53 protein-coding genes and 1 pseudogene (1 of these 54 cut by a window edge) are annotated in these 55,831 nt (G+C 72.4%); 24 read left to right on the forward strand and 30 right to left on the reverse strand.

From position 1 onward, the window contains the following. The first annotated feature begins 391 nt into the window (after positions 1-391). The 3 genes from RF640_RS15345 (at position 392) to RF640_RS15355 (ending at position 2,858) form a co-directional block, all read left to right on the forward strand. Positions 392-1,948 carry a recombinase family protein gene (locus tag RF640_RS15345; protein ID WP_109222065.1) on the forward strand — a complete coding sequence of 519 codons (1,557 nt, stop codon included), beginning with the start codon at positions 392-394 and terminating at the stop codon, positions 1,946-1,948. Positions 1,949-2,085: 137 nt separating this feature from the next. Further along, positions 2,086-2,640, forward strand: coding sequence for an antirestriction protein ArdA (locus tag RF640_RS15350; RefSeq protein ID WP_109222066.1), 555 nt, complete (start codon positions 2,086-2,088; stop codon positions 2,638-2,640). An 11-nt stretch (positions 2,641-2,651) separates the two neighbouring features. Further along, complete coding sequence (locus RF640_RS15355) at positions 2,652-2,858, forward strand: hypothetical protein (protein ID WP_109222067.1); 207 nt, start codon at positions 2,652-2,654, stop codon at positions 2,856-2,858. 48 nt (positions 2,859-2,906) lie between these two features. Here the strand turns inward: RF640_RS15355 and RF640_RS15360 are convergent, their stop codons facing one another. The 12 genes and pseudogenes from RF640_RS15360 to RF640_RS15415 form a co-directional block, all read right to left on the reverse strand. Beyond that, positions 2,907-3,851, reverse strand: coding sequence for a hypothetical protein (locus RF640_RS15360; RefSeq protein ID WP_109222068.1), 945 nt, complete (start codon positions 3,849-3,851; stop codon positions 2,907-2,909). 58 nt (positions 3,852-3,909) lie between these two features. After that, positions 3,910-4,674, reverse strand: a pseudogene (locus RF640_RS15365) (relaxase/mobilization nuclease domain-containing protein); the annotation flags it as partial. Beyond that, complete coding sequence (locus RF640_RS15370) at positions 4,671-4,994, reverse strand: hypothetical protein (protein ID WP_109222069.1); 324 nt, start codon at positions 4,992-4,994, stop codon at positions 4,671-4,673. The pseudogene RF640_RS15365 and the gene RF640_RS15370, both read right to left, overlap by 4 nt. Before the next feature lie 344 nt (positions 4,995-5,338). Then, positions 5,339-5,662: a hypothetical protein gene (locus RF640_RS15375; protein WP_109222070.1), complete on the reverse strand. Its 324-nt coding sequence runs from the start codon at positions 5,660-5,662 to the stop codon at positions 5,339-5,341. Positions 5,663-5,679: 17 nt separating this feature from the next. Continuing rightward, positions 5,680-5,985 (reverse strand): DCL family protein, encoded by a 306-nt coding sequence (locus RF640_RS15380; protein WP_109222176.1) that lies wholly within the window; start codon positions 5,983-5,985, stop codon positions 5,680-5,682. A 10-nt stretch (positions 5,986-5,995) separates the two neighbouring features. Beyond that, on the reverse strand, positions 5,996-9,079 hold the full coding sequence (locus RF640_RS15385) for a DNA-directed DNA polymerase (protein ID WP_368828349.1): 3,084 nt from the start codon (positions 9,077-9,079) through the stop codon (positions 5,996-5,998). Next, positions 9,076-9,381: a helix-turn-helix domain-containing protein gene (locus RF640_RS15390; protein WP_009374917.1), complete on the reverse strand. Its 306-nt coding sequence runs from the start codon at positions 9,379-9,381 to the stop codon at positions 9,076-9,078. Before RF640_RS15390 ends, RF640_RS15385 begins: the two co-directional genes overlap by 4 nt. Before the next feature lie 385 nt (positions 9,382-9,766). Next, entirely contained in the window at positions 9,767-10,207 is a 441-nt protein-coding gene (arfB, locus tag RF640_RS15395; RefSeq protein WP_035927467.1) for an alternative ribosome rescue aminoacyl-tRNA hydrolase ArfB, read from the reverse strand. A 140-nt stretch (positions 10,208-10,347) separates the two neighbouring features. Further along, positions 10,348-10,779, reverse strand: a complete 432-nt coding sequence (locus RF640_RS15400; protein ID WP_035927462.1) for a hypothetical protein — start codon at positions 10,777-10,779, stop codon at positions 10,348-10,350. A gap of 194 nt (positions 10,780-10,973) precedes the next feature. Continuing rightward, positions 10,974-11,267, reverse strand: a complete 294-nt coding sequence (locus RF640_RS15405; protein ID WP_035927458.1) for a hypothetical protein — start codon at positions 11,265-11,267, stop codon at positions 10,974-10,976. Positions 11,268-11,398: 131 nt separating this feature from the next. Further along, complete coding sequence (locus RF640_RS15410; protein WP_035927454.1) at positions 11,399-11,842, reverse strand: lipopolysaccharide assembly LapA domain-containing protein; 444 nt, start codon at positions 11,840-11,842, stop codon at positions 11,399-11,401. A 92-nt stretch (positions 11,843-11,934) separates the two neighbouring features. Continuing rightward, on the reverse strand, positions 11,935-12,603 hold the full coding sequence (locus tag RF640_RS15415; protein ID WP_035927654.1) for an alpha/beta family hydrolase: 669 nt from the start codon (positions 12,601-12,603) through the stop codon (positions 11,935-11,937). 78 nt (positions 12,604-12,681) lie between these two features. On the opposite strand from RF640_RS15415, the gene RF640_RS15420 reads away from it, so the two are divergent. Continuing rightward, on the forward strand, positions 12,682-13,290 hold the full coding sequence (locus RF640_RS15420; RefSeq protein WP_109222177.1) for a mismatch-specific DNA-glycosylase: 609 nt from the start codon (positions 12,682-12,684) through the stop codon (positions 13,288-13,290). Positions 13,291-13,321: 31 nt separating this feature from the next. On the opposite strand, the gene zupT is transcribed toward RF640_RS15420, so the two are convergent. After that, positions 13,322-14,107: a zinc transporter ZupT gene (gene zupT, locus RF640_RS15425; protein WP_035927447.1), complete on the reverse strand. Its 786-nt coding sequence runs from the start codon at positions 14,105-14,107 to the stop codon at positions 13,322-13,324. Between the two features lie 119 nt (positions 14,108-14,226). Here zupT and RF640_RS15430 point away from each other — a divergent pair, with 119 nt between their 5' ends. Together RF640_RS15430 and RF640_RS15435 are read left to right on the forward strand one after the other, a co-directional pair. Continuing rightward, positions 14,227-15,087 (forward strand): aminoglycoside phosphotransferase family protein, encoded by an 861-nt coding sequence (locus RF640_RS15430; RefSeq protein ID WP_035927443.1) that lies wholly within the window; start codon positions 14,227-14,229, stop codon positions 15,085-15,087. Positions 15,088-15,189: 102 nt separating this feature from the next. Beyond that, complete coding sequence (locus RF640_RS15435; RefSeq protein ID WP_176338474.1) at positions 15,190-18,666, forward strand: alpha-amylase family glycosyl hydrolase; 3,477 nt, start codon at positions 15,190-15,192, stop codon at positions 18,664-18,666. 89 nt (positions 18,667-18,755) lie between these two features. On the opposite strand, the gene RF640_RS15440 is transcribed toward RF640_RS15435, so the two are convergent. From RF640_RS15440 to RF640_RS15450, 3 genes are all read right to left on the reverse strand, one after another. Continuing rightward, entirely contained in the window at positions 18,756-19,733 is a 978-nt protein-coding gene (locus RF640_RS15440; RefSeq protein WP_081994430.1) for a carbohydrate ABC transporter permease, read from the reverse strand. Continuing rightward, positions 19,730-20,716 (reverse strand): carbohydrate ABC transporter permease, encoded by a 987-nt coding sequence (locus RF640_RS15445; RefSeq protein WP_035927438.1) that lies wholly within the window; start codon positions 20,714-20,716, stop codon positions 19,730-19,732. The genes RF640_RS15440 and RF640_RS15445 overlap by 4 nt, the downstream gene beginning before the upstream one ends. Before the next feature lie 128 nt (positions 20,717-20,844). Beyond that, a complete protein-coding gene (locus RF640_RS15450) occupies positions 20,845-22,212 on the reverse strand; it encodes an ABC transporter substrate-binding protein (protein WP_035927435.1) in 1,368 nt (455 codons plus the stop codon). Positions 22,213-22,554: 342 nt separating this feature from the next. Here RF640_RS15450 and RF640_RS15455 point away from each other — a divergent pair, with 342 nt between their 5' ends. After that, a complete protein-coding gene (locus tag RF640_RS15455; protein ID WP_249033759.1) occupies positions 22,555-25,446 on the forward strand; it encodes a cation-translocating P-type ATPase in 2,892 nt (963 codons plus the stop codon). On the opposite strand, the gene RF640_RS15460 is transcribed toward RF640_RS15455, so the two are convergent. Continuing rightward, a complete protein-coding gene (locus tag RF640_RS15460) occupies positions 25,380-26,963 on the reverse strand; it encodes a cation:proton antiporter family protein (protein WP_035927430.1) in 1,584 nt (527 codons plus the stop codon). The two genes, RF640_RS15455 and RF640_RS15460, sit on opposite strands and share 67 nt — an antisense overlap. A gap of 124 nt (positions 26,964-27,087) precedes the next feature. Here RF640_RS15460 and RF640_RS15465 point away from each other — a divergent pair, with 124 nt between their 5' ends. From RF640_RS15465 to RF640_RS15485, 5 genes are all read left to right on the forward strand, one after another. Then, positions 27,088-28,479, forward strand: coding sequence for an MFS transporter (locus RF640_RS15465; RefSeq protein WP_052132969.1), 1,392 nt, complete (start codon positions 27,088-27,090; stop codon positions 28,477-28,479). Further along, on the forward strand, positions 28,476-29,582 hold the full coding sequence (locus tag RF640_RS15470; protein WP_109222075.1) for a winged helix DNA-binding domain-containing protein: 1,107 nt from the start codon (positions 28,476-28,478) through the stop codon (positions 29,580-29,582). Before RF640_RS15465 ends, RF640_RS15470 begins: the two co-directional genes overlap by 4 nt. A gap of 75 nt (positions 29,583-29,657) precedes the next feature. Then, positions 29,658-30,356: a maleylpyruvate isomerase family mycothiol-dependent enzyme gene (locus RF640_RS15475; RefSeq protein ID WP_109222076.1), complete on the forward strand. Its 699-nt coding sequence runs from the start codon at positions 29,658-29,660 to the stop codon at positions 30,354-30,356. A 239-nt stretch (positions 30,357-30,595) separates the two neighbouring features. Further along, a complete protein-coding gene (gene typA, locus RF640_RS15480) occupies positions 30,596-32,509 on the forward strand; it encodes a translational GTPase TypA (RefSeq protein WP_017833398.1) in 1,914 nt (637 codons plus the stop codon). A 37-nt stretch (positions 32,510-32,546) separates the two neighbouring features. Next, on the forward strand, positions 32,547-33,902 hold the full coding sequence (locus RF640_RS15485; RefSeq protein ID WP_368797188.1) for a PIG-L family deacetylase: 1,356 nt from the start codon (positions 32,547-32,549) through the stop codon (positions 33,900-33,902). A 35-nt stretch (positions 33,903-33,937) separates the two neighbouring features. Here RF640_RS15485 and RF640_RS15490 read toward each other — a convergent pair whose 3' ends face one another. Then, positions 33,938-34,228, reverse strand: coding sequence for a hypothetical protein (locus RF640_RS15490; RefSeq protein WP_229588650.1), 291 nt, complete (start codon positions 34,226-34,228; stop codon positions 33,938-33,940). Between the two features lie 71 nt (positions 34,229-34,299). On the opposite strand from RF640_RS15490, the gene fdxA reads away from it, so the two are divergent. The 4 genes from fdxA (at position 34,300) to RF640_RS15510 (ending at position 37,703) form a co-directional block, all read left to right on the forward strand. Continuing rightward, a complete protein-coding gene (gene fdxA, locus RF640_RS15495) occupies positions 34,300-34,632 on the forward strand; it encodes a ferredoxin (RefSeq protein ID WP_017833401.1) in 333 nt (110 codons plus the stop codon). Continuing rightward, complete coding sequence (gene dapC / locus RF640_RS15500) at positions 34,629-35,774, forward strand: succinyldiaminopimelate transaminase (RefSeq protein WP_368828350.1); 1,146 nt, start codon at positions 34,629-34,631, stop codon at positions 35,772-35,774. The genes fdxA and dapC overlap by 4 nt, the downstream gene beginning before the upstream one ends. A 164-nt stretch (positions 35,775-35,938) precedes the next feature. After that, the gene (locus RF640_RS15505) at positions 35,939-37,237 is read left to right on the forward strand and encodes a citrate synthase (RefSeq protein WP_017833403.1); all 1,299 of its coding nucleotides are present in this window, start codon (positions 35,939-35,941) and stop codon (positions 37,235-37,237) included. A gap of 100 nt (positions 37,238-37,337) precedes the next feature. Beyond that, on the forward strand, positions 37,338-37,703 hold the full coding sequence (locus tag RF640_RS15510) for a hypothetical protein (RefSeq protein ID WP_017833404.1): 366 nt from the start codon (positions 37,338-37,340) through the stop codon (positions 37,701-37,703). Between the two features lie 20 nt (positions 37,704-37,723). Here RF640_RS15510 and galE read toward each other — a convergent pair whose 3' ends face one another. From galE to dapD, 3 genes are all read right to left on the reverse strand, one after another. Further along, positions 37,724-38,746, reverse strand: coding sequence for a UDP-glucose 4-epimerase GalE (galE, locus tag RF640_RS15515; protein ID WP_017833405.1), 1,023 nt, complete (start codon positions 38,744-38,746; stop codon positions 37,724-37,726). Between the two features lie 35 nt (positions 38,747-38,781). Further along, the gene (locus tag RF640_RS15520; RefSeq protein WP_035927419.1) at positions 38,782-39,705 is read right to left on the reverse strand and encodes a hypothetical protein; all 924 of its coding nucleotides are present in this window, start codon (positions 39,703-39,705) and stop codon (positions 38,782-38,784) included. Between the two features lie 133 nt (positions 39,706-39,838). Further along, positions 39,839-40,804 (reverse strand): 2,3,4,5-tetrahydropyridine-2,6-dicarboxylate N-succinyltransferase, encoded by a 966-nt coding sequence (gene dapD / locus RF640_RS15525; RefSeq protein WP_031282996.1) that lies wholly within the window; start codon positions 40,802-40,804, stop codon positions 39,839-39,841. 63 nt (positions 40,805-40,867) lie between these two features. On the opposite strand from dapD, the gene dapE reads away from it, so the two are divergent. Further along, the gene (gene dapE / locus RF640_RS15530) at positions 40,868-41,965 is read left to right on the forward strand and encodes a succinyl-diaminopimelate desuccinylase (protein WP_232035274.1); all 1,098 of its coding nucleotides are present in this window, start codon (positions 40,868-40,870) and stop codon (positions 41,963-41,965) included. 6 nt (positions 41,966-41,971) lie between these two features. Here dapE and RF640_RS15535 read toward each other — a convergent pair whose 3' ends face one another. The 4 genes from RF640_RS15535 to RF640_RS15550 form a co-directional block, all read right to left on the reverse strand. Beyond that, positions 41,972-42,844 (reverse strand): amino acid ABC transporter permease, encoded by an 873-nt coding sequence (locus RF640_RS15535; protein WP_017833409.1) that lies wholly within the window; start codon positions 42,842-42,844, stop codon positions 41,972-41,974. Then, positions 42,844-43,530, reverse strand: coding sequence for an amino acid ABC transporter permease (locus tag RF640_RS15540; protein WP_017833410.1), 687 nt, complete (start codon positions 43,528-43,530; stop codon positions 42,844-42,846). The genes RF640_RS15535 and RF640_RS15540 overlap by 1 nt, the downstream gene beginning before the upstream one ends. A 134-nt stretch (positions 43,531-43,664) precedes the next feature. Next, a complete protein-coding gene (locus RF640_RS15545) occupies positions 43,665-44,519 on the reverse strand; it encodes a glutamate ABC transporter substrate-binding protein (RefSeq protein WP_017833411.1) in 855 nt (284 codons plus the stop codon). 53 nt (positions 44,520-44,572) lie between these two features. Continuing rightward, positions 44,573-45,301, reverse strand: coding sequence for an amino acid ABC transporter ATP-binding protein (locus RF640_RS15550; protein WP_031282997.1), 729 nt, complete (start codon positions 45,299-45,301; stop codon positions 44,573-44,575). Between the two features lie 188 nt (positions 45,302-45,489). On the opposite strand from RF640_RS15550, the gene RF640_RS15555 reads away from it, so the two are divergent. The 3 genes from RF640_RS15555 (at position 45,490) to RF640_RS15565 (ending at position 47,308) form a co-directional block, all read left to right on the forward strand. Next, the gene (locus RF640_RS15555) at positions 45,490-45,798 is read left to right on the forward strand and encodes a DivIVA domain-containing protein (RefSeq protein ID WP_035927412.1); all 309 of its coding nucleotides are present in this window, start codon (positions 45,490-45,492) and stop codon (positions 45,796-45,798) included. Beyond that, entirely contained in the window at positions 45,795-47,018 is a 1,224-nt protein-coding gene (locus tag RF640_RS15560; RefSeq protein WP_017833414.1) for a hypothetical protein, read from the forward strand. The genes RF640_RS15555 and RF640_RS15560 overlap by 4 nt, the downstream gene beginning before the upstream one ends. A 122-nt stretch (positions 47,019-47,140) precedes the next feature. Next, positions 47,141-47,308 carry a DUF3117 domain-containing protein gene (locus tag RF640_RS15565; RefSeq protein WP_017833415.1) on the forward strand — a complete coding sequence of 56 codons (168 nt, stop codon included), beginning with the start codon at positions 47,141-47,143 and terminating at the stop codon, positions 47,306-47,308. 70 nt (positions 47,309-47,378) lie between these two features. Here RF640_RS15565 and RF640_RS15570 read toward each other — a convergent pair whose 3' ends face one another. After that, positions 47,379-48,011, reverse strand: a complete 633-nt coding sequence (locus tag RF640_RS15570) for an O-methyltransferase (protein WP_031283004.1) — start codon at positions 48,009-48,011, stop codon at positions 47,379-47,381. 247 nt (positions 48,012-48,258) lie between these two features. Here RF640_RS15570 and RF640_RS15575 point away from each other — a divergent pair, with 247 nt between their 5' ends. After that, positions 48,259-48,930, forward strand: coding sequence for a hypothetical protein (locus tag RF640_RS15575; RefSeq protein ID WP_017833418.1), 672 nt, complete (start codon positions 48,259-48,261; stop codon positions 48,928-48,930). Positions 48,931-48,967: 37 nt separating this feature from the next. Next, positions 48,968-49,321, forward strand: coding sequence for a hypothetical protein (locus RF640_RS15580; protein WP_017833419.1), 354 nt, complete (start codon positions 48,968-48,970; stop codon positions 49,319-49,321). Positions 49,322-49,361: 40 nt separating this feature from the next. Here RF640_RS15580 and RF640_RS15585 read toward each other — a convergent pair whose 3' ends face one another. The 3 genes from RF640_RS15585 to RF640_RS15595 are packed head-to-tail and all read right to left on the reverse strand — an operon-like array spanning position 49,362 to position 52,465. After that, positions 49,362-50,549, reverse strand: coding sequence for an Mrp/NBP35 family ATP-binding protein (locus RF640_RS15585; RefSeq protein WP_109268080.1), 1,188 nt, complete (start codon positions 50,547-50,549; stop codon positions 49,362-49,364). Then, entirely contained in the window at positions 50,542-51,171 is a 630-nt protein-coding gene (locus tag RF640_RS15590) for a DUF1003 domain-containing protein (protein ID WP_017833421.1), read from the reverse strand. The genes RF640_RS15585 and RF640_RS15590 overlap by 8 nt, the downstream gene beginning before the upstream one ends. Beyond that, positions 51,164-52,465 (reverse strand): CBS domain-containing protein, encoded by a 1,302-nt coding sequence (locus RF640_RS15595; protein WP_017833422.1) that lies wholly within the window; start codon positions 52,463-52,465, stop codon positions 51,164-51,166. Before RF640_RS15595 ends, RF640_RS15590 begins: the two co-directional genes overlap by 8 nt. Before the next feature lie 119 nt (positions 52,466-52,584). Between RF640_RS15595 and RF640_RS15600 the strand changes: the two genes are divergently transcribed. Next, positions 52,585-53,454 carry a general stress protein gene (locus RF640_RS15600; protein WP_368828351.1) on the forward strand — a complete coding sequence of 290 codons (870 nt, stop codon included), beginning with the start codon at positions 52,585-52,587 and terminating at the stop codon, positions 53,452-53,454. An 18-nt stretch (positions 53,455-53,472) separates the two neighbouring features. On the opposite strand, the gene RF640_RS15605 is transcribed toward RF640_RS15600, so the two are convergent. Beyond that, positions 53,473-55,047 (reverse strand): aminopeptidase P family protein, encoded by a 1,575-nt coding sequence (locus RF640_RS15605; RefSeq protein WP_035927404.1) that lies wholly within the window; start codon positions 55,045-55,047, stop codon positions 53,473-53,475. A gap of 81 nt (positions 55,048-55,128) precedes the next feature. On the opposite strand from RF640_RS15605, the gene RF640_RS15610 reads away from it, so the two are divergent. Then, positions 55,129-55,831, forward strand: partial view of a PHP domain-containing protein gene (locus RF640_RS15610; RefSeq protein WP_031283018.1) — the 5' portion only. 149 nt of this gene lie beyond the right edge of the window; the window shows 703 of its 852 coding nt (coding positions 1-703); it begins with the start codon at positions 55,129-55,131; its stop codon lies off the right edge, out of view.

The following is a 55,831-nucleotide window of genomic DNA, read 5'->3' on the forward strand; positions in this document are numbered from 1 at the left end:
TGAGGACAGGGTCCGGCAGGGGGTCAAACTTCGTCTGCCGCCACAGGGTCAGTTTTCACGTGCCGTCGACAAAAGCACTGGATGACGGATTGGACATCCAAGCTGCGGTCGTCGAGTACAACGACCATAACGCCAGGAAGGCAAGAAAAAAGCGCTGAAGTCTGGCCCGGGCTCGTCCCAGGCTTCTACCCTCCGCAGTGATTGCAACGCAACACGCAGGGACCCTTCTCGCCGAGGTTTGGACAATAGGAACCGCGCTGACAGATCGATCCGCGCTCGTCGGTACGTTATGCCAGCCAGTGACCCAGCTGGCACAGTCCTATGGCCATGAGGTGCGAGCGAGACATCATTAGTGATGGACAGTGCTTATGTCTGGCAGTAGCCTTGACTCATGAACGAGCGCTCCATCGCACCCCGTAAGGCCGCCATCTACCTCCGCATTTCGCAGGACCGCGAGATGGATGGGCTCGCCATCGACCGACAGCGTGAGGACTGCGAGAACCTCGCGCGGTTCCGGCGCTGGGACGTCGTCGAGACCTACGTGGACCAGTCCAAGAGCGCCACCGACCGAACCGCGATCCGTCCGGACTACGACCGCATGGTTGCCGACTACCTGCTCGAACGGTTCGACGCGATCATCTGCTACGACCTCGATAGGCTCACCAGGCAGCCCCGGCAGTTGGAGGACTGGATCGACGCTGCCGAGCTGCGAGGCCTTGCCCTTGTCACGGCCAACGGCGATGCCGACCTCTCCACCGACGGTGGGCGCATGTATGCACGCATCAAGGCCGCCGTGGCGCGTGCTGAGATGGAGCGCAAGAGCGCCCGTCAGTCGGCAGCCCAGCGTCAGCGCGCCATGCAGGGTCGTGCTCCGAAGGGTATGCGACCACTCGGCTACGCCGTAGACGGCGAAGTGATCCCCCACGAGGCTGAGGCCGTGAGGGCGATCTACGAGCTGTTCACCAGGATCGAGCACCCCGAGTCGCTGCGCTCGCTCGCGCGGGCGCTCAGCGGAACCGAGAAGATCGAAGGTCTCTCGCCCCTTCCCAAGCACACGCACACCGTAAGCGTCGAGCGGGCCGCCGCCCGCGAGGAACAGGGCCTCGAACCTCGATCGATCGTCGAGAACGGTCCATGGTCTCCCTCGACCGTGCTGGGCATTCTGCGGAACCCGCGCTATGCGGCGCTGAGTACGTACACGCCGAAGTTTGCCCAGGCTGACGGGAAGCGGCGCCGGATGTGGAAAGCACAGATCCTCCGAGACGACGCCGGAGAGCCGATCCGAGGGCAGTGGGAGCAGATCGTCGACGACGAGACCTGGTGGAAGGCACAGCAAGTCCTCGACGACACGGAGCGGGTGACGAACACATCCGGCTCGACCAAGCGCAAGCACCTCGGCAGCGGGCTCTACCGGTGCGGATACGTCAATGAGGACACCGGCGAGACGTGTGGGAAGAAGGTTACCGGGGCGCCGCGCGGGTACAAGTGCGCGGGCCACATCGTCCGCTCGGGCGCCGCCATCGACGACTTCGTCACCACGGTCATCGCCAAGCGTCTTGCGCGCAAGGACGCGAGGGTGATGGTCGAGGTCGCGGACGGTGGGCCGCATGCGGCCGGCATCGACTCGGCGATCAGCGACCAGCGGGCGCGCATTCTGCGCGCCGAGGCCGACTACGACGCCGAGATCATTGAGGCACGCGACCTCAAGCGCGTACGGGACGCTGCAGAAGCGCGTATCCAGGAGCTGGAGGCCGAAAGGCTGATGCAAAGCCGTGCGGGCGCGCTGTCGCCGATCCTGGGCGTCGATGACCCTGCCGCAGCATTCCGGGAAGCGTCACTTGACCTCCGTCGTCAGACCGTCGACACCCTCGCCACGATCACGCTTCTCCCGCAGCCGCGCGGGCGCAAGGGGTTCAGGACCGAGTCTGTCGTCGTCGACTGGAGGTAGACCACCTAGTCGGGTAGCCACGCAGAGCGTGGCCGGGAGACCTCTTGAGAGCGGCGACGTGGCGTAAGCGCGTCGATTCACCGAGCACGACTGCCTGTCGCGCCCGCCGCTCTCCTCAACCACGGAGGAGACCCGCCATGACCACACGAACGAACACCGACATCACTCCACGAGCCTGGATCGGCTGCCTCGCCTGCTACAACAACGCTCGTCTCGTCGGCGAATGGTTCGACGCCGAGACCGCCGACGAAGTCACCCTTGTTGACGTCCACGGCGGCGCTCATCGCGTGCGCCCTGGATGCGAGGAGCTGTGGGTCATGGACCACGAGAACATCCCCACCGCGGGCGAGATGAGCCCGTCGGAAGCCGCAGAGTGGGCACGTGTCCTCCTCGCGGTCCCCGAGCACCAGCGCGATGCTCTGTGCGCTTGGACGGCCTCCGGCAGCTACGTCGCAGAAGGCACTGGAGACCTGCCGTCCGTTCCCGACTTCGAAGAGCGCTTCTGCGGAACCTGGGGCAGTTTCCGGTACTACGCCGAGACTCTCGCCGAGGAGATCGGCCTCATCCCGCAGGACGCCCCGGAAGAGCTTGTGCGCTACTTCAACTGGGATGCCTGGACCCGCGACCTCGAACACAACTACACGGTCGTCCGGGCCGACGCGATCTCCGTGTACGTCTTCCGGGACCTGTGACGAGAGCGAACATGAGCGCTGAGTCCAACGCCTACAGTCACGCCGAATCGTTTCGTTGGTGGGTCGGCAACCCCGAGATGGGCGAGGAGGAGGCCCACCTCCATGACCTCCTCGCCCTGCACAAGGCAACCGTCGAGCTGATCCGCCAGCAGCGCGACCTTCTCGGGTATTACGACACCGATGCCGAACTGTTCGGCGATGACCCCGACGTCGACTGAGTTCAGAGTGCCCGTAGCTTCGGCTACGGGCACTCACTTTTCTTCCGACTACCAGCCCCGATACCTCTCGTACAGCTTCTTTCCGAGCCACCAGAGCAGCCAGCCGAACAGAGCGCATCCGCCCAGGGCGGCGAGGGCAATGAGTGCCTTCGCCCACCAGGCACTCGCGGCGGCGAACGAGCCCCAGGCCCATCCGAGCAGCGGTCCGAGGCCGAGCATCTGCGTGATCCCACCAACCATCCCCGTGAGCATGATGAACGCGACGGTGAACGGGAGGAGGGCAAGGCACACACGACCCACCGTCGCCCAGGTGACCTTCGCCGAGAGCCGCTCGACTCGCCGCTCGGCCCGTCCGACAGCGCTGACCACTTCGCGGGCCCGGTCGGTCACCTCGGCGAGCTTCTCGGTGCCGAGCCTGACCACCCGCTCTTCGAGCCCCTCGACGGTCTTCTCGACCCTCTGGACGGGAACCTCAACGGCCTTTGCAAGTCGGTCATCGAGTACCTTCACAGCGTGCTCGGTGAGCCTGTCCGTGTCGATACGGACGTGGCCGCGCTTGCGCACGGCCTCGGCGAGGTCAGCCGAGGCCGAAGCCGTCATCTTCAGCTCCTCGCTGATCTTCGCCGTCATCGAGTACGCGGCCAGGTCCGCCCGGGTCACCGAGGAGCCGTCGGCCAGCTTCACGACTTCGCTGCTGCTCAGCTGCTGCGCGACGGAGCTCAGCGTCTTCTCGATCTCGTTCAGTCGCTTCCTCGTCTCGGCGTCGAGCGGCAGCGTGGAGGGCAGCTCGAGCCGCGGCGAGGTCGACAGATGATCCATCCTCTTCGTCTGCTCCTCGTCCATCACCTTCACGTACCCGGTCAGGTCGGCGACGGTCTTCGTCAGCCGCTCGATCTGCTGCCTGTCGGCGTCGCGCTGTGAGATCAAGGCCCCCAGGAGCTCGGTAGTCTTCTGCTGCTCGTCGGCCTGCTTGATCCTGTCCAGTGCTCCCATGAGCCTGTCCCTTCTGTGAGTGGTAGTGAAAGATCTCTTGAGCACCTTCGGCGGTGAACTCGGGGGTCAGCGCCGACGCCTTCTTCCGGCCGAGCTTCCCGTTGTCATCCCGGCGCATCTTGTAACTCCAGCCGTCGCGGTTCGTCACCGCGAGCGTGACCCCGCGCTCGGCGAGGACATGCTCGAACGCCTCGCGATTCGTTGAGCGCGAGTCGGACAGTGCGTCAAAGACCTTGTCCCCGAGGGCCTGCTCGAACCCGCCCGGCGCGAAGCCCTCGCGGCGCAGCTCCCAGTCGGGCTTCGGCTCCGCGGGATCGGGGAGCACCCGCAGACCCTCGTCTGCCATCAACTCGTCGTTCAGCTGGCGCAGTCCGTGCTTCCACGATGTGTACCGTTGGAGGCTCTTACCGGTGAGGTTGTCGTGGTTGATGACCAGGATGTGTGCATGCCCGTGACCTCCGGCGGAATCAGAGTGCACCGCGACCATGTAGTCAGCGCTGTGCATGCGTTCCGCGAGTTCGACAGCCACGTCCCGGATGCGCTCAAGGTCGGCCTGCGAGGTCACGTCGAACTCGTCAGGGTGGAACGCCAGAACGTAGCTCTGAAGTTGGTTCGTTCGGCCATGAGCAGCGGCGTGCGCCTCAGCACACGCGATGAACTCCGCCGGAGTCGTCCCGCCGTCGACCATGGACATCGCATACGCGGCCGCACGTGTCGATCCGACCCTGAGGAGCTCCCTTCGCACCTCAGGGTCACGCCCGTAGAGGATGTACCCAACGGCTCCGGCAGCGTTGGTCGATGGGCGGACGTTCACGGTGCTCATGTCCGTGTCCGATCGCCGAGCGAGGCACGTACCTCGTCCACCGCAACCATCACCTCGTGAAGGAGGCCGTCATCGACGGCGGCGGCCTTACGGAGCGCCTGGTTCAGGTTCACACCAACTCGACGCAGCTGCTCTACTGCAGGAACAAGAGACGTAGGCGCCGCTTCCTTCGTTCCGGCGTTGCTCTCCAGCTGAGCGACCTTCGCGGACCTCGAATCCAGCGCGTCGAGCATGACGGCACGAGCCCATGCGCTCGGCTTGACGCTGAGCACTTGGGCACGGCGGCGGATCGCATCGCGATCAGCCACCGTCAGCCGCACGTCGAGAGAGACCTCCCGACGACGGCTGTTCCGAGGCTCCACCGGAGCCTCGGCCGACCCTGCCCTCTGCGCAGCACCACGACCGGTGTTCACCTGGGAGTCGTGGTGCTGCTCCGCTGCCAGGGCCGGGTCTTCCGCACACCCCTCCGCACGAGCCCGACCAGCGCTGCTTGGGGAGTCGGGCTCGCTCTCCGGGGCGTACGGAAGACGGCCAGCAGGGTTTTTGTCGGACATTTCGCTGACGCTCATGTCCTCCAAGAACCGCTGGCCCTCGTCCTCGGTCGCTGCGCGACCTGCGGGCGAGGGGGCACCGGGACGCTGACGCAAGCCCCGGATCGGAGTCGTCAATCGTTCCACGCTGCCGCCTCCTCATGCTCGGGATCGACGGTCTGCGAGGCAGTCCCGTCGTTCACCGACCCCGAAGACGATGCCGCCTTCTTCGCACGCCTCGACCTCTTCGCCTTCTCTGCCTCCAGGGCATCGGCCGCCTCCTCGGAGAGCCGGTCGTAGAGGTCGGGGCTCTGGTCGCGCAGCAGATCGATGACCTTCTCGTCGATGCGGCGCTGCTCGGCAGCGACGGCACGCTTGAGCTTGGTGATGCGCTCGGACGCACGGCGGCGCTCCTGCTCGATCAGCTCGTCGAGATTGGTCGTGGTCTTGTTGCTCATGGTCAGATCCTTTCGGTTCAGTGACCTTCCGGTCGCAAGTTTTTGATGCACTTCTTGATCGACCAGTTGTCGATCGAGCCGTCCTCCCGAAGGACGAGAAAGTTCCTCGTGCCCCACTCAGGGATGAGGGCGACGGTGATCCCGAAGACGCCAGCGCCGTGCTTGCGGTCGGCCTCTGGATGGTGGGCGAGGAGGTCACGGGCGAACGACTCATCGGAACCGCGCAGGACCTCCCCGAGCCCCGCTCGGTTCAGCACGGCACTGGCGTGGTTGGCGACTGTCTGCTTGGTGGCGAAGGCAAGTCCTCCGAGGCTGTAGCTCATCGTCACCACCTCACGAAGCGCCAGCAGAAGCCGACTCGTCAAAGGGGTCGATCGCCTGCATCCACTTGACGTAGGGGCGGATCGCCTTCAGGTCGATGTCGATCTGGCGCTCGGCCTTCGACCGGGCGTGCGACCAGAACCGCTCCTTCACGCGAGGCAGCCCGAATGCCTCGAACGCATCGAGCCTGTCTGCCAGAGGCTGTCCCGGATGGAGCCACGGGATGTCGATGATCTCCTGGCGGAAGGCGATCACGATGCCTTTGGCGATGTGCTCCAGCTGCTCTGCCTGGGCGATCGAACCGTCCTCATCGAGCAGAGCGTCGAGCCGCGCAAAGTAGTCCTTCCACTGCTCGACAGTCCGCCGAACGGGGGAGCGAATCCACACGGGTTCGCCGAGGTCGTCGTCCCACTCCTTGAGGCCCTGGTCGACCGAACGCCCCAACGTGGCCTGCTCGGGAGAATCCCAGGGCACGGTGTGCACATGGGCGACCTCATGGTGGACGCCGTCGATGTCGATGACGTCGACCGACATCCCATCGGGGACAGGGCGGCGCTTTCGGTCGAACTCGATGGTCTGCTCCTTGTGGACCACGCGCGGCGCGAAGTCCAGCCGCTTGTCGATGCGGGTCAGTTCCTGCACCGAGGGAAAGACCTTCATCGTCACCGGGAGTGCGCCCTCACGACTCGCCATGAGCTCGTACATGAGGTCGCGGTCGGCCTGGCTGTCCTGCTCGATGCCATCTGGAAGCTTGTAGCCACCGTGTGCCAGGACGCCGGCAGGCTGTCGGCTGAAGTTCGCCCGGGTAGTGATGTTGAGCAGGTCGGTCTGCTGGTGCTTGCGCTCCCACATCCCCTGCGAACCGGTCAGCGCGAGCCGGGACTCACGCCAGATCGGACCGAGCCCGAAAAGGTCGAGGCTGTCGACCACGTCCAGATCGGCATCCGTGATGAATCCGTCCGTAGTGCAGGACGGCGTGCTGTAGCCCAGGTTGTGAAGCTGGTTCAGCGTCGCAAGCAGAACCGCGCGCACGAGGCCGGTAGTCATGGACGCGTGCCAGGGTGAGGTGATCGCGGACCCGCCGACCGCATCACGTTCCTGCGCCCAGGCATCCCAGCCCCGCTGGCCCATAACTCCCTGCGCCAGCTTGCCGTAGGGAGAGTTCGCCATCAGCTTCAGGACGTTCTGCTCGAACGACTTCGCACCAAACTCCGCCTTGGCCCGCGCACGGTCATCGAGGAGCTGCTTGTACGCACCCCGGAGAAGCCGAGAAGGCTCACCATGCTCATCGGTGAGGACCCGTCCGAAGTGGCCGATCTGACAGGTCACAGTCGCGCCAAGCGTGAGGGCGAGCCAGACCTCGGGACCGGTTGCCCAGACCCCACGAACACCACCGCTTGTGAGCGGATAGACCATCGACCCCTCGACCGGAACCGGTAACGAAGGGAACGCGACCGTGCTCGGGAACTCGAAGCTTACGAACCCGAGGAACGGCGTGAGCGGGCTCTTGAAGTCGGACAGCGTGAGGTCGGCGTTGTTCACCGTCTTCAGAATCACGCCATCGGGATGCTGGTAGTCGACATCCCGAATCGTCGAACTGGACGTGGGGTAGCAGGACTGAAGATCGAAGTCACTGGTCACGCGCGCGAACAGCCCAAGCTCGGCAGACATGTTGTACCCGCCTCGAAAGCTCATCGCCGCAGCATGGATCCACGTCGCCGCAGCACCGTCGATCGGCTCCAGCGCCCGGACGCGGTAGAAGTCGAGCTGCTGCTCGTCTACACCGGCAGCACCCTCGCGGGTCTTAGTCACCTTGTGGAGTCCGCCGAAGACGGTATTGAAGTCGCGGCCCTCGCCCAGCTCGTCCTGGATAAGGCCCTTCACCGCCTTCGCCGCAGCAGTGGGCAAGGTCAACGGGACAGCACGGTGATCGCCGTATAGCTGGCTCACGTATTCCAGAGCGATCACGGCATCATTCGCCGCGTAGTCGAGGAACTCCGCAGGATGCACGTCGAAGTACTCGTCCATCCGGGTGATCCAGTCACCAGGAACATCCAGCTTCGGCGCCCCGATCGCCGCACCGAGTGCCTTGAGCGGCTCAGCACCGCTCTGCGCCATCGTGTCGCGGATCGAGACTTCCACCGGCAGCTTCCACCGCCAGTTCTCGCCGGAAAGCACCATGCGGGCGGGCTTGTTCGACACCATGCCCGCGCTGGCCGAGATCACCGTGCGGAGGATGTCCGGCGCGCGACCGTCCAGCCACCGGGCACGTCGACCGTCCCAACCCGCACGATCAGACAGCGTCTTCGACCGACTGGGGTACGCCTGGTTCCAGACGTTGATCGCCTTCCGGCGGTCGACGAAAGTAGTCAGGTCGGCGTGCTGGTAGTGCGCGACCAAGGTGATCGGCAACGCCCTGGGCGTCCCCTCGGGACTGTGCTTGAACCACACCGAGGGGTGGGACTTGCCGTCGTCACCGATGGCAGACTGCGCCGAGACGCCCTTGTCAGTCCACCCCGCTGCGAGCCTGTGCTCATGAAGACCCAGGCTCATGATCGCGATCTCAAGGCCCTTCTCGAAGGACAGCCGCGCCGTACGAGAGCCGCGCGGCCCCCTGTAGCTCCGGGGGATGACCACGCAGAGCCGGAGCTGGGAATCATCGAGAGGGTCAATCGCGGCGAACTGGTAGGACACAATCTTCCGCACCATGTGCTCGTCCTCGCCGACCCATACACGGTCGGCATCCATCAGATCGACAGTCACGAACTCGGTGTCGAAGCCGATGACGATGGAATCCTGATCCGTGGACATCGCGGCCACCGAGGAGTACTGCCCGAAGCCGGCAGCGCCGCGCGCTCCGCGTGCTATTGAATGAGTCAGGACCTCGAACTCGGCCGGGTGCTTCCGCGACGTCGCCGAGTCCGCCACCACTGTCCGAGACCAGCCCGCCGCATCGACCGGGGCGCGAGCATCGGCGGCGGCGGCGTCATGGGGCTGCTCCCCATACGGCGGTGCCGCCATTGCCGTTCTACCAGGGGTTTCAGTGGTGCCGTGCGTGAAGAAGAGGTCTTTCGTGCACGCGAGCCCGGCGCTCATGCCGCACCGCCGAAGATCGCGCTAAGGCGACGGACCTGGGCGTCGCTCAGCGGGGGAGCGGAGCTGGCGAGACGTTCTGCGGCGGCCTCGACCTCCTCGAAGGTGGGCTGTCGCTTTGGGACCGCGAGGGCATTAAGGTCAGACCGCAGAACCTTGATGCGGCCTCCAACCTTGACCGCAGGAAGCTTGCCCTGGGCGATGTATCGCCGAAGGGTCTGATACGCGCCGAAGCCAAGTTCGACGGCATCGGTGAGGTTGAGGTAGTGGGTGAGGTCGGACGAGGGAGGCGGGGAGTACCCCATGACAACTCCAGACAGCTTGAACTGTCCGGAGACGGGGGAATAGTTGTCCGGCTACTTTCCCGGTCGCCGTGCGCGATGCTCCACTGGGCCCTGAGGGACCTCCGTGCCTTACGGGAGAAGTCACTCCCTGCCGGGTCGTCTGTATCTCAATCTCGACGTGGTTCCCGGCGCTACCCGGTGCTGACTATGCGCTGCTCACCACAGCCCACGTGGGGTGATCCCTCCTCGAACACCTTGCGGTCGCGGTGATCAAGAACTTGACGCGATCCTACCTGGCCTGTCAAGCGCGCGCAAGTTTGAGCGCTCGTGACGATAGTTCTGTCCATAACGTGGTGGAGTTCCGCTTCAACGTCTGAGCCGGGCGGGTCCTCCGCGCCGGCGCGGGTCATTCCGGCCCGGGGCGCCGGCGGTTCTGCTTGGTCTCGGAGCGGCGGCGTTTTCCTTCGAGACGGCGACGGCGCGAGCCGTGGGTGGGCCGGGTCGCTCGCCGGACCACCGGCGGCACCACGGCGCCGCGCAGGAGTGCGGCGAGACGCTGTCTCGCCGCGGTGCGGTTCTGTCGCTGGGAGCGGTGCTCGGCGGCGCTGACGGTGAGCACGGTGCCCGAGAGCCTGCCGGCGAGCTGATCGAGGGCACGTGCGCGCTGCGCGTCGCTCAGCGCCGTCGTCGTGGCCAGGTCGAGAGAGAGCTGCACCCGGGAGTCCGTGGTGTTGACGCCCTGGCCGCCCGGGCCGGAGGCGTGGGAGAACTGCTCGACCAGCTCACCCGCCGGCACCCTGAGGCCGCGGGGCGCGCCGGGGCCCGGGGGCACGTGCAGATCGTCCACACGACGATTGTCCCGCACCGGCGACGCGACACATTCCGTTCGGTCTCGGTGGGGGATCTTCGGCTGCTCGGGCGAGGTCTGCGGCCGGGCGCGCCAATCAGCCGCAATGGCGGTTCGGCGCGCGGCCCGGCACGTCCTGCCTACTGCCCGAGGGGCTCACCGGTGATGCTGTCGACGGTGCCGTTCTCGATGCCCTCGCACTGCGACACCCCGGCCGGTGTGACGGGTTCGTAGTGGATGCAGAAGGCGTCGTAGTAGGGCATCCCGTCCTGCCAGGCCGCGTAGGCCTCGTCGTAGGTGAAGTCCTGGTCCGGCAGCGCCCCGGGCATGGGCGGCGGGGTGGCCCCGGGGGTCGTCGACGGGGTCGGCGATGGGTCCGGCTGCGTCGCCTCCGCGCTGCCGGTGGCCCCGGACGTCGGGGAGGACGAGGCGCTGGGAGACGCGCCGGGCTCGTCGATCCCGCCGCTGTCGGGGGTGGTGCACCCGGTGACCAGGGCCAGGGACAGGGCGACCAGTCCCAGTCGCCCGAAGGCCGGCTTCTGGTGGACGTTCTGCGGGGGGTTCGGTGACATGGCCGTCTCTCCGGTGGGGGCGGGGGATCCGTTCATCACTTTAGGGAATGCGGGGCGGTCAGCCCGCGTGCGACTCGCACGCAGTGCGGCAGATCATTCCTCCGGGCGCGGAAAAGACCTCGGGCCGCGACGTCGAGGCGTTCTCGACGTCGCGGCCCGAGGTCTTCGTCGTGCCGGCGGACCGAACCGGGCCCTTACCGCGGGGTCTCGGCGGCGTCCTCCGGCGGTGCCGCCGCCTCGAGGTAGTCCTCGACGTCCACGAGCACCGCGGGGCCGGCCTGCGCCGCCTGCAGCGCAACGGCGAGACTCGCCACGTCGTCGTCGTCCAAGGGCTGGTCGGGCAGGTCCACGGCGTAGCGCGCCTCGCCGTCGACCAGCACGGGCGTGATCTGGGCGGTGCCGCTGGTGAGGTCGACGACGGTCGCGGGGGCGACCACCTCGACGTCCTCGGGGGCCGGGCGGTCGTCGGGGAGTGCGGGGGAGCTCATGGGAACCGTCCTGTCGTTCGGGGTGCTGTCAGGCTACTGCCTGTTGCCGCCCGCACAATGGGCCGACCCGTTACTGACGTCATGAGACACCAGCCGGCGACCGACGGCGACCGCCGAGGCGGCGGCGGGGGTCAGCGCAGGGCGCGCTTGATGTCGGCGCGCTCCTTCTCGAGCTTGCGCACCCGGTGGCCCAGCTTGAAGAGCCGGACGGAGCCGACGAGACCCATGATGAGGGCGCCGGCGACCGCCGCGAGCAGCATGGCGACGCCGAGGGGGAGGCTGAACTGCCAGCCCAGGTAGTTGAAGTCCGCCGGGACGTTGTTCTGCAGGATGAAGACCAGCAGCAGGATCAGGATCAGCAGGCCGAGGATCAGGGCCGTCCACGCGGCGCCCGAGACGCCCTGCTTCTGGTGACCGTCCAGGGCGGGGTCCGTGGCCGTCTGCGGCCGGACGGCCGGCTCCCGGCCGGGCGCCGGCCGGTCCGCGGCGGACGCGTCCGCGGCGGGGGGCCGCGGCTCGTCCCCGGGGGCGGGATCGGGCCGGAGCGGGTCGGAGGATGCTGGGGTGGGGGCCATGACGGTTCTCTCCCTGGTCGCGGACGGGTCGCGGTGACCCTGTGCTTCTCACGGTAGTCCCGGTCGGTGCGCCGTTGAAGTCCCGCCGGTGCTCAGCGGGTCGTGCGTGTCCGCCGGAGGAAGCGGCGCACCTCGGCGGTGACCAGCGCGCGCGTGTCCTCCTGGCTCACGGGCCCGGACCGGCGGACCGCCAGGGCGTGGTCGGCGCCCTCCACCGGGACGACGTCGACGGCCGGCGCGCCGTCCGCGGCGGCCGCGACCTCGTCCGCGGAGCCGAAGGCGTCCCGCGTGCCCTGCAGCACGAGCACGGGGACCGTGGGCCGCAGCAGCTCCTCGGCGCGCGAGCGCTCCGGGCGTCCCGGCGGGTGCAGGGGGAAGGCCAGGCAGACGACGGCGGACGCGCCCACGTCGGCGGCCGTCCGGCACGCCACCCTGGCCCCGGCGCTGCGGCCCCCGATGACCAGGGGCAGTCCGTCCGCCATGCCGGTCACGGCCGGCGCGGCGGCCAGCCACCCGGTGTCGAGGGCGGCCGGACGGGGAGCGACCCTCCGGCCGGCGAGCACCCACGGCTGCTCGTGGCGCACGACCGTGACGCCGTGGAGGGGGAGCTCGTCGGCGAGGGCGGTGAGGTCCGGGGCGCCGGCGCCCCCGCCCGCGCCGTGCCCGAGCCACAGCAGCGCGGTGGGGTGCTCGGCGGGGGAGACGAGCAGGCGTCCCGGCCCGCTCTCGGTGGGCACGGTGAGCTCGGTCGGTCGGGGCATGGCCACCACGGTAGCCCGGCGGGCGCCCGCGGCCGGCCCGTGGTGCCCGGCGGCGGGGGCGCGGCCTAGCATGTGGTCATGGCCTCCCCGAACGCGACCGGCGGCGCCCGGCCGAGCCGGGCGGACCTCGAGGCCGCCCGGGGCGCGACCCTGCCCGACCTGCTCGGCCCGGAGGTGCGGCTGCTGATCTGCGGCATCAACCCGAGCCTGTGGGCCGCGGCCACGCAGGCGCACTTCGCCCGGCCCGGCAACCGGTTCTGGCCGGCCCTGCACGACGCCGGGCTCACCGGCCGGCTCGTGGACTGCGCGGCCGGGATGAGCGCGGAGGACCGGGAGCACGTCCTGGGCCGGGGTCTCGGCATCACGAACCTGGTGCCCCGGGCCACCGCGCGGGCCGACGAGCTGGACCCCGCCGAGTTCGTGGCCGGCCGGGAGCGGCTGGCCGAGCTCGTCGCCGGGCTGCGCCCCGCCGTCGTCGCGGTCGCCGGGGTCACCGCCTACCGGCACGCCTTCGCGGACCCGGGGGCCCGGCTCGGGCGCCAGGACCGGGAACTGGCCGGGACGCAGCTGTGGGCGCTGCCGAGCCCGAGCGGGCTCAACGCCCACGCGTCCCGGGCGAGCCTCGCCGCCGCGTTCGCCGAGGCCGGGCGGGCGGCGGGCCTCCCGGTCGCCCCGACACCGCCGTGACCCGGTCACGGGCGCCGCGTCCGCGTCCGCGTCAGACGAACAGCAGCAGGCTCACGGCCATGACCGCCATCCCGGCGACCAGCCCGTAGACGGACAGGTGGTGCTCGCCGTACTCCTGGGCCGTGGGCAGCAGCTTGTCCAGGGAGATGAAGACCATGATCCCGGCCACGCCCGCGAACACGACGCCGAAGAGGACGTCGTCGAGGAAGGGGAGCAGGACGAGATAGCCGAGCACCCCGCCGACAGGCTCCGCCAGGCCCGAGAGGAACGCCCAGCGGAACGCCCTCCGGCGGCTGCCCGTGGCGTGGTGGATGGGCACCGCCACGGAGATCCCCTCCGGGATGTTGTGCAGCGCGATGGCCACGACCACCGGGATCGCCACGGACGGCTCCTGCATCGCGGCCACGAAGGTCGCGAAGCCCTCGGGGAAGTTGTGGATCGCGATGGCCACCGCGGTCATCGTCCCCATCCGCAGGAGCCGGCGCTGCCGCCCGGCGTCGTCGTGCGGGTACTCGTGGGGGTTGACGCGCGTGGGCACCAGCCGGTCGATCACCGCGATCAGCAGGATCCCCCCGAAGAACCCGCCGGCGGTGGCCCACGCCCCCGAGCGCTCCCCGAGCTCCGCGACCAGGGCCACCCGGGCCTTGACGAAGATCTCGATCATGGACACGTAGATCATCACGCCGGCCGAGAAGCCGAGGCTCACCGCGAGGAACTTGGCATCGGTGCGCCGGGTGACCAGGGCCAGGAAGGCGCCCACACCCGTGGCCAGCCCCGCGAACAGCGTCAGGCCGAAGGCGAACAGCAGCTCGTTCACGGGCGGGTGGACTCCGTTCCGGCCGGGGGATGGGCGCTCGCAGTCTAACGAACACGGGCGGGGCGGACGGCCGCCCGGTGGGCGAAGATGGTCCGGTGACCTGCGCGGAGGACGGACCCATGACCGACGACGGCGCGGCCCGGCTCCGGGCCGGGCTCGCGGAGCGCTACCTGGCCGTGTGGCAGCTGGCCCCCGACGGGCGGTCCCGCGACGACGACGGCGCCCTGGCGCTGCCGGTGCGCACCCGGGCGGGGGAACCGGCGCTGCTGCGGATCGGCCCGCCGGGTGCCCGGGCCGAGCACGAGCACCTGGCGCTGCGGCTGTGGGGCGGGCGCGGCGCCGTGCGGCTGCTCCGAGCGGAGCCCGCGGACCGGGCGCTGCTGCTCGAGCGCACCGGCGAGCAAGACCTGCGGGACCTGCCGGACCTGGAGGCCTGCCGGGTGCTGGGCGAGCTGACCCGCACCCTGGCCCGCCCGCCCCGGCCCCCGTTCCCGCCGCTGTCCGCCGCGGCCCGGGGCTGGCGGGAGGACCTGGCCGGGGCCGCCGAGCTGGACGCCCGGTTCCCGCGGCGCTTCCGGCGGCAGGCGGTCGCGAACCTGGACCGGCTGCTGCGCGACGAGCTGGACACCGCCCTCGTGCATCAGGACCTGCACCCGGGGGCCGTGCGCGCCGCGCGGCGCGCCCCGTGGCTGGCCACCGGGGCGGACCCGGTGCTCGGCACCGTGGAGTTCGCCCTGGTGGCGGCCCTGTGGCCCCGCACCGAGGCCGCCGGCCACGGCGGGGCCCTGGCCGCGGCGCTCGAGGACCGGATCGAGGCGCTGTCCCTCGCGGCCGGCGCCGACGCCGAGCGCCTGCGCGCGTGGGCGCTCGTGCGGTTCGCCCTCGCCGCCCGGGAGGAGGCGGACCGGCCCACCGGCGCCCCGCACCGCGCGATCAGCAGGCTGGTGCAGCTGTGCAAGGCCGTGCAGAAAGGCGGCTGATCCCCCGGCCGCGCTCCCGGCTGTGATCCAGGTCACGGGATAGACTCCAGCACGTTTCCCGAGCACCCCCTGCTCGATCCCATCAACCCCACTGGAGACACCGTGAAACGTCGTCCATCCACCGTCCTGGCCGGTCTGCTGTCCGCCACCGCGGTCGGCGCCGCCCCGGTCGCCGTCGGCCTCGCCGCCGCCGCACCGGCCGCCGCCGCGCCCCCCGCCGTGACCCTCGTCGGCAGCCTGCAGGACGAGCTCGGCTGCTCCGCCGACTGGCAGCCGTCCTGCGCCGAGACCGTCCTCGCCCCCGTCGGCGGGGGCACCTACGAGGGGACCTTCGAGGTCCCCGCCGGCACCTGGGAATACAAGGTCGCCCTCGACGGCGGGTGGGACGAGTCCCACCCCGCCGAGAACCTGCCGCTCGTGCTCGAGGGCCCCGCCACCGTGGTGTTCAGCTTCGACGACACCACCGACGCGGTCTCCGTGCGCCCGGCCGCGGTGGGCGGCGAGGAGGTCACCGAGCAGGACCGGGCGCTGGCCGGCGACAGCCTGCGCGCCCCGGTCACCTCCGAGCAGTTCTACTTCGTGATGGCCGACCGCTTCGCCAACGGCGACCCTTCCAACGACACCGGCGGGCTCGAGGGGGACCGGCTCGAGCACGGCTTCGACCCCACGGACAAGGCGTTCTACCACGGCGGCGACCTGCAGGGCATCCAGGAGAAGCTGGACTACATCGAGGGCCTGGGCACCACCGCCATCTGGCTGACCCCCTCCTTCAAGAACCGCCCGGTGCAGGGGGAGGAGGGCGCGGAGAGCGCCGGCTACCACGGCTACTGGATCACCGACTTCACCCAGATCGACCCGCACCTGGGCAGCAACGAGGACATGCAGCAGCTCGTCGACGCCGCCCACGCCCGCGGGATGAAGGTCTACTTCGACATCATCACCAACCACACCGCGGACGTCATCGACTACGCCGAGGGCACCACCGACTACGTCACCAAGGCCGAGGAGCCCTACCGCGACGCCGCCGGGGAGCCCTTCGACGACGCCCGCTACGCGGGCTCCCCGGAGTTCCCCGCGACCGACCCCGCGACGTCGTTCCCCTACAACCCGACCTTCCGCTCGCCGGAGGACGCCGGCGTCAAGGTCCCCGAGTGGCTCAACGACCCGAACCTGTACCACAACCGCGGGGACTCCACCTGGTCCGGGGAGTCCGTCACCTACGGCGACTTCGTCGGCCTGGACGACCTGTTCACCGAGCGCCGCGAGGTGGTCGACGGGATGGTGGACATCTACTCCGCCTGGGCGGAGATGGGCATCGACGGCTTCCGCATCGACACCGTCAAGCACGTCAACCTCGAGTTCTGGCAGGAGTTCAGCCCCCGGGTGCTCGAGGCGGCCCGGGCGCGCAACGAGGACTTCTTCATGTTCGGCGAGGTCTACGACGCCGACCCGGCGTACCTGTCCTCCTTCACCACGGACGGCCGGCTGCAGGCCGTGATCGACTTCGGCTTCCAGGCCCGGTCCCTCGAGTTCGCCAAGGGCGGCGCGACCACGTCCCTGCGGGACTTCTACGCCGCCGACGACCACTACACCGACACCGACTCGAACGCCTACCAGCTGCCCACGTTCACGGGCAACCACGACATGGGCCGCGCCTCCTGGCTGCTGTTCGACGCCGGTTTCCGGGACGAGGAGCTGCGGCGGCGCGTGGAGCTGTCCAACGAGCTGATGTTCCTGACCCGCGGCCAGCCGGTGGTCTACTACGGCGACGAGCAGGGCTTCGTCGGCTCCGGCGGGGACCAGCTGGCCCGCCAGGACATGTTCGCCACCCAGGTCCCGCAGTACCTGCAGGAGCCCATGATCGCGGCCGAGCCCGGTGCGGCCGACCGCTACGGCACCGACCACCCGCTCTACGAGCAGATCGCCGAGCTCTCCGCGCTGCGGGCGGCCCACCCGGCGCTCGCCGACGGCGCGCAGCTGCACCGGTACTCCTCCGACCAGGACGGGGTCTACGCGTTCAGCCGGATCGACGCGGACGAGCGGCGCGAGTACGTGGTGGTCACCAACAACTCCGAGCAGACCCGGACCGTCACCGTTCCGACGTCATCGGACAACACCCAGTTCACCGCCCTCTACGGGACGGACGGCAAGGATAAGCGCAAGTCCGGCAAGGACGCCCGGCTCGACGTCGAGGTCGCCCCGCTGTCGACCGTCGTGTACCGGGCCGGGCGGGCCCTCGACCCCGAGCAGGAGGCCCCGCAGGTGCGCCTGCAGGCCCCCGACCTCGGGGCCGACGGCCGGACCGAGCTGCGGGCGGACGTCCCCGGCCGCGGCTTCGCCCAGGTCAGCTTCGCCGTGCGTCCGGCCGGGACGCAGGAGTGGACGGCGCTGGGCACGGACGACAACGCCCCGTACCGGGTCTTTCCCGACACCGCCGACGTGGCCGACGGGACCCTGCTCGAGTACCGGGCCGTGCTGAAGGACTCCTCCGGCAACCTCTCCGCCTCCTCGGCCTGGGCCGTGGCCGGTGCGGGGGGCGCCCCCGCGGACGGCGGGGGCACGGGCCCGGTAGTGGGCGAGGTGCAGCAGCCGGACGCGGTCTCCGTGCCCGGCACGCACAACACCGAGATGGGCTGCGACGCCGACTGGGCGCCCGCCTGCGAGCAGGCGCAGCTGCGCCTCGACCCCCAGGACGGGATCTGGAAGGGCACCTTCGACCTCCCGGCCGGGGGACACTCCTACAAGGTCGCCGTCGACCGCGCCTGGGACGAGAACTACGGCGCCGGCGGCGCGCTCGCCGGGGCCAACATCGGCTACGACGCCCCGGGCGGACCGGTGACGTTCTACTACGACCCGGCCACGCACTGGGCGACCACCGACGCCGACGGGCCCCTGCTCACGGCCTCCGGCACGTTCCAGGACGAGCTCGGCTGCGCCGCCGACCGCACCCCGGACTGCCTGCGCCCCTGGCTGCAGGACCCGGACGGGGACGGCACCCACGCGTGGTCCACGACCCTGATCCCGGCGGGGGAGTACACCTTCCGCGTGGTGGAGGACCTCGGCGCCGGCGCGGCGTACGGGCAGGACGGGGCGGTGGACGGCGCCGAGGTGAGCCTGACGGTCCCCGAGGACGGGATGGTGGCCACCATCGAGTACGACGCCGCCACCCACGAGATCCGCACCCGGACGGGCGCGGCCGAGCAGCCCGCCGCCGGCCCCGACCTGGGCACGGCCCGGGCCGCGTGGGTCGGGGCGGACCTGCTGGCGGTCCCGGCGGGCACGGTCCCGGCCGGCACGGACCCGGCCCTGCTGGACTGGTCCCTCACCTGGGGCCCGGACGGCGCCCTGGCCCTCGACGCCGAGACCGTCACCGGCGGGCGCAGCGTGCCGGTGACCGTCGCGGAGCTGCCGGCCGGCGTCGTCGCCGAGCACCCCGAGCTGGCGGGTGGGACCGCCCTGCGGGTGGACCGGCGCACCGCCCGGCAGGCCGGGGAGATCCTGGCCGGCCAGGCCGTGGTCTCCGCCACCGACGGCACGGGCCGGATCGTGGCCGCCACCGGCGTCACCGACGCCCGGTAGCACCGCACCGGCCCGGGCACCGGGCAGACGGAGAGGCCCCCGGAACCGCGGTTCCGGGGGCCTCTCCGTGCGCCGGGGCCGGCGGGCGCTCAGCCCTTCACGCCACCGGCCAGCAGCCCGCGGACGAAGTAGCGCTGCAGGGCCAGGAACACGATCATCGGCACGACCATGGACACGAAGGCCCCGGCGGAGAGCAGGTGCCACTCCGAGCCGCGCGTGCCGGCCAGCTCCCCGAGCCGCACCGTCAGGGGCGCCACGTTGAGGTTGGAGCCGAAGGTCAGGCCCACGAGCAGGTCGTTCCACACCCACAGGAACTGGAAGATCGCGAAGGACGCGATCGCCGGGACCAGCAGGGGCAGCAGCACCCGGAAGAAGATGGTCACGTGCCCGGCGCCGTCCATCCGCGCGGCCTCGATGAGGGTCCGGGGGATGTCCATCATGAAGTTGTGCAGCAGGAAGATCGCCAGCGGCAGGGCGAAGATCGTGTGCGAGAGCCACACCGCCCAGAAGGACCCGGACAGGCCCCACTGGTTGTACTGGGTCAGCAGCGGGATCAGGGTGATCTGGATCGGCACGATCTGCAGGGCGAACACGGCCACGAACAGCCAGGAGCGGCCGCGGAAGTCGATCCACGCGAACGCGTAGGCGGCCAGCAGCGCCAGCGTGATCGGGATGACCACCGCGGGCACCGTGATCACCACGGAGTTGACGAAGAACGCCGCGAAGCTCGAGGTCGCGGACCCGGTGATGACCTCCTCGTAGTTGGCCAGGGTCACGGACGGGTCCGCGAAGAACGTCCACCAGCCAGAGCGGCGGATGTCCAGCTCCGGGCGGAAGGAGGTGATCAGCAGGCCCAGCGTGGGGGTCGTCCACAGCACCGCGATGAGGACCGCGGCGAGGGAGGCCCACGGCGAGCTGAGCTTCGTCCTCGCCCGTGCGGCCCGCTCCCCGAGGCCGCGGCGCCGCCCCGGGGCCACGGTGGTCCCGGCGGGACCGCTGCGCTCCGGGCGGCCGTCCTCGACGAGGTCCTCGGGCGAGGCGGGCGGGATGTTGGCGGCGGTGGTCATCGCTGCTCCTCGGAAAGCTTCATCTGCCGGATGTTGTAGAGCACGATCGGGACGACCAGCACGAACAGCGCCACGGCCAGCGCCGCGCCGATGCCCGGCTGCCCGAGCGGGAAGCTCTGCGTGTAGAACTCGTTGGCCACGATCGAGGTGCCGAAGTTGCCGCCGGTCATGGTGCGGACGATGTCGAAGACCTTCAGGGTGCCCATCGCGATCGTGGTGATCACCACGACGATCGCCGGGCGGATCGAGGGCACGGTGACGGAGGCGAACATGCGCCAGGCCCCGGCGCCGTCGAGCCGCGCGGCCTCCATGATGTCGTCCGGGATGGCCTTGATGGCCGCCGAGAGCACGGTCATCGCGAAGCCGGTCTGGATCCAGATCATCACGGCGATCAGGAAGAAGGTGTTCCAGGGCGGGTCCAGCAGGAACTGCTGGGGCGGCACGCCCAGCCACACCAGCAGCTGGTTGAGCAGGCCCGTCTGCCGGACGCCGGGCTGGTCCGGCTTGAACTCGTAGACGAACTTCCAGATGATCGACGCGCCCACCAGCGAGATCGCCATGGGCAGGAAGATCAGCGTCTTGGCGAGCTTCTCGAAGCGGGTCCGGTCCACGAGCACCGCGTACACCAGCCCCACGGCCGTGGCCACGGTGGGCACGAGCAGCACCCACAGGGCGGTGTTGAGCAGGACGACCTGGAACCCGTCCTCGGTCAGGATGGTGCGGTAGTTGTCCAGCCCCACCCAGGTCTGCCGGTCCCGGGCCTGGAAGGAGCCGAGCACGGTGCGGGCGGCCGGGTACAGCAGCCCGAAGACCAGCAGGGCCACGGCGGGGCCGAGGAAGCCCACCAGGGGCACCCAGCGGGGCAGGGAGGGCCGGTCGACGAGCCACAGCACGGCGGCCGTGACCCCCACGAACAGCAGGATCGCCACGCACATGACGATCAGTTTCTCCGCCGTCGTGTCGGCGTTCAGCAAAAGGTCCACGAAGAGCTCCTCAGGGCTCGGTTCCGGCGGCCGTCGTCGGCGCCGCGGGTCCGTCCGGCGGCACGGGGCGGGCGGGCCGGGTCGCGGGGACCCGGCCCGCCCGCCGGTGCGTCACGGACGGCCTGCGGTCACTCGGACGGCCAGCTCTTCTCGATGTCGGCCAGGACGGTCTCGCTGTCCTCGCCGAGGGAGATCCAGTCGGTCATGCCGTTCCAGAAGGACCCGGCGCCGACCGCCGCAGGCATGAGGTCCGAGCCGTCGAAGCGGAACACCGCGTTCTCGTCGGTCAGCTGCTCGTAGGCCAGCTTGTCGATCGGGGACTTCAGGTTCTCCGGGTCCAGGCCGGAGTTGGCGGAGATCCAGCCGAACTCGGTGGCCTGGGCCTTGGCGTTGGACCACTCCGGGCTGGTCAGGTAGGCCTGGAAGGCCTGGACCTCGGGCCGGTCGGCGAAGGCGACGGTGAACTCGCCGCCGCCCAGGATCGGCTTCTCGTCCTCGGACTTGCCGGGCAGGTAGAACGCGAAGACGTCGCCGTCCTCGGCCACGTTGGTGCCCTCGGGCCAGTTGGCCTGGTAGAAGGACGCCTGGCGGTGCATCCAGCAGGACCCGTCGAGGATCGGCAGGCCGGCGTCGCCGAAGGCCGTGGTGGCGATGGAGCGCACGTCGCCCAGGCCGCCGTTGACCATCTTGTCGTCCTTGAGGATCGCCCCGGCCGCGTCCAGGGCTTCGACGACCTGCGGGTCGTCGAAGGGGATCTCGTGGTTGACCCACTGGTCGTAGGCCTCGGGCCCGGCGGTGCGCAGCATGGTGTCCTCGAGCCAGTCGGTGGCCGGCCAGCCGGTGGCGTCGCCGGACTCGATGCCCGCGCACCACGGCTTGGCCCCGGTCCCGGCGATCGTGTCCGAGAGCTCCATGAGCTCGTCCCAGGTCTGGGGCACCTCGTAGCCGGCCTCCTCGAACATGGAGGGCGAGTACCAGACGAAGGACTTGGCGTTCGCCCCGAGGGGGGTGCCGTAGAAGGTGCCGTCGACCGTGCCGTACTCCTTCCAGGAGGGGTTGTAGTACTCGTCGACGTTGGCCGCGGCGTCCTCGCCGACCGGCTGGATGACGTCCGGGTGGTCCTCGGCGATGGTCCGGATCAGGCCCGGCTGCGGGACGAACGCGACGTCGGGCGCGCTGCCGGACTGCAGGCGCACGAGCAGCTGCGCCTCGAACTCGCGGGAGCCCTCGTAGACGATGTCCGCGCCGGTGCACTCCTCGAATGGCGCGTAGGAGTCGATGTGGGACTGGTCCTCGGGCGCCACGATCGAGGTGTAGACGCTCACGCTCTTGCCGCTGAGGTCGCCGTACTGCTCGAACGCGGAGCAGTCGACGTCGCCGCCGGCTGCGGTCGCGCCCTCGGAGCCGCTGTCGCCGCCGCAGGCGGTGAGCGTCACGGCCGCGGCCGTGGCGGCGAGCGCCAGGGTGATGCGTCGGGTGCAGGGGGATGTGGACATGGGCTGTCTCCGATTTCCCGGTCGGCCGGCGTGCGGGCCGGCCATGCGATGGTTTCGATTTCCGCACTCGGAGCCTGGGAAACCACGGGGGTTACCGCCGAGGAACATTTGTGCGAACGCGATGAAGGTACCACAACAGTGACCTGGCACACATTGGGTTCGGGACTCGAAGACAAGGTGTTGCAAATGGAAATATGCGATCCCCGTGAGGCCGCCCCGGCCGCGCTCGCCGCCGGGGCTCCGTGCGCGCGGACCGGACGCGGCCCGGCGGTGCGATGCGCCGGGTCCGGGGCCGGCCCGTCACACGGTGCGGAGCCCCGGGGCCGGACGGACAATGAGGGCGTGAGCGCCGAGACCGTGCCGCCGGATCCCTCCCTGCGCGAGCCCGGGGAGCTGCTCGCCGAGCTCGGCGTGCAGGCCGACCGCGGGCTGAGCTCGCCCGAGGCCCGCCGGCGCCTGGAGCGGCACGGGCCCAACGAACTGCGCTCGGCCCCGCCCGTCCCGGGCTGGCGCAGGCTCCTGGCGCAGTTCCGCGACCCGCTCATCCGCCTGCTCCTGGTCGCGATCGTGGTCTCCACGGCGGCCTGGGCGGCCGAGGGCGCCGTGGGACTGCCGGTGGACGCGATCGTCATCCTGCTCGTCGTGGTCGCCAACGCGGTGCTGGGCCGGGTCCAGGAGGTGCGCGCCGAGGACGCCGTGGCGGCCCTGGCGGTGCTCACGGCCGCGAACTCGACCGTGCTGCGTGACGCCCGGCTCACCACCGTGCCCTCGGCCCAGCTGGTGCCCGGGGACGTCCTGGTCCTGTCCGAGGGGGATGCCGTGGGCGCGGACGCCCGGCTGCTCCGGGCCACGGCCCTGCGCGTGCAGGAGGCGTCGCTCACGGGGGAGTCCGAGGCCGAGCTGAAGGACCCGGCCGTCCTGCCGGGCCCGGTGCCGCTGGGCGACCGGCGGAACATGGTCTACCGGGGCACGGCGGTGGCCCAGGGGGTCGGCCGCGCCGTGGTCGTGGCCACGGGCATGGACACCCAGATGGGGGCGGTCGCCCGGATGCTGGACCGCACGCAGGCCGACCCGTCCCCGCTGCAGCGGGAGGTCGCGGCCGTGTCCCGGTCGCTGGGGCGGATCGTCGTGGCCGTCGCCGTCGTGGTGATGCTCGCGGTCGTCCTGGTCCACGGGGTGGAGGGGGTGCAGGAGCTGGTGACGGTCCTGCTGCTCGGGGTCTCCCTGGCCGTCGCGGCCGTCCCGGAGGGGCTGCCCGCCATCCTGTCCCTGGTCCTGGCGATCGGGGTGCGGGCGATGGCGCGCCGCAACGCCGTGGTCAAGGACCTGCACTCGGTCGAGACGCTCGGGGCGGCCTCGGTGATCTGCGCGGACAAGACCGGCACGCTGACCCGCAACGAGATGACCCTCCGGCGGATCGTCACCCCCTCCGGGACGGTGGAGCTCTCCGGCTCCGGCTACGCCCCGGAGGGCCGAGCCGCCGTCGTGGACGCCCGTGCTCCCGCCGGGCAGGTCCTGCAGGAGGCGCGCGGCGTGCTGGTGGCCGGGGCCCGGGCCAACAACGCGCAGCTGCGCCGCGAGGACGGGGTGTGGTCGGTGCAGGGGGACCCCACCGAGGCCGCCTTCCTCACCGCGGCGCACAAGCTGGCCGGAGCCGCGGACCGGGCCGGCGACTTCGCCCGCGCCCACGAGGTGCCCTTCACGTCCGAGCGGCGGCTGATGTCCGCCCTGGAGGTGGAGACCGCCACCGGCGAGCGGTACCTGTTCACCAAGGGCGCCCCCGACGTCCTGCTGGAGCGCTGCTCGGCGGTGCGCGTGGGGGAGGCCGCCGAACCCTTCGACCCGGCGCGGCGGCGGGCGGCCGCCGCGGCGGTGGAGGAGCTCTCCGGGCAGGCCTACCGCACCCTGGCCGTCGCCGGGCGGCGGGTGCCCGAGCACGAGACGGACGCGCCGGGCGAGGCCGCGGAGCGGGACCTGGTCTGGCTCGGCGTGGTGGGCGTCCTGGACCCGCCGCGCGAGGAGGCCGCGGCGGCCGTCGCCCAGGCCCGGTCCGCCGGTGTGCGCACGATCATGATCACGGGCGACCACCCCGTGACGGCCGCGCGGATCGCCGCGGACCTCGGCATCGTGCCGCCGGGCGCCCCCGCCCTCACCGGCCTGCAGCTGGACGGGCTCACCGACGAGCAGTTCCGGGACGCGGTGCGTGACGTGTCGGTGTTCGCCCGGGTGGCCCCCGGGCACAAGCTGCGCATCGTGGACGCCCTGCAGGCCCTGGGCCACGTGGTGGCGATGACCGGGGACGGGGTCAACGACGCCCCCGCCCTGAAGGCCGCGGACATCGGGGTGGCCATGGGCCGCACCGGCACGGAGGTCACCAAGGAGGCCGGGCGGATGATCCTGGGCGACGACGACTTCGCCACCATCGTGGCGGCCGTCCGCCAGGGGCGGGTCATCTTCGACAACATCCAGAAGTTCCTGCGCTACCTGCTGTCCTCCAACATGGGGGAGGTCGCCACCGTGCTCCTCGGCGTCCTGCTCGCCGGGGCGCTGGGCCTCACTGCGGCCGGGGACGGCGGGATCGCCCTGCCCCTGCTGGCCACCCAGATCCTGTGGATCAACCTCGTCACCGACTCCGGGCCCGCGCTCGCCATGGGGGTGGACCCCGAGATCGACGACGTCATGGCCCGCCCGCCGCGCCGGCCCGGGGACCGCATCCTCGACGCCGGCCTGTGGGTGCGGGTCGTGCTGGTCGGGCTCGTGATGGCCGGCTCGTCGCTGCTGAGCGTCGACGTGTTCCTGCCCGGCGGGCTCGTGCCGGGCACCGGCTCCCTCGAGGAGGCCCGCACGGCCGGGTTCACGACGCTGGTGCTCGCCCAGCTGTTCAACGCCCTGAACTCCCGCTCCGAGCGCTCCAGCGCCTTCCACCGGATGTTCGTCAACCCCTGGCTGTGGGGCGCGCTGGGCCTCGCCGCGGTGCTGCAGGTGCTCGTGGTGCACGTCCCCGTGCTGCAGACCGCGTTCGGCACCGCGGCCCTGGACGCCCGGCAGTGGGCGGTGGCCGTCGGCGCGGCCTCCCTCGTGCTGTGGGCCGAGGAGCTGCGCAAGCTGCTGGCGCGGATCCTGGCGGGGCGGACCGCGGCGGGCCGGGTCCCGGGGCGCCCGAGCCGTCAGTCGGCCCGGTGGCCGAGGGCCTCGACGGTCTCCGCCGCCAGGGCGATCCCGGCGCCGCTGTAGAGGTTGAAGACCGTCCGGACCCCGTGGCCGCGCAGCTCCTGCACCTCGTCGTCGTACTGCGCCACGGCGGCCACGACCCCGTCGAAGCCCGTGGCGCTCAGCTGCTGGAGGGCCACGAGGTTGGAGCCGTGGAAGGGCATAGCCAGCACGGCGACCTGCACGTGGCCGGTCGCGATCACCCGCTCCCAGAACTCCTGGTCGGTCGCGTCGGCCTCCTGGACGTCGATCCCCTGCGCCCGCAGCCGCTCCACGCGGTCCGTGGCGTTCTCGATGCCCACCACGGAGAAGCCGTGCTCCTCGGAGAGCTCCCGGTAGGCCGCCTGCCCCACCCGGCCCATGCCGAGCACGAGCACCGTGGCGTGGCTGATGTCGATGGGACGGTCCTCCGGGTGCAGCCGGTCGTCCGGGTGCTCCGGGAGCCGCCGGGCGAGGGCGCTGGTCAGGGAGGAGCCGCGCCGGTTGACCAGGGCCGAGATCACGAAGCTCAGGGCGACCGCCACGGAGAGCATCACCAGCCAGTCGTCGTCGAACATCCCGGCCGAGACGCCGATGGCCCCCACGATGAGGGCGAACTCCGAGTGGTTGCCCAGCGCGAGGCCCGTTCGCAGCGACGTGCGGCGGCGCAGCCCGAACAGCCACAGCAGCAGCACGAACAGCATCGCCTGGACCGGCAGGAGGCCCAGGAGCAGCACGCTCATGGCGAGCATCTCGAGGGTCGGCATCCCGTGGAAGCCGATCGAGACGAAGAACGCCACCAGCAGGAGGTCCTTGAGCGTGAACAGGGTGCGGGACAGCTCGCCCGCGTTGGCGTGCGAGGCCAGGAGCATGCCGACGAGCAGCGCCCCGAGATCCCCCTTCAGGCCCACGGCCGAGAAGGCGATGTAGCCGGGGACCAGAGCCATGGCGACGCCGAACAGGGCCTGCAGCTCCCCGTGGCCGATGCCGTCCCAGATCCGGCGGAACACCCACGCCGCCGGCAGCAGCAGCACCAGGGCCAGGGCCCACGGGCTCGGCGGGTGCTCGCTCGTGACGGTGATGAACGCTACGGCGGCGACGTCCTGGATGATGAGGATGCCGATCGCCACGCGCCCGTAGAGCGACGTCGTCTCGCTGCGCTCCTCGAGGACCTTGAACACCAGGACCGTGCTCGAGAAGGACAGGGCGAACCCGGCCAGCAGCAGCGCGCTGAGGTTCTCGCCCGGCAGCTGCAGCCCCACGAGCATCAGCAGGCCCAGGAGCCCCGCCCCGAGCGCCGTGCTCAGGACCAGGTGGATCCCGGCCGTCCCCCAGACCTCCCGGCGCAGCAGCGACCGGGCGTCGAGCTTGAGACCGATGCCGAACAGCATGAGGGTCACGCCGACGTCGGCCAGCTGGTCGAGGGCGGGGAGCCGCTCCACGCCCAGGCCGTTGAGCACGAAGCCGGCCGCGAGGAACCCGATCAGGGGCGGCAGCCGCGCGAGGACGGCCAGGGCACCGGCCCCGAAGGCGACGACGAGATAGATGGCAACCGTGGACACAGTCAGCTCCCTCGCCGGCCGGTGGTGGGACCCCTCCAGTCTAGGGCGGGGGCCCCCGGGGACCGGCGCGGTCCCGAGCGCCTACAGTGGTCGCAGCACCGCGCAGCGAGGGAAGGACCGGAGCATGCACGAGAGCCAGCGGCCCGGCGCCGCCGCGTCCGCCCCGACGCGCTCCCAGCGGCTGGACCGGCTGCCGTTCACCACCGAGCACCGGAAGCTCCTCGTCGGCTCCGGCGTCGGCTGGGCCCTGGACGCCATGGACGTGGGCCTGATCTCGTTCGTGATGGCCGCGCTCGCCCAGGAGTGGGGCCTGGGCTCCGGGGAGCTGTCCCTGCTCGCCTCGATCGGCTTCGTGGGGATGGCCGTGGGCGCCAGCCTCGGCGGGCTCCTGGCCGACCGGCTCGGCCGGCGCCAGGTCTTCGCCCTGACCCTGCTGGTCTACGGCACGGCCACCGGCGCGTCCGCGCTCGTCGGGTCCCTCGCCGCGCTCGTGATCCTGCGGTTCGTGGTGGGCCTCGGCCTCGGCGCCGAGCTGCCCGTCGCCTCCACCCTCGTCTCCGAGTACGCGCCCCGGCGGATCCGCGGCCGCGTGGTGGTGGTCCTCGAGTCCTTCTGGGCCGTCGGCTGGATCCTCGCCGCCCTCGTGGGCTACTTCGTGGTGCCGTCCTCCCCGGACGGCTGGCGATGGGCGCTCGTCGTCGGGCTCGTGCCGGCCCTCTACGCCGTGGTCGTGCGCCGGGCCCTGCCGGAGTCCGTGCGCTTCCTCGAGCACCGGGGCCGGACGGACGAGGCCGAGGCCGCGGTGCGCCGGTTCGAGCGGGCGCGGCCGCTGGGCCGCTCCCGGGCCGAGACCCCCGAGCAGGCCCGGGCGGCCGAGGCGGCCGGCCCGCGCCCGGGGGAGGACGCGAGCGGGATCTGGGCCCCGTCCCTGCGGCGGCGCACGGCGGCGCTGTGGACCGTCTGGTTCTGCATCAACTTCGCCTACTACGGGGCGTTCACCTGGCTGCCCACGCTGCTGCTCCAGCAGGGCCTCACGCTGACGACCTCCTTCGGCTACGTCCTGGTCATCACGCTCGCCCAGCTGCCCGGCTACGCCGCGGCCGCCTGGCTCATCGAGGTCTGGGGCCGCCGGATCACGCTGGCCGTGTTCCTCGGGGGCTCCGCGGTGAGCGCCCTGCTCTTCGGCATCGTCTCCATGGGTAGCATCGTGCTCCCGTGGCAGGTGATCGGCTCCGGCATGGCGCTGTCCTTCTTCAACCTGGGCGCGTGGGGGGCCCTGTACGCGATCGGCCCGGAGATGTACCCCACCGCGCTGCGCGGGACGGGGACCGGGGCGGCGGCGGCGTTCGGCCGCGTCGCCTCGATCCTGGCCCCGCTGGCCGTGCCGGCGCTGCTCGCGCTCGGCGGGGAGCGCTACGACGTGGTCACCGTCTTCGTGGTCTTCGGCGCCGCCTTCCTCGTGGCCGCCCTCTCCGCGTTCGCCCTGCCGGAGCAGCGGGGACGGGCCCTGCAGTGAGCTCCCCGGCCGTCCTGACGGACCGCGAGATCGGCCTCGCCCGGCTCGCGGCCCACGGGCTCGTGCGCCCGCAGGACGTGGCGCCCGAGGACGTGGTGCGCGCCCTCGGGGCCGTCCAGGCCCAGGACCTGCCCGGCGCCCTGGTGTCGGTCGCCCTGCGGCGGGCCGGCGGCTCCGGCGGCCTGCGGCAGGCCTTCGACGACGGCCGGATCGTGCGCACGTGGCCCATGCGCGGGACCCTGCACCTGGTGCCCGCCGAGGACCTGCGCGCGTGGCTGGCGGTCCTGGGGCCCCGCACCGTCGCCTCGACGGCCGCCCGGCGCCGGGCCCTGGGCATCGACGAGCGGCTCGACGCGGCCCGGGAGAGCGCCCTCGCCGCGCTGCGCCGCGGCCCGCAGCCCCGTGAGCGCCTGCACGCCGCGTGGGAGGAGGCCGGGCTGCTGGGCGAGCTGGGCCGGGCCTACCACCTGATGCTCGCCCTGCACCTGGACGCGACCCTGTGCCTGGGCCCGCTGACGGCGGACGGCCGGGACCAGCTCGTGGTGCCCGTCGCGGACTGGGTCCCCGCCGCGGGGGAGGAGGCGGCCGTGCCCGGGGCGGCCGCCGGCGGCACCCCGCCCGTCGTCGCCCGCTGGGTGCGCCGGTACCTGCGCGGCCACGGCCCGGCCTCCGTCGCGGACGCCGCCCGGTGGGCGGCCCTGCCGCGCTCCGCGGTGCGCGCCGCGCTGGCGGGGGCCGACGGTGTCGTGGCGGTGCACGACCGCGCCGGCCGCGAGCTGTGGTGCGCCCCCGAGGTGCTCGAGGGCCCCGCACCCGGCGGACGCCGCGCCGCCGGGGTCTTCCTGCTGCCGCCCTTCGACGAGTACGTCCTGGGCTACGGGGACCGCTCCCACGTGCTGGCCCCGGCCCACGCGGCCCGGATCGTCCCCGGCGGCAACGGGGTCTTCAAGCCCACCCTCGTGGCGGGCGGGCGGATCGTGGGGACCTGGGGGCGCGTGCGCCGCGCCGGTGGAGCCGAGCTCGTGCTCGACCCGTTCGAGGAGCTCTCGGCGGCCCGCCGCAAGGCCGCCGAGCGGGCCTTCGCGCGGTTGCCGGCGCTCTGAGCCGAGACGAAGCCGGTATGGGTCCGGGGGCCCGGGAGGTGGTCCGGCTCACCCGGCGCTCGATAGGGTGAGGCCATGATCAACCCCGCCCGCCTGCACTCGGACCTCTCCCGCCTCGGCCGCGAGACCGAGATGTTCCTGGCCACCACCGCGTCCCTGTCCGAGGACGAGCTGGCCGCCCCCTCGCTGTGCGAGGGATGGCGCCGCGCCGACGTCGTCGCCCACCTCGCCTCCAACGGGCGCGCCCTCGTCAAGCTCGTCGACTGGGCCGTGACCGGGCAGGAGCAGGCCCCCTACGCCTCGATGGAGGCCCGGAACCAGGACATCGCCGAGCTGGCCGCCCTGTCCCGCCAGGAGCTGGTCGAGAAGGCGCGTGAGTCGGCCGCCTACTTCGCCGAGCAGGCCCAGCGGCTGACCGGTGAGCTCGCGGTCGAGGAGGTGCACCTGCACGGCAAGGTGATCCCCGCTACCTCGATCGTGGCGCTGCGCATCGCCGAGGTCGTCGTCCACCACCACGACCTCGACACCGCCTGGACCATCGAGGAGGCCGACCCCGACTCGCTGCTCAACGCCCTCGAGGCCGCCGTGCGCACCATGCGCGCCAAGGGCGCCCCCGGCATGACGCTGGTGACGGAGGAGCGCGACGAGTGGGTGATCGGCGACGGCGCCCTGCGCGTCGAGTCCGACCGGGAGGGCCTGCTCGAGTGGCTGGCCCGCGGCGACGGCGAGAACGTCGAGGCCGACGGCCCGCTGCCGGTGCTGCCCTCCTGGTGACCGGACACCCCGTGCGCGGCGCGGAGCCGGCGCCGCGCCGGACGGGCGGACGGGGGAGTCGGCGGGGTCACAGCCGCCCGGGGTGCCGCCGGGGCGGCGCCGCGGGGTAGAATGGTCTACGGCCCGCTGAGCGGGCGCTCCCGCCCGGGTCCCTCCGGGTGCGCGGCGGCGCCCCGGCCGCACCCATCGGGAGGGCTGCACCTCCCCCCGCATCTCCACCCGAAGAGAGACCCACGCGTATGCCTGTCACCTCCACCACCGCCCAGCGCGCCGACCTCCGCAACGTGGCCATCGTGGCCCACGTCGACCACGGCAAGACCACCATCGTGGACGCGATGCTCCAGCAGACGCACGCGTTCTCCGCCCACGGTGAGGTCGAGGAGCGCGTGATGGACTCCGGTGACCTGGAGCGCGAGAAGGGGATCACGATCCTCGCCAAGAACACCACGGTGTTCTACGACGGTCCCTCCGCCGAGGGGGAGACCATCACCATCAACGTCATCGACACCCCCGGCCACGCCGACTTCGGCGGCGAGGTCGAGCGCGGCCTGTCCATGGTCGACGGCGTCGTGCTGCTCGTGGACGCCTCCGAGGGCCCGCTGCCGCAGACCCGCTTCGTGCTGCGCAAGGCCCTCGAGGCCAAGCTGCCCGTGATCCTCGTGGTCAACAAGGTCGACCGCCCGGACGCCCGGATCGAGGAGGTCGTGCACGAGTCCATGGACCTGCTGCTGGGCCTGGCCTCGGACATCTCCGAGGACGAGCCGGACCTCGACCTGGACGCCGTCCTGGACGTGCCCGTGGTCTACGCCGCGGGCCGTGACGGCCGGGCCTCCCTGACGCAGCCCGAGAACGGCGGCCTGCCGGACAACGAGGACCTCGAGCCGCTGTTCGCGACGATCATCAAGCACGTCCCCGCGCCCTCCTACGACCCCGAGGGCGTGCTCCAGGCGCACGTGACCAACCTGGACGCCTCCCCGTTCCTGGGCCGTCTCGCCCTGCTGCGCATCTTCAACGGCACCCTCAAGAAGGGCCAGACCGTGGCCTGGGCGCGCGCGAACGGCGAGCTCAAGAACGTGCGGATCTCCGAGCTGCTGGCCACCAAGGGCCTGGACCGCGTCCCGGCCGACTCCGCCGGCCCCGGCGAGATCGTGGCCGTGGCCGGGATCGAGGACATCACCATCGGCGAGACCCTCACCGACCCGGAGAACCCGCAGCCGCTGCCCCTGATCACGGTGGACGACCCCGCGATCTCCATGACCATCGGCATCAACACCTCCCCGCTGGCCGGCCGCACCAAGGGCACCAAGGTCACGGCCCGCCAGGTCAAGGACCGCCTCGACAAGGAGCTCGTCGGCAACGTCTCGCTCAAGGTGCTCCCCACCCAGCGCCCCGACGCCTGGGAGGTCCAGGGCCGCGGCGAGCTGGCCCTGGCGATCCTGGTGGAGCAGATGCGCCGCGAGGGCTTCGAGCTGACCGCGGGCAAGCCCCAGGTCGTGACCAAGACCGTCGACGGCAAGGTGCACGAGCCCTACGAGCACATGACGATCGACGTCCCCGACGAGTTCCTCGGCGCCGTGACCCAGCTGATGGCCGGGCGCAAGGGCCGCATGGAGGCCATGGCCAACCACGGCACCGGCTGGGTGCGGATGGAGTTCAAGGTCCCCGCCCGCGGGCTGATCGGCTTCCGCACCCGGTTCCTCACCGAGACCCGCGGCGCCGGCATCGCGTCCTCCTACGCCGACGGCTACGAGCCGTGGGCCGGGGACATCGAGTACCGCACCAACGGCTCGATGATCGCCGACCGCGCCGGCGTGGTCACCCCGTTCGCCATGATCAACCTGCAGGAGCGCGGGTCCTTCTTCGTGGAGCCCACCTCCGAGGTCTACCAGGGCATGATCGTGGGCGAGAACTCCCGTGCCGACGACATGGACGTGAACATCACGAAGGAGAAGAAGCTCACCAACATGCGTGCGGCCTCCTCCGACACCTTCGAGAACCTCACGCCCCCGCGCAAGCTGACCCTCGAGGAGTCCCTCGAGTTCGCCCGCGAGGACGAGTGCGTGGAGGTCACCCCGGACGCCATCCGCATCCGCAAGGTGATCCTCGACGCCAACGAGCGGATGAAGGCGCACCGGGCCCGGGCCCGCGCCTGACCTCGGACCGCAGCATCACCGCGCAGCAGGCCCGGCCGTGACCCAGCCCGTCCCGTACTACCCCGAGCAGGGCGTCCTCGTGCGCGAGGACGCCCTGCCGGGACTGCTGCCCCCGGGCCTGCGCCCGGAGGACGCCCGGCTCCTGTTCGTGCACGCCCACCCCGACGACGAGTCCATCGCCACCGGCGCCACCATGGGCCGCTACGCGGAGCTCGGCGCGCGGGTCGTGCTGCTCACCATGACCCGCGGCGAGCGCGGCGAGGTCATCCCCGAGCCGCTGCACGCCCTCGAGGTCGGCCGGCCGGGGTGCACCGACGACGGCACGGCCCTGGGCCGCCACCGGGTCGGCGAGCTCGACGACGCCGCGGCCCGCCTGGGCGTGGCCGAGCGCTTCTTCGCGGGGGAGCCCCCCGCCCTCGACCCCGCCGTGGGCTTCGCCGGCGGCACGGGCCACTACCACGACTCCGGCATGTCCTGGGGCCCGGACGGGCGGGCCGCCCCCGCCGAGGACTCCTCGCCGCACAGCCTCACCGCGGCCGCGGCCGACGAGGCCGCCGCCCACGTCGCCGCCGCGGTCCGGGCCGTGCGCCCGCACGTGCTCGTCACCTACGACGACGACGGCGGCTACGGCCACCCCGACCACGTCCGCACCTCCGCCGTCGCGGTGCGCGGCGCCGAGCTCGCCGCCCGTCCGGGCGCGGACGCCGACGGGGAGCCCGTCGACCCCTGGCGCACCCCCCTCGTGTGGGCCGTCGAGGGCGAGGCGCGGTCCGAGGACCCGCGGCCGCAGGCCGCGGTGCACGGCTCCGCCGGGCGCAAGCGGGACGCCATGGCCGCCCACGCCACCCAGCTGGTGCTCTCCGGGGACGGCTCGCGCTTCGCCCTCTCGAACGGGGTGTGGCAGCCCTTCAGCGCCCTCGAGACCTACCGGCTGCTCGCCGGGGACCCGGACGCGGTCGCCGCGGAGGAGGAGACGCCCGGTCGCGCCCGGGCCTCCGTGCTCTCGGCCCTCGTGACGTCCGTCGCGGCCGGGGCCGTGGCGGCGTCCGTGGCCACGGTCCTGCACAGCGCCGTATGGTACGCGCCCGCTGGGTGGTGGCTCCCGTGGGGCCTGCTCTTCGCGACCGCCCTGCTGCTCAGCGTGTCCCTGTGGGTCGGCACCGCGACCCGCCGCGTGTGGGCCGCCGCCGTGCCGGGGCTGACCGGCTACCTCGTCTCCTGGCTGTTCGCCTACGGCGGGGACGGCTCCGTGATCGTCGTGACGGACCCCGGCACGCCCGTGGGGATCCTGGGCCTGGCCTGGTTCGGGCTCGTCTTCGTGACGACCCTGCTGGCCGTGCTCGTCACGGCCCGGTGGCTGCGCGCCCGGCGGCGCAGGACCGGCGCGGGCTGAGCCCCGCGGCGCCCGACTGCCGCAGTGCCCGGTGCTCAGGCCCCTCGGGGCCGGCGCCGCGGCGGCGCGGGCGGGACCACCCGGGCGGCCCGGATCCCGCCGGCGCCGATCAGCACGTCCCCCCGGCGGGTCCGCACCGTGACGGACTCCTCGTCCGCGGCCAGCAGCTCGCCCAGGGCGTCGGTGAGCGGCAGCCCGGAGGCGTCGTCGGCGGGCAGGGCGTAGCGCACGCTCACGCGCGTACCGGCGGGCAGGCCGGTGAGCAACCCCAGCGCCGAAGATGACGTCCCGGACGGCGATGTTGAGCCGGATGTCGGATGCTCCATGGCTGTCATCCTAGCCAGGGCACCGTGGCTAGACTGGTCGAAGCAATCCCAGGAGAAAGGTTCAAACCGCCGTGACCTACGTCATCGCCCAGCCCTGTGTCGACGTGAAGGACAAGGCCTGCGTCGAGGAGTGCCCCGTCGACTGCATCTACGAGGGGGAGCGCTCGCTCTACATCCACCCCGACGAGTGCGTGGACTGCGGTGCGTGCGAACCGGTGTGCCCCGTCGAGGCCATCTACTACGAGGACGACACCCCCGAGGAGTGGGCCGACTACTACAAGGCGAACGTCGAGTTCTTCGACGACCTCGGCTCGCCCGGTGGCGCCGCGAAGCTCGGCAACACGCACACGGACCACCCCATGATCGCGGCGCTGCCCCCGCAGAACCAGGACGTCGCCCTGTGACGCAGGGGGACCGTTCCTTCGGCCTCGCCCTGCCCGACTACCCGTGGGACACGATGGCCCCGTACCGGGCTGTCGCCGCGGAGCACTCCGGTGGGGTCGTGGACCTGTCCATCGGCACGCCCGTGGACCCCACGCCCCTGGTCGTCCAGGACGCGCTGGCCGCCGCCGCCGACGCCCACGGCTACCCGACCACCCACGGCACCCCCGCCCTGCGCGAGGCCGTCGTCGCCTGGTACGCGCGGCGCCGCGGCGTGACCGGCCTGGACCCCGCCGCGGTCATGCCCACGGTCGGCTCCAAGGAGCTGGTCGCCTGGCTGCCGCTGCTGCTCGGCCTGCGCCCCGGCGACGTCGTCGTGCGGCCCACGGTCGCCTACCCGACCTACGACATCGGGGCCCAGCTGGCGGGCGCCGAGGCCGTGGCCGCGGACGACCTCGACGAGCTCGACGACGACGTGCGCTCCCGCGTGCGCATGGTGTGGCTGAACTCGCCCGCCAACCCCACCGGCATCGTCCGGGACGCGGCGTCGCTGCGGCGGGTGGTCGACCAGGCCCGCGCCCTCGGGGCCGTGGTCGCCTCCGACGAGTGCTACGCCGAGCTCGGCTGGGGCGCCTGGGACGTCCAGCAGGACGGCGCCCCGGTCCCGTCGGTGCTCGACCCCCGGGTCAGCGGCGGGGACCACTCCCTGCTGCTGTCCGCGTACTCCCTGTCGAAGCAGTCCAACGCCGCCGGCTACCGGGCCGCGTTCCTCGCCGGCGACCCCCGGCTCATGGCGAGCCTCGTCAACTCCCGCAAGCACGCCGGGATGATCGTGCCCGCCCCGATCCAGGAGGCCATGCGGGCCGCCCTGGGCGACGACGCCCACGTCACCGCCCAGAAGGCGCTCTACCGGTCCCGCCGCGAGCGGCTCGTCCCCGCGGCCGAGGCCTTCGGGCTGCGGGTCCAGCACTCCGAGGCCGGGCTCTACCTGTGGTGCACAGCGGGGGAGGACACCTGGACCACGGTGCAGCGCTTCGCGGAGCGGGGCGTCGTGGTGGGCCCCGGGGTGTTCTACGGCACGGCCGGCGAGGGGTACGTGCGCCTCGCCCTGACCGCCACCGACGAGCGCATCGACGCCGCCGCGGAGCGGCTCGGCCGCGCCTGACACGGTCCCCGGCGGCGCCGGGATTGGTCGCGGCGCGGACGGAGCAGGTAGGTTGGACCCTGACGATCGCTGTGTCCCGGGACACGGCCGTGCTGCGCCGACGGTGGCGCCCGGCGCGGCGACCACGGGCACCGGACACCGACATCCACTCGCGGAGGACGAACATGACTGAGTCTGCACAGAAGACCGGGACGGCCCGGCTCGACTACGGGAACGGAAGCCCCCTCGAGCTGCCCCTCCAGGACGCCACCGAGGGCAACCGCGGCTACGCGATCACGAACATGCTCAAGGAGACCGGCAACGTCGCCTTCGACCCCGGGTTCATGAACACGGCGAACGCGCGCTCCGCCATCACCTACATCGACGGCAACAACGGCATCCTCCGGTACCGGGGCTACCCGATCGAGGAGCTCGCCCAGCACTCCAGCTTCATCGAGACCGCCTACCTGCTCATCTACGGCGAGCTGCCCTCGCCGTCCGAGCTCGAGGACTTCGACACCCGGATCCGCCGGCACACCATGGTCCACGAGGACCTCAAGAGCTTCTTCAACGGGTTCCCGCGCAACGCCCACCCGATGCCCGTGCTGTCCTCGGCCGTCTCGGCGCTGTCCACGTTCTACGGGGACTCCCTCGACCCGTTCGACCAGGAGCAGGTGGAGATCTCCACCATCCGCCTGCTCGCGAAGGTGCCCACCCTGGCCGCCTACGCCTACAAGAAGTCCAAGGGCGAGCCGATGCTCTACCCGCAGAACGACCTCAGCTACACGGAGAACTTCCTGCGCATGTGCTTCGGCGTGCCCGCCGAGGACTACGAGATCGACCCGGCCATGGCGAAGGCCCTGGACGTGCTGCTGATGCTGCACGCGGACCACGAGCAGAACTGCTCCACCTCCACCGTCCGGCTCGTGGGCTCCTCCCACGCCAACATGTTCGCCTCGGTCTCCGCGGGCATCAACGCCCTCTACGGCCCGCTGCACGGCGGCGCGAACGAGGCCGTGCTCGCGATGCTCAACCGGATCGAGACGCAGGGCGTGACGCCCGAGGACTTCATGGAGCAGGTCAAGAACAAGGAGTCCGGCGCCCGGCTCATGGGCTTCGGCCACCGGGTCTACAAGAACTACGACCCCCGGGCCCGCATCGTCAAGGACTACGCCCACGAGATCCTCGAGAAGCTGGGCGGCAACGACCAGCAGCTCGAGATCGCCATGCGGCTCGAGGAGAAGGCCCTCGCCGACGACTACTTCGTGGAGCGCAAGCTCTACCCGAACGTCGACTTCTACACGGGCCTCATCTACAAGGCGATGGGCTTCCCCGAGAAGATGTTCACCGTCCTCTTCGCGATCGGCCGGCTGCCCGGCTGGATCGCCCAGTGGCGGGAGATGATCGAGGACCCGGAGACCAAGATCGGCCGCCCGCGCCAGCTCTACGTGGGCGAGGGCGAGCGGCACTACCCGCAGCGCTGAGCAGTCCCGGCACCGGCGGACGCCGGGCCCGTCCCCTTCGCGGGGCGCGGGCCCGGCGTCCGCCGTTCCGCGCCGGCGCCCGCCCCGGTAGCGTGGTCGCATGAGCGAGCAGCGGCACACCCCGGACCGGATCACCGAGCTCGGCCCGGACGACGTCTTCGTCTTCGGCTCCAACGCCCGGGGCGCCCACCTCGCGGGCGCGGCGCGCACGGCCGTCGAGCGCTTCGGCGCCGTCCCGGGCCGGGGGCACGGCCTGCAGGGGCGCTCGTACGCGATCGACAGCATGAGCGGGCTCCCGGAGCTCGAGCGGGAGGCGGCCGCGTTCGTGGCCTTCGCCCGGGAGCACCCCGAGCTGACGTTCTGGCTCACCCGGGTGGGCACGGGCATCGCCGGCCACGACGAGCGGCGGGTGGCCGCCCTGTTCGCCGACGCCCCGCCGAACGTGGTCCGGCCCCGGGGCTGGTGAGCCCCGGGCCGGACCGGCGCTCAGGCGCCCGCGGCGTAGCCCTCGGGGTTGCTCCGCTGCCAGTTCCAGTGGTCCCGGCACATCGTGTCGAGGTCCCGGTCGGCGGACCAGCCCAGCTCGGCCAGGGCCGTCGACGGATCGGCGTAGGACACCGCGGCGTCGCCGGGCCGCCGGTCCGTGATCTCGTAGGGGATGCTGCGCCCGGAGGCCCGCTCGAAGGCGGCGTGCACCTCGAGCACCGAGTAGCCCTTGCCCGTGCCCAGGTTCCAGGTGCGCACCCCGCCGTGCTCGGTGATGTGGTCCAGGGCCCTGAGGTGCCCGTCGGCGAGGTCCACCACGTGGATGTAGTCGCGCACGCCCGTCCCGTCGGCGGTCGGGTAGTCGGCGCCGTACACCTTCAGCTTCTCGCGCCGGCCCACGGCCACCTGGGCGATGAACGGCAGCAGGTTGTTCGGCACGCCCGAGGGGTCCTCGCCGATCCGCCCGGACTCGTGGGCGCCCACCGGGTTGAAGTAGCGCAGCAGGGCGACGTTCCAGGACGGGTCCGACGCGGCGAGGTCCACGAGCATGTCCTCGATGTGCTCCTTGGTCCGCCCGTACGGGTTCTGCGCGTCCATGGGCTGCTTCTCGGTCAGCGGCATCTCCTCGGGGGCGCCGTAGACCGTGGCCGAGGAGGAGAACACGATGGACCGGCAGCCGTGGGCCCCCATGGCGTCCAGCAGGTTGAGGGTGCCGGCCACGTTGGTGCGGTAGTACCACAGGGGCAGCTCCGCCGACTCGCCGACGGCCTTGAGCCCGGCGAAGTGGATCACGGCCTCCGGGCGGTGCTCCGCGAACAGGGCGTCGAGTCCCGCGGGGTCGAGGAGGTCGACCTCCGCGAACGCCTCGACGGCGCGGCCCGCGAGCTCCTCGACCCGCTCCAGCGAGGTCCGCGAGGAGTTCGCGAGGTTGTCCATCACGACGACGTCGTGCCCGGCCCCCAGCAGGGCGAGGACGGTGTGCGAGCCGATGTAGCCGGTTCCCCCGGTGACGAGAATCTTCATGGCCCCAGCGTATCGGCCGGGCCGCGGCGGTCCCGTCAGCGGCTCGCGAGGACCACCACGACGTCGTCGGGCGGGGGAGCGCCCTCCGGGTGCGCCTCGGCGGCGTCCACCCACCCCGGGGCGGGCGCGAAGCGGGCGGTGCGCTGGTCCGCCCGGACCCAGCTGCGCCCGTCGAAGGACACCTCGGCGACGCCCAGCGCGTCCGCCTGCGCGACCGCCCAGTGCGCCGCGGCCCAGCCCGCCGGCTCCCCGGGCGCCGGCACGACCACCCGGTCGCCGTCCGTGCGCGGGGCGGGCACCGCCGTGCGGAACGCGTCGCGGAGGGCGTCGGCCGCCCGGCGCGGGTCCCCGGGGTGCTCGGGGTCGTGGAGCACGCAGTTGAGCGAGCCCTCCGTGGCGCCGGTCAGGCTGCCGGCGAAGGCCCGGGCGAGGCCCTCGTGCCGCGCGTACGCCTCGGGGTGCCCGGAGCGCTGGACCGCCTGCGCGGCGTCGGTGACGGACATCGTCCGGTAGTCGAGCTCGGCGAGGCCGTCGTAGAAGGCGGCCGTGGCGTGGGCCGGGTCCATGATCTGCTCGACCGTGCCCCAGCCCTGGGAGGGGCGCTGCTGGAACAGCCCCACGGAGTCTCGGTCCCCGTAGTCGACGTTGACCAGCTGCGACTCCTGCATCGCGGTCGCCAGGGCCACGACCGCCGCGTACGGGTCGGTGCCGCGCGCCACGGACTCCGCGGTGATCAGGGCGGCGTTGGCGGACTGCTCCGCGGACAGGGCGTGCCGCTGCCGCTGCCCGTCCCCGTCCGTGCTCGCGACCACGCACCGGGGCTCCCCGGCAGAGGGCCGCCCCGCGCGCAGCTCCACGGCCACGAGGACCCCCGCCGCGAGCACGGCGCCGACGAGCAGGAGCACGAACAGCGGCAGCCGCAGCGACCTGCTGCGGCGGCCGGGGACGGGGGAGGACACGGGCGCTCCTGGGCGGACGGGAGGACGGGCGGGGGGCGACGGGCGGGCAGGGACGGGTGGACGGGCGACGCCGCGCAGGGCGGGGCGGGCCCGTCCTGCGCGGCGTCGGGCGGCGGGGCGGGGCCCGACGCGCTCAGTTGGCGTGCAGCGCCGCGTTGAGCTCCACGGTCCCGCCGGCGCGGGGCAGCACCTCGACGGCGCCGGTGAGGGAGTTGCGGCGGAACAGCAGGTTGGACAGGCCCGAGAGCTCCGAGGCCTTGGCCGTGGACCGCTCGCCGTCGGAGTGCACGCTCACCCGGGTGCCGGCGGTGACGTAGAGGCCGGCCTCGACCACGCAGTCGTCGCCGAGGGAGATGCCGACACCGGAGTTGGCGCCGAGCAGCACGCGCTCGCCCACGGTGATCCGCTCCTTGCCGCCGCCGGAGAGGGTGCCCATGATGGAGGCGCCGCCGCCCACGTCCGTGGCGTCGCCCACGACCACGCCGGCGCTGATCCTGCCCTCGACCATGGACTGGCCCAGGGTGCCGGCGTTGAAGTTGACGAAGCCCTCGTGCATCACCGTGGTGCCCTCGGCGAGGTGGGCGCCGAGCCGGATCCGGCTGGCGTCGCCGATCCGCACGCCCGCGGGGACCACGTAGTCCACCATTCGCGGGAACTTGTCCACGCTGTGCACGGTCACGTGCCCGCCGGAGGCCTTCATCCGGAGCAGCGCGAAGGTCAGCTCCTCGGCGAGCACGGGCCCGCGGTCCGTCCAGGCGACGTTGGCGAGCAGGCCGAACACGCCGTCGAGGTTCAGGGTGTTGGGGCGCACGAGGCGGTGGGAGAGCAGGTGCAGGCGCAGGTAGGCGTCCGCGGCGTCGGCGGGCGCGGCGTCGAGGTCGATCGAGGTCTCGACGATCTCGCTGCGGACGTTGCGGTCGGGGTCGGCGGTGGCCGCGAGCCGCAGGTCCGCGTCGAGGGAGGTGTCGACCGCGTCGGAGAGGGACGGGGCGGGGTACCAGACGTCGAGGACGGTGCCCTCCTTGGGGCCCGAGGCCACGACGGTGGCCAGGCCGAGTCCGGAGGCGGGACGAGAGGTGGAAGAAGTCATGGCCTCCATCCTACGGGGGACGCCGGGACGGGGCCGACGGGCGGCTGCGGCCTCCCCGTTATGCTGGCAGCCATGATCGCACCGGAGCTGGACCTCGCCGCGGACCCCGCCGACCTGACGGCCGCCCTCATCGACATCGCGTCCGTCTCGGGCTCGGAGGGTCCCCTGGCCGACGCCGTCGAGGCCGCGCTGCGCCGGCTCCCGCACCTCACCGTGCACCGGGACGGGGACGCCGTGGTGGCGCGCACCGACCTCGGCCGCGCCGAGCGGGTGGTGCTCGCCGGCCACCTCGACACCGTGCCCCTGCCGACCGCGCCCGGCGCCCGGGGGACCGTGCCCGCCACGTGGACGGGGGCCGACGGCGACCGGGTGCTCTACGGCCGGGGTGCCACCGACATGAAGGGCGGCGTGGCCGTCCAGCTCGTCCTGGCCGCGGCCCTGACGGCGCCGAACCGGGACATCACCTACGTCTTCTACGACCACGAGGAGGTCGACGCCGACGCGAGCGGGCTGGGCCGGCTCCAGCGCCACGCCCCCGAACTGCTCGAGGCGGACTTCGCGGTGCTGCTCGAGCCCACCGACGGGACCGTGGAGGGCGGGTGCAACGGCACGATGCGCTTCCGCATCACCACCACCGGCCGTGCCGCCCACTCGGGGCGGTCCTGGATCGGGGAGAACGCGATCCACAAGCAGGCCGACGTCCTCGCCCGTCTGGCGGCCTACGAGCCGCGGACCGTGGCGGTGGAGGGGCTCGAGTACCGCGAGGGGCTCAACGCGATCCGGATCGGCGGCGGCGTGGCCGGCAACGTGGTCCCGGACACCGCCCACGTGGAGATCAACTACCGCTTCGCCCCGGACAAGAGCCCCGAGGACGCCGTGGCGCACGTGCGGGAGGTGTTCGCCGGCTACGAGATCGAGCTCACGGACCTCTCCCCGGCGGCGCGCCCCGGCCTGGACCGTCCCGCGGCCGCCGCGTTCGTGGCCGCGGTGGGCCAGGAGCCCAAGCCCAAGTACGGCTGGACGGACGTGGCCCGCTTCTCGCAGATGGGCGTGCCCGCCGTGAACTTCGGCCCCGGCGACGCCCTGCTGGCCCACACGGACGACGAGCACGTGAGTGCCGACGCGGTCCGGGAGTGCTGCCGGGCCCTGGCCGCGTGGCTCACGGCCTGAGCGGCGTCAGACGGTCGTCTCCTCGGCGGCCATGGGCCCCTCGGCCGGCTTGGTCCGGCCCGCGGTGCGGAAGCTGAGGAACCGCGACAGCCACGCGGCCAGCAGGGTCAGCAGGTAGTTGATGAGCACGAAGACCAGCGCCACCACGAACAGCGTCTGCAGGATGTTGCCGTCCCCGGAGCCCAGGCGCCGAGCGCTCGCGAGCAGCTCCGGGTAGGTGATGATGTAGCCCAGCGCGGTGTCCTTGAGGATCACCACGAACTGGCTGACCATCGAGGGCAGCATCGCGGTGAGGGCCTGGGGGAGCTCGATCATCCGCAGGGACCGGGAGGGCGTGAGCCCGATGACCAGGCCCGCCTCGCGCTGGCCCTTGGGCAGCTGGTGCACGCCGGAGCGGATGAGCTCGGCGATGACCGACCCGTTGTAGAACATCAGGCCCAGCACCACGGCCCAGAACGGCACGTTGGCGGGCTCGACCAGGCCGGCGCGGCCGATGCCCAGGTAGAAGAAGATCATCATCACCAGCACGGGCACGGCCCGGAAGAACTCGACCACCACGGTGCAGACGAAGCGCACCGGGGCCAGCTGGGAGAGCCGGCCGAGACCGAAGACCAGGCCGAAGGCGATCGAGAGGGCCACCGCCAGCAGCGCGGCCCGCAGGGTCTCCCACAGCCCCGGGAGCAGGAAGTTCTCCCAGGCCCGGGCGGTGAGCAGCGGGGTCCACCGGTCGGCGTCCAGCTGGCCCTGCTCGGCGAGCGCGCCGAGCACGACCCAGGCGAGCGCGGCGATCAGCAGGACTCCCGCCACGTTGAAGAGCAGCGTGAGCCGGCGGGCACGCGGCCCCTGCACGTCGAAGAGGACGTTCTGGGTCTTGGCCATCAGCGCTTCACCGCCAGCTTCCGGGAGGCCCAGGTGGTCAGCAGGCCCACCGGGACGACGATCAGGACGAAGCCGAGCGCCACCACCAGGAAGATCGCGATGATCACGTCCGGGCGGAACTCGATCATGGTCTTCATGAGGGAGGAGATCTCGGTGACCGACGCGGCCGCGGCCACCGTCGTGTTCTTCGTCAGGGCGATCAGGGTGTTGCCGAGCGGGGTGATCGCCCCGCGCAGCGCCTGCGGGAAGACGATCAGCCGGGCCGCGGGCAGGAAGCTCAGCCCGATGGCCCGGGCCGCCTCGGCCTGCCCGGCCGGCACCGTGTTGACGCCGGAGCGGATGGCCTCGCAGACGAAGGCCGCGTGGTAGAGGCTCAGGCCGATCACGGCGTAGAGGAAGAAGTTCCGGTTGAAGTCCGAGGAGAGGTTGATGCCGAGCTGGCTCCACACGCCCAGGACCAGGAACACGAGGATGATCGTCAGCGGCGTGTTGCGGAACAGGTTCACGTACGTGGTGCCGAGCAGCCGCAGGGACGCGATGGGTGAGATGCGCATCAGGGCGATCAGGGCGCCGAGGACCGCCGAGCCGATCGCGGCCCAGAAGGTCAGCTGCAGGTTGACCCAGAACGCGCCCGGCACGTCGTACTGGGCGAACAGACTGGCGAAGTCGGTCAGATAGTCGTTCACGGGAGCTCCCGGGGATCGGGCAGGTCCTGGGTCACGGAAGGCCCCTTCGTCGCGGATCGGTCGGCGTGCTGCGCGGTCGCGGTCCCGTGGCCGGCCGGTCGCCGGCCGGCCACGGGGTGCTCACGCGTCCGGGGTCACTCGCCGCAGGGCTCGGGCTCCGGCGGGTTGAGCTCGGCGTTGTAGGTGTAGTCGGCGCCCTCGGTGTTGGCCGTGACGGCCTCCTCCCAGGCGCCCTCGTCGATCATCTTGGTGATGGCCTCGTTGACGGCCTCGCACTGGTCGGAGCCGTCGGGCAGGCCCACGCCGTAGCGCTCCTCGGAGAAGGTGTTGCCGACCACCTTGAACTTGCCCTGGTTGGCGTCGGTCGAGGCGAGGCCGGCGAGGATGATGTCGTCGGTGGTCACGGCGTCCACCTGGCCGGACTCGAGCGCCGTGAGGCAGTCGGCGTAGCCGGGCTGCTCGACGAGGTTGGCGCCGGGCTGGTCGTCCTTGACCTTCTGCGCGGAGGTCGATCCGGTCACCGAGCACAGGTTCTTGCCCTCGAGGTCGTCGGGGCCGGCGATCGAGGAGTCGTCGGTGCGCACCAGCAGGTCCTGGCCGGCCACGAAGTAGGGGCCGGCGAAGTCCACGGTCTGGTCGCGCTCCTCGGTGATCGAGTAGGTCGCGAAGATCATGTCCACCTGGTCGTTGGAGAGCATGTTCTCGCGGTTGGCGGAGGGGGACTCGACCCACTCGATCTGGTCCTCGGAGTAGCCGAGCTCGGTGGCGACGTACTTCGCGACGTCGACGTCGAAGCCGGTGTACTCGCTGCCGTCGCGGTAGCCGAGGCCGGGCTGGTCGAACTTGATGCCGATCCGCACGGACTCGCCCGAGCCGCCGCCCTCGCCGCCTGCACCGGACCCGCCGTCGTCGCCACCTCCGCACGCGGTGAGGGTCAGGGCCGCGGCCGCGGCCATCGCGGCCAGTCCGAGGGGCTTGCTGCTGCGCATGGTGTGCTCCTTGCTGTGGAGGTGGTGGCGTGGGTCGGAGGGTCGGGGGACGGTCAGTGGCCGAGGATCTTGCCGAGGAAGTCCTGGGCGCGCTCGGAGCGGGGGTTCGTGAAGAACTCCTCGGGGGTGTTCTCCTCGACGATCATGCCGTCGGCCATGAACACCACGCGGTCGGCGGCCTTGCGGGCGAAGCCCATCTCGTGGGTGACCACGATCATCGTCATGCCCTGCTTCGCGAGGGCGACCATGGTGTCGAGGACCTCGTTGATCATCTCGGGGTCCAGCGCGGAGGTGGGCTCGTCGAAGAGCATCACCTTCGGCTCCATGGCCAGGGCGCGGGCGATGGCGACGCGCTGCTGCTGGCCGCCGGAGAGCTGCGCGGGCAGCTTCTCGGCCTGGTTGTCGACCCCCACCCGGGTCAGCAGCTCCATGGCCTGCTTCTTCGCCTCGGCCGCCGACCTGCCCCGCACCTTGACGGGCCCCAGGGTCACGTTCTGCAGGACCGACTTGTGGGCGAAGAGGTTGAAGGACTGGAAGACCATGCCGACGTCGGCGCGCAGCTTCGCGAGGGCCTTGCCCTCCTCGGGCAGCCGCTTCCCGTCGATCAGGATCTCGCCGTCGTCGATGCTCTCGAGCCGGTTGATGGCCCGGCACAGGGTGGACTTGCCGGAGCCGGAGGGGCCGATCACGACCACCACCTCGCCGCGCTTCACCTCCAGGTTGATGTCCCGGAGCACGTGCAGGTCCCCGAAGTGCTTGTTGACGTGCGTCATGCGGACCAGGGCCTCGGCCGTCCCCGCGGTGGAGGAGGCCGGAGCGGCGGCCGGCGGAGTGGCGTGTGACATACCGGAAAGATATCCCAGATTCGTTCCGTGTGATGCCGAACACGTTGCAATCGTGTTAATTGCTTACCCGTCCGTAGAAATGTTGCGGCGCCCCGTCCCGCCCGGCGGCGCATAGCCTGGAGGACATGACCGAGATCCTCGTGGTGCTGTCCGGGCTCGTGCTGCTGCTCACGGTCGTGGGCGTCGTGGTCCTCGGCCGCGACCGCCTCGCCGAGCGGGTCGTGCCCGCCCGGGACGGGATCGCCGTGGCGCGCGCCCCCGGGGCGCCGCTCGTGCTGCCCGAGCACCCGACGGCGGAGGACGTGGAGCGGATCGCGTTCTCCGTACGGCGCCGCGGCTACGACCCCGCGGAGGTCCACGCCGTGCTGGCCCACCTCGCGGACCGGCTGCCGCCGCCGGAGGACCCGCCGTCCCGCCCGGTGCCGGGGGCGTGAGCGGCCGGACGGCCGTGGCCCTCCGGACGGCCGTGGCCCTCCGGTGGACCCGGGCTCCCTGGTGGGCACAGGCCCTGCTGGTCTGGGCGGCCTCCCGGCTCTGGGCCTGGGCCGTGTTCACCACGGTGGGCCGGCAGCAGGGTCCCGGTCCGTGGGGGGACGGCGCCCTGGGCTACCTCGAGTTCACCGGGACCTGGGACTCGGACTGGTACGAGCGCATCGCCCGGGAGGGCTATCCCGCGTCCCTGCCCCGGGACGCGGCCGGGCAGGTGCAGGAGAACGCCTGGGCGTTCTACCCGGTCTTCCCGATGGTCGTGCGGGTGGTCTCGGCGGCCACCGGCGCGGGGTGGGACGCGGCCGCGTCGGCCGTGTCCCTGGCCGCGAGCCTGGGCGCCGTCCTGCTCGTCCACCGGCTGTTCCTCCGGCTCGCCCCTCCGGCCACCGCCCTGTGGGGTGTCGCGTTCGTCGCGTTCAGCCCGGTCGCCCCGGTGCTGCAGGTCCCCTACGCCGAGTCGCTGCACCTGCTGCTGCTCGCGGGCGCCCTGCTGCTGGTGGCCCGGGGGAACCACCTGGCGGCCGCCCCCGTGGTGCTCCTGATGTGCCTGACGCGCCCGGCGGGGGTCCCCTTCGCGGCGGCCCTGGGGATCACGTGGCTCGTGCGCTCCGTGCGCCGGCACCGGGCCGGGGAGCTGCGCCGCGCGGCGGAAGCCGTCGACGGGCTGTTCGGCCTCGCGGTCCTGGCGTGCGGCGCGGCCCTCGCCTGGCCGGCGATCGCGTGGGCCGTCACGGGCGAGCCGACCGCGTACACCGACACCGAGACGGCGTGGCGGGGCGGGGGAGGGCTGGAGCCGGTGGTGCCCTGGTTCGACGCCGCCGCCGGGCTGTTCGGCCCCGTGCTCGGGCTCGCCGCGCCCGTGCTGCTGGTCGCGGGCGGGACGGTGCTGCTGGGCACCCGCGTGGTGCGGGAGCGGCTGGACCTGCTCACGCGCGTGTGGCTGGCGAGCTACGCCGTGTACCTGCTCCTCTTCCTGCACCCCCAGAGCAGCACCTTCCGGCTGCTGCTGCCGCTGTTCCCCCTCGCCCTGCCGCTGGCCGCGGTCTCGGACTCGCGCGCCTACCGGGTGGCCTGCGTGGTGTTCGGCGCGCTGCTCCAGCTCGTCTGGGTCGGCTGGCTGTGGCACTGGAAGCAGCTGCCCGGGGGCGGGGACTACCCGCCCTGATCCCGTCCGCACCCCGCGCCGGGCACGCCGACGCGGACCCCCGGGCGCCGGGGTGGTCCGGGTCCACGGTTGCGGCTCGGATAGGATGGGAGCCACACCAATCGAGGAAGAGGAGTTCCCACATGGCGGCCATGAAGCCGAGAACCGGTGACGGACCGATGGAGGTCACCAAGGAGGGGCGGAGCCTGATCATGCGGGTGCCGCTCGAGGGCGGCGGACGGCTGGTGGTCGAGCTGAAGCCGGCCGAGGCCGCGGAGCTCAAGGAGTGCCTGGCCGGCGTCACCGAGTGACCACCGGCGCGGACGGCGGGGGGCCCGGCACCACGTGGTGCCGGGCCCCCCGCCGTCCGGACCCGTCCGGTCAGCGGCGGACGGCCAGCAGCAGCCCGGAGCCGGTCGTCAACAGGGCGGTGCTGAAGCGCTCGTCCTCCCGGAACAGCCGGTGCACGGCCCGCATCGTCCGGGTGTTCTCCTCGCGGTTGGCCGGCTGCGCCACCTTGTCCTGGGACAGGGCGTCGTTGACCACGAGCATCCCGCCCGGGCGCAGCAGCCGGACGGCCTCCTCGGCGTAGTCGAGGGTCCCCTCGGGGTCGGCGTCGAGGAACACGAGGTCGTAGGCGCCGGCGCTCAACCGTGGCATCACGAGGGACGCGCGGCCGGGGATCGTGCGGGTCCGGCTCGTCGGGATCCCGGCCTCCCGGAACGTGTCGCGGGCCGCGCGCAGCGCCCGGATGTCGGTGTCGATCGTGGTCAGCACGGACGTGCCGGGCAGACCGCGCAGCAGGGCGAGACCGGACACCCCGGCCCCCGTGCCCACCTCGACCACGGTGGCGGGCCGGGCCGCCGCGGCGAGCACGGTCAGGGCGGCGGCCGTCCCCGGGGTCACCGGGGGGATGCGCAGGGCGAGGGACCGCTCCCGGGCGCGGTAGGCGAGCTCGTCCTCGGCGGCGAACGCCTCGGCGTACGACCAGCTCGTCGTCTTGTCCGCGCCCATGGTCCGCCCTTCGTCGCTGTAGTGGATGCGCGCCATCCTACCGGCTGGGCCCGTCCGTCCGGCCACCGTCCAGTCGGCATCCAGCTTCCCGGTCGATCATGGAGACGATCACGACGTCTTCCACGGACCTGTTCGCGGGCCTCCTCACGGAGCGGTCCGTGCACCCGCTCCCGACGCCGACCGCGGCACGGGACCGGGCACGGGCCCACCCGGAGCCCGCCGCCCGACCACCGCACGAGGAGGACCGATGCCCCGCCCGGACCGCACCGCGCCGGCCCGCCCCAGCAGCGCGGTGCCCGTGGCCGCGGCCACCGTGAGCGCGGTGCTCACCCTCGTCCTGGGCTCCGGCTACGCGGTCGGGCGCACGGTCGTGATGCAGTCCGCGCACAGCGCCGAGGAGCGGGTGCCGGTCTCGGCGTGGCACGGCACGCACGGGGTGCTGCACGCGGACGAGGTGTCCGCGGACCTGCTGCGCACGGAGGGCTGGACGCTGCCCACCCTGGCCGCGGACGGCTACCGGGTGGGCTCGATGACCCGCGGCACCCTGTCCGGGCACCCGGTCGTGGCCGTCAGGCTGCACCGCGGCGAGGACGAGGTCGTCGTGGTGGAGCAGCGCGGGGGGGTCGACCGCGAGAACCCCATGGACGGACTGACCGGGCTGCCCGTGAGCGCCGAGGGCCTCGAGCGCGTCGCCGTGGAGGGCGTGCCGCTGTGGGTGGACGCCGGGCCGCCGTGGCGGGCGGTGCTCGTCGGGGACGAGGTCGTCTACACCGTCTCGGGGGACTCCGGACCGTCCGCGATGGCCCACACCGTGGGCCTCGTCGTGGCCGACGAGCGGGGGCGCGTGGTGGAGCCGTCCCCGGGGGACCCCGGCGTCGTCGAGACGGTGCTGGTCGGCCTGCGCGAGATCTTCGGCTGACCGGCTGCAGGCTCCCGGACTGGTAAAATCACTTCCTGTGCTCGGCATCAACGGCGGCGAAGCGATCATCCTGGTGCTCCTGGCCCTGTTCATCATCGGGCCGGAGCGGCTGCCGGAGTACGCGGAGAAGCTCAAGGAGCTGGTCAAGGCCGCCAAGCGCTACGCGACCGGCGCCACCGAGGAGCTCAAGGAGACCCTCGGGCCGGAGATCGCCGACGTCGACTGGCGCAGGCTCGACCCCCGCCAGTACGACCCCCGCACCATCGTGCGCCAGGCCCTCCTGGAGGACGACGAGCCGGCGGCGCCCGCCGCACCCCGGCCGCGCCCCGGCCCGGTGCTGACCCGCCTGGCCCCCGGCGAACGGGCCCCCTTCGACACCGAGGCCACCTGAGCCGGCCCCCGCACACGCCGAGCGCGGGGCCGGCGGTGCGTCAGCGCGGCCCCAGGCCCAGCGGCCGTCCGGCGAGCCCGCGCGGGCGGGCGCCCATCGCGTCGGCGACGGCACGCAGGGCGACCGCGGCGGGCGAGCCCGGCGCGGACCACACCACCGGGCGGCCGGCGTCCCCGCCCTCGCGCAGGGCGACGTCGAGCGGCACGGCGCCGAGCAGCGGCACGTCGTAGCCGAGCCGCCGGGTCAGGGACTCCGAGATCCGGGTGCCCCCGCCGGCGCCGAAGAGCTCGAGCACGCTGCCGTCCGGCATCGGCATGCCCGCCATGTTCTCCACCACCCCGGCCACCCGCTGGCCGGTCTGCACCGCGAGCGCCCCGGAGCGCTCGGCGACCTCGACCGCCGCCTGCTGGGGCGTGGAGACCACGAGCACCTCCGCGGACGGCAGCAGCTGGGCCACGGAGATCGCGATGTCGCCCGTGCCCGGCGGGAGGTCGAGGAACAGGTGGTCCAGGTCGCCGAAGTGCACGTCCGTGAGGAACTGCTCCACGGCGCGGTGCAGCATCGGCCCGCGCCAGGCCACCGGCTGGTCCGGGTCCACGAACATCCCGATCGAGATGACCTTGAGCACCCCGGGGCGCCCGGTGTCCTCCCGCGCCTCCTCGGGGACGTCCACGACGGGGGGCAGGATCATGTCCCCCACCTGGGTGGGCGCCCGGTCGATGCCGAGCAGCCCGGGCACGGAGAACCCGTGGACGTCGGCGTCCACGATGCCGACCGACCGGCCGCGCGCGGCGAGCGCGGCGGCGAGGTTCACGGTGACCGTCGACTTGCCGACGCCGCCCTTGCCGCTGGTCACCGCGTGCACCCGGGTCAGGGAGGACGGGTCGTTGAAGGGGACGGTCCGGGTGTGGCCCACCCGGTCCTTCAGCGCGGTGCGCTGCTCGGGGGTCATCACCCCGATCTCGACGTCCACGGTGCGCACCCCCGCCACGGTCCCCACGGCGTCCCGGACGTCCCGCTCGATCGTCGAGCGGAGGGGGCAGCCGCTGATCGTCAGCAGCACGTGCACCGCGGCGTGGCCGGCGTCGTCGAGGCGGGCGGAGCGGATCATCCCCAGCTCGGTCACGGGCCGGCGCAGCTCCGGGTCGAGCACGCGGTCGAGCGCCGCGCGCAGGGCGGGGTCGAGGGTCTCGGGGGCGAGGACGTCGTCGGGGCGGGGCTCAGGCACGGGGGTTCCCTCGGGTCTCGGGGGCGGTGGGGCGGTCGGGGTTGCGGCTCCTGCGGCGGGCGCCCCGCCGCGGCGGGGCCCCCGGCTCGTCGGCGTCCGGGGCGTCGTCCTGGGACTCCAGGATCTCCTCGAGCACCGAGCGCAGCTCCGAGCGCACGAAGTCGCGGGTGGCGACGTCCCGCAGCGCAATCCGCAGCGAGGCGATCTCCCGGGTCAGGTACTCGGTGTCGGCGAGGTTCTGCTGCGCCCGGCGGCGGTCCTCCTCCTGGGTCACCCGGTCCCGGTCGTCCTGCCGGTTCTGCGCCAGCAGCAGCAGGGGCGCCGCGTAGGAGGCCTGCAGCGAGAGCATGAGTGTGAGCAGCGTGAAGTTGAGGTCCTTCGAGTCGAACTGCAGCTCCCGGGGGGCGATGGTGTTCCAGCCCAGCCACAGGGCCACGAACACCGTCATCCACAGCAGGAACTGCGGGGTGCCCATGAACCGGGCGAAGCCCTCGGTCATCCGCCCGAAGGCGTCGGGGTTCGGCCGGAACCGGTCCAGCAGTCCCGGCCGGTGCTCGCGCGGCTGGTCGAGGGCGTTGCCGCGGGTGCCGACGCGGGGGCGCCGGGGCTCGCGCTCACTCATACCGCTTGCCCACCTTCCGGATCGGGGTCCCGTCGTCGGCGGTGCGCCAGTCCTCGGGCAGCAGGGCGTCGAGGACGTCGTCGATCGTGATCGCCCCGACCACCCGGTCGTGGTCGTTGACCACCGGGATGATCGTGAGGTCGTAGGTCGCGAGCTCGCGCGCGACGTCCTGCAGGGAGGCGAGGTCGGAGACCGGCTCGAACGAGCGGTCGATGAGGTTGCCCACGGCCTCGGGCGGGGGATAGCGCAGCAGCTTCTGGGTGTGCACCATGCCGAGGTACTTGCCGGTGGGCGTCTCCAGCGGCGGGCGGGAGATGATCACGGCCGCCGCGACCGCGGGGCTGAGCTCCTCCTGGCGGATGTGCGCGAGCGCCTCGGCCACCGTGGCCTCCGGCGGCAGGATGATCGGCACGGGGGTCATGAGCGAGCCGGCCGTGCCCTCCTCGTACTCCAGCAGGCGCCGGACGTCCTCGGCGTCCTCGGGCTGCATCCGCGCGAGCAGCTCCTCGGCCTGGGCCTCGGGCAGCTCGTTGAGCAGGTCGGCGGCGTCGTCGGGCTCCATCTCCTCGAGCACCGTGGCCGCGCGGTCCGGCTCCATGTTGGTGAGGATGTAGACCTGGTCCTCCTCCGGGAGCTCCTCGAGGACGTCGGCGAGCCGGTCGTCCTGGAGCTCGTGGGCGATCTCGAGCATGCGCTTGGCCGACATGTCGTGGAGCTCGTCCGCGAGGTCGGCGGGCTGCTGCTCCTCGTGGGAGGCGACCCACTGGGTGGCCGGCTGGTGGCCCGCGGCGGAGGGGTCCCCCGCGTCCTCCCAGTCGATGATCAGCGTCTCGTTGCGGCGGCGCATCAGGCCCCCGCCCGTGCCGGTGCGGCGCACGAAGAGCTGGGTGATCAGCCAGTCCCCGGTGTTGCGCTTGCGCTCCATCGCCATGTCCTCGACCGTGGCGGAGCCGGAGCCGTCGCGCAGCACCACGGTCCGGTCGAAGACCTCGCCGACGGCGAGGGTCTCCGCGCCGCGCTGCTCGAAGCGGCGCAGGTTCACGAGCCCCGTGCTGATGATCTTCTCCGCGTCGATGCTGGTCACGCGAGTCATCGGCACGAACACCCGCTTCTTGCCGAGGACCTCCACCACGAGGCCGACCACGAGGGGCCGGCGGGAGGAGCGGCCGTACCGGGAGCTGCCGCGCATGAGCACGACGACGTCGCGCAACCGCCCCAGACGGTCCCCCAGGGGGTCGAACACGTCGAGGCCGATCAGGCGCGCGATGAAGATCTTGTCGATGTGGCTGCTCACCGTACAAGACTACCCACCGGCTCCCCGGGCCCCCTCCCGGGGCCGGGGCCGGGGTGCGGGGTCGTGGTCGCGGCCCGGGTCGGGGCACGGCGGGGGAGCGGATGGGGGAGAATGGGGGCATGAGCTCGCCACGGTCCCTGCCCCCTGCCAGTCCCGCCGTCCGCGGTCTGCCCCGCGGGGAGGTGATCGGGCGCTACGCCACGTACGCCGACGCGCAGAAGGCCGTGGACCACCTGGCGGACGAGCAGTTCGAGGTGGACCGGATCGCGATCGTCGGCAACGACCTGAAGTCCGTGGAGCAGGTGACCGGCCGGCTGAGCTATCCGAAGGTCGCGGGCCAGGGCGCGCTCAACGGCATGGTCTTCGGCGCGTTCCTCGGGATGATCCTGTCGCTGCTGGGCGGGGAGCAGTGGCTGTCCACGCTGCTCGTGTCGGTGCTGATGGGCGGGGCCTTCTGGATGCTGCTCGCCACCATCACCTACGCCATGCAGCGCGGGAAGCGGGACTTCACCTCGACCAACCAGATCGTCGCCACGTCCTACGACGTCGTGGCCGCCCCCGAGGTGGCCCAGCGCGCCCAGCAGGTGCTCCAGGGGCTGCGCGGGCTGCAGAGCCTGCCGCGGACCGCTCCCGCGCCGCGGACCGCTCCCGCGCCGCGGCCCGCTCCGCAGCAGGGCCCCCCGCAGCCCGGGACGCCGGGGCGGCCCCCGGCGGGGGCCCCGTGGCAGCGGCCCTCCCACGGCGCCGCCCCGGAGCCGGCCGGCGGAACCGCGGGTCCCGCGCCCGCGGTCCCCGCGGCGGGCCAGGACGAGCAGGCCGACGCGCCCGGCCGCTCCGCGATGTTCCAGGACCTGCCCGACGGCCGGCCCCAGTACGGCATCAGGCTCCCCGCCGGGGAGCCCGACGGGGACGCCGCCGGTCAGGACGCGGCCCCGGACCGGTCCGGGCCGCCGACCGGCGGGAGCACGTCCACCGACGCCTCCCGCTGACGGCCGGCGGCCGCCGGCTCAGCTGGGGTCGACGCCCTCCCGGGCGTGCCACAGACCGGTCATCCACGCCTCGACCTCGTCCGGGGTGCGGGGCAGCCCGGACGAGAGGTTGACGTTGCCGTCCTCGGTGATCAGGACGTCGTCCTCGATCCGCACGCCGATCCCGCGGTACTCCTCCGGCACCGCGAGGTCCTCCGCCTTGAAGTAGAGGCCGGGCTCGATGGTGAACACCATGCCGGGCTCGATGACCCCGTCCACGTACAGCTCCCGCTTGGCCTGCGCGCAGTCGTGCACGTCGAGGCCCAGGTGGTGGCTCGTGCCGTGCGGCATCCACCGCCGGTGGTGCTGGCCCGCCGCGGAGAGCGAGACCTCGGCGGGCACGGGCAGCAGGCCCCAGCTCTCCAGCCGCCGGGCCAGGACCTCCATGGCGGCGGCGTGCACGTCCCGGAACCGGTTGCCGGGCACCGCGGCGTCGAACGCGGCGTCGGCGGCGTCCAGGACCGCCTGGTAGATCCGCCGCTGCACCTCCGAGTAGCGGCCGTTCACCGGCAGGGTGCGGGTGATGTCCGCGGTGTAGAGGGAGTCGGCCTCCACGCCCGCGTCCACGAGGATCAGCTCCCCGGGGATCACCCTCCCGGTGTTGCGGATCCAGTGCAGGACCGTGGCGTTGTTGCCGCACGCCGCGATGGTGTCGTAGCCGAGGTCGTTGCCGTCCGTGCGGGCGCGGGCGAAGAAGGCGCCCTCGACCATGCGCTCGCCGCGGTGGCGGTGGCCCGCGGCGGCCGGCAGCACGTGCACGATGTCGGTGAAGCCCGCGATGGTCGCGTCCACGGCCTCGCGCAGCTGCCCGACCTCGTGGGCGTCCTTGACGAGCCGCAGCTCCGAGAGCGCCTCGGCGAGCTCGCCGTCGAGGGCGTCCGAGGACTCGAGGTCCACCCCGGTGTTGATCCGGGAGGTGTCCACCAGGGCGTCGACGTTCAGGTCCACCTCGCGCACGAGCCGGACCCGCAGGCCGCCCAGGGCGGTGGGCCCGGCGTTCTTGGTGACCGCGTCCTCGAGGCCCCCGAGGTCCCGGGTGCGCAGCCCGTAGGCGGCGCCCAGTTCCTCGAGGGTGGGGCGGGGGCCCACCCAGAACTCGCCGTTCTTGGCGTCGGCGTAGAACTCCTTCGAGTCCCGGCCGGCCATGGGGTGGAAGTACAGGGTGGCCTCGTGGTGGCCCCCGTCGTCGCCGGCGCCCTCCTGGACGGGCTCGAGCACCAGCACGGCGTCGGGCTCGTGGTCCACGCCCAGACCCGTGAGGTGCGCGAACGCGGAGTGCGGCCGGAAGCGGTAGTCGGTGTCGTTGGAGCGGACCTTGAGCGGCCCGGCGGGGAGCACGAGCCGCTCGCCGGGGAACCGCTCGGAGATCCGCCGGCGCCGCTCGGCGGCGAAGTCCGCGACCGGGGCCCGCTCCACCTCGGTGGGCTCCGCCTCCGCCCACTGGGACGCCATGAACTGCTGGAAGGCGGCGGAGTCGGGGCGCTGGGACCGGTTCTCGACCCGGTCCGAGAGCGGCTGCGCCGCGTCCTGGGGTGTGCTGCTGTGCTCTGTCATGATTCCTTTCCTCGCGTCGTCGGTCTCATCGTGCCACGGGAGGCGGCGGGCCGTCCGGCCCGGACCGGTATCGTGGAGCGGGTGAAGATCGACCTGCACACCCACTCGTCCGACTCCGACGGCACGGAGAGCCCGGCGGACGTGGCCCGCGCGGCGCACGCGGCGGGCCTGGACGTCTTCGCCCTCACCGACCACGACACCACGTCCGGGTGGCAGGCGGCCGGGGACGCCGCGGTGGCCCTCGGGGTCGCCTTCGTCCCGGGCATGGAGATCTCCTGCACCACCGAGGACGGGATCTCGGTGCACCTGCTGAGCTACCTGCACGACCCGCGGGAGCCACGGCTGCTCGCCGAGATCGAGTCCTCCCGCTGCTCGCGGCGCACCCGGGCCGAGCGCATGGTCGAGCTGCTGTCCGAGGACTACCCGATCGACTGGGACGTGGTCCTGGACCACGTGCGCGAGGGCGCGACCGTGGGCCGCCCGCACATCGCCGACGCGCTCGTCACCGTGGGGGTCGTGGAGAACCGCACCGCCGCCTTCGCCTCGGTGCTGCACAGCCGCTCCCGCTACTACGTCCCCCACTACGCCCCGGACCCGGTGCACGCGGTGCGCCTCGTCCGGGCCGCCGGCGGCGTGCCCGTCTTCGCCCACCCGCTCGCCGCGGCCCGCGGCCGGGTGGTCGGCCCGGAGGTCTTCGAGGCCATGATCGACGCCGGCCTCGGCGGGCTCGAGGTCGCGCACCGGGACAACCCCGACGACGCCCGGGCCCGGCTCGTCCGGATGG

The sequence above is a fragment of the Kocuria sp. CPCC 205231 genome, from assembly GCF_040980965.1.
GTDB lineage: Bacteria > Actinomycetota > Actinomycetes > Actinomycetales > Micrococcaceae > Kocuria > Kocuria rosea.

What these genes read in the sequence shown, in the direction of transcription:
- RF640_RS15345 (WP_109222065.1), top strand. Translation starts at nt 392, where the DNA reads ATGAACGAGCGCTCCATCGCACCCCGTAAGGCCGCCATCTACCTCCGC.
- RF640_RS15350 (WP_109222066.1), top strand. Translation starts at nt 2,086, where the DNA reads ATGACCACACGAACGAACACCGACATCACTCCACGAGCCTGGATCGGC.
- RF640_RS15355 (WP_109222067.1), top strand. Translation starts at nt 2,652, where the DNA reads ATGAGCGCTGAGTCCAACGCCTACAGTCACGCCGAATCGTTTCGTTGG.
- RF640_RS15360 (WP_109222068.1), bottom strand. Translation starts at nt 3,851, where the DNA reads ATGGGAGCACTGGACAGGATCAAGCAGGCCGACGAGCAGCAGAAGACT.
- RF640_RS15375 (WP_109222070.1), bottom strand. Translation starts at nt 5,662, where the DNA reads ATGAGCAACAAGACCACGACCAATCTCGACGAGCTGATCGAGCAGGAG.
- RF640_RS15380 (WP_109222176.1), bottom strand. Translation starts at nt 5,985, where the DNA reads ATGAGCTACAGCCTCGGAGGACTTGCCTTCGCCACCAAGCAGACAGTC.
- RF640_RS15385 (WP_368828349.1), bottom strand. Translation starts at nt 9,079, where the DNA reads ATGAGCGCCGGGCTCGCGTGCACGAAAGACCTCTTCTTCACGCACGGC.
- RF640_RS15390 (WP_009374917.1), bottom strand. Translation starts at nt 9,381, where the DNA reads ATGGGGTACTCCCCGCCTCCCTCGTCCGACCTCACCCACTACCTCAAC.
- RF640_RS15400 (WP_035927462.1), bottom strand. Translation starts at nt 10,779, where the DNA reads ATGTCACCGAACCCCCCGCAGAACGTCCACCAGAAGCCGGCCTTCGGG.
- RF640_RS15405 (WP_035927458.1), bottom strand. Translation starts at nt 11,267, where the DNA reads ATGAGCTCCCCCGCACTCCCCGACGACCGCCCGGCCCCCGAGGACGTC.
- RF640_RS15410 (WP_035927454.1), bottom strand. Translation starts at nt 11,842, where the DNA reads ATGGCCCCCACCCCAGCATCCTCCGACCCGCTCCGGCCCGATCCCGCC.
- RF640_RS15415 (WP_035927654.1), bottom strand. Translation starts at nt 12,603, where the DNA reads ATGCCCCGACCGACCGAGCTCACCGTGCCCACCGAGAGCGGGCCGGGA.
- RF640_RS15420 (WP_109222177.1), top strand. Translation starts at nt 12,682, where the DNA reads ATGGCCTCCCCGAACGCGACCGGCGGCGCCCGGCCGAGCCGGGCGGAC.
- RF640_RS15430 (WP_035927443.1), top strand. Translation starts at nt 14,227, where the DNA reads ATGACCGACGACGGCGCGGCCCGGCTCCGGGCCGGGCTCGCGGAGCGC.
- RF640_RS15440 (WP_081994430.1), bottom strand. Translation starts at nt 19,733, where the DNA reads ATGACCACCGCCGCCAACATCCCGCCCGCCTCGCCCGAGGACCTCGTC.
- RF640_RS15450 (WP_035927435.1), bottom strand. Translation starts at nt 22,212, where the DNA reads ATGTCCACATCCCCCTGCACCCGACGCATCACCCTGGCGCTCGCCGCC.
- RF640_RS15465 (WP_052132969.1), top strand. Translation starts at nt 27,088, where the DNA reads ATGCACGAGAGCCAGCGGCCCGGCGCCGCCGCGTCCGCCCCGACGCGC.
- RF640_RS15475 (WP_109222076.1), top strand. Translation starts at nt 29,658, where the DNA reads ATGATCAACCCCGCCCGCCTGCACTCGGACCTCTCCCGCCTCGGCCGC.
- typA (WP_017833398.1), top strand. Translation starts at nt 30,596, where the DNA reads ATGCCTGTCACCTCCACCACCGCCCAGCGCGCCGACCTCCGCAACGTG.
- RF640_RS15490 (WP_229588650.1), bottom strand. Translation starts at nt 34,228, where the DNA reads ATGGAGCATCCGACATCCGGCTCAACATCGCCGTCCGGGACGTCATCT.
- RF640_RS15505 (WP_017833403.1), top strand. Translation starts at nt 35,939, where the DNA reads ATGACTGAGTCTGCACAGAAGACCGGGACGGCCCGGCTCGACTACGGG.
- RF640_RS15510 (WP_017833404.1), top strand. Translation starts at nt 37,338, where the DNA reads ATGAGCGAGCAGCGGCACACCCCGGACCGGATCACCGAGCTCGGCCCG.
- galE (WP_017833405.1), bottom strand. Translation starts at nt 38,746, where the DNA reads ATGAAGATTCTCGTCACCGGGGGAACCGGCTACATCGGCTCGCACACC.
- dapD (WP_031282996.1), bottom strand. Translation starts at nt 40,804, where the DNA reads ATGGAGGCCATGACTTCTTCCACCTCTCGTCCCGCCTCCGGACTCGGC.
- dapE (WP_232035274.1), top strand. Translation starts at nt 40,868, where the DNA reads ATGATCGCACCGGAGCTGGACCTCGCCGCGGACCCCGCCGACCTGACG.
- RF640_RS15535 (WP_017833409.1), bottom strand. Translation starts at nt 42,844, where the DNA reads ATGGCCAAGACCCAGAACGTCCTCTTCGACGTGCAGGGGCCGCGTGCC.
- RF640_RS15545 (WP_017833411.1), bottom strand. Translation starts at nt 44,519, where the DNA reads ATGCGCAGCAGCAAGCCCCTCGGACTGGCCGCGATGGCCGCGGCCGCG.
- RF640_RS15555 (WP_035927412.1), top strand. Translation starts at nt 45,490, where the DNA reads ATGACCGAGATCCTCGTGGTGCTGTCCGGGCTCGTGCTGCTGCTCACG.
- RF640_RS15565 (WP_017833415.1), top strand. Translation starts at nt 47,141, where the DNA reads ATGGCGGCCATGAAGCCGAGAACCGGTGACGGACCGATGGAGGTCACC.
- RF640_RS15570 (WP_031283004.1), bottom strand. Translation starts at nt 48,011, where the DNA reads ATGGGCGCGGACAAGACGACGAGCTGGTCGTACGCCGAGGCGTTCGCC.
- RF640_RS15575 (WP_017833418.1), top strand. Translation starts at nt 48,259, where the DNA reads ATGCCCCGCCCGGACCGCACCGCGCCGGCCCGCCCCAGCAGCGCGGTG.
- RF640_RS15590 (WP_017833421.1), bottom strand. Translation starts at nt 51,171, where the DNA reads ATGAGTGAGCGCGAGCCCCGGCGCCCCCGCGTCGGCACCCGCGGCAAC.
- RF640_RS15600 (WP_368828351.1), top strand. Translation starts at nt 52,585, where the DNA reads ATGAGCTCGCCACGGTCCCTGCCCCCTGCCAGTCCCGCCGTCCGCGGT.
- RF640_RS15605 (WP_035927404.1), bottom strand. Translation starts at nt 55,047, where the DNA reads ATGACAGAGCACAGCAGCACACCCCAGGACGCGGCGCAGCCGCTCTCG.